The 57,671-nt window shown below is 71.4% G+C and carries 53 protein-coding genes and 1 pseudogene (1 of these 54 running past the window's edge); 32 read left to right on the top strand and 22 right to left on the bottom strand.

Annotation, left to right across the window (positions count from 1 at the left end; all coding sequences use genetic code 11):
- Positions 1-793: the beginning of a PA14 domain-containing protein gene (locus tag RIN75_RS32550; protein ID WP_309115895.1), read on the bottom strand. 5,414 nt of this gene lie to the left of the window's left edge; 793 of the gene's 6,207 nt are visible here — the first part of the coding sequence; it begins with the start codon at positions 791-793; its stop codon lies off the left edge, out of view.
- Between the two features lie 1,635 nt (positions 794-2,428).
- Between RIN75_RS32550 and RIN75_RS32545 the strand changes: the two genes are divergently transcribed.
- The gene (locus tag RIN75_RS32545; protein ID WP_309115894.1) at positions 2,429-2,554 is read left to right on the top strand and encodes a hypothetical protein; all 126 of its coding nucleotides are present in this window, start codon (positions 2,429-2,431) and stop codon (positions 2,552-2,554) included.
- A 585-nt stretch (positions 2,555-3,139) separates the two neighbouring features.
- Entirely contained in the window at positions 3,140-4,654 is a 1,515-nt protein-coding gene (locus RIN75_RS32540) for a SulP family inorganic anion transporter (RefSeq protein ID WP_309115893.1), read from the top strand.
- A gap of 97 nt (positions 4,655-4,751) precedes the next feature.
- Here the strand turns inward: RIN75_RS32540 and RIN75_RS32535 are convergent, their stop codons facing one another.
- From RIN75_RS32535 to RIN75_RS32520, 4 genes are all read right to left on the bottom strand, one after another.
- A complete protein-coding gene (locus tag RIN75_RS32535; protein ID WP_309115892.1) occupies positions 4,752-6,323 on the bottom strand; it encodes an alanine/glycine:cation symporter family protein in 1,572 nt (523 codons plus the stop codon).
- Between the two features lie 79 nt (positions 6,324-6,402).
- Positions 6,403-6,678 (bottom strand): hypothetical protein, encoded by a 276-nt coding sequence (locus tag RIN75_RS32530; RefSeq protein WP_309115891.1) that lies wholly within the window; start codon positions 6,676-6,678, stop codon positions 6,403-6,405.
- Positions 6,675-7,880: a cation:proton antiporter gene (locus tag RIN75_RS32525; protein WP_309115890.1), complete on the bottom strand. Its 1,206-nt coding sequence runs from the start codon at positions 7,878-7,880 to the stop codon at positions 6,675-6,677. The genes RIN75_RS32530 and RIN75_RS32525 overlap by 4 nt, the downstream gene beginning before the upstream one ends.
- 214 nt (positions 7,881-8,094) lie before the next feature.
- Positions 8,095-8,763, bottom strand: coding sequence for a TrkA family potassium uptake protein (locus RIN75_RS32520; protein ID WP_309115889.1), 669 nt, complete (start codon positions 8,761-8,763; stop codon positions 8,095-8,097).
- 16 nt (positions 8,764-8,779) lie between these two features.
- On the opposite strand from RIN75_RS32520, the gene RIN75_RS32515 reads away from it, so the two are divergent.
- The 3 genes from RIN75_RS32515 to RIN75_RS32505 are packed head-to-tail and all read left to right on the top strand — an operon-like array spanning position 8,780 to position 10,616.
- Complete coding sequence (locus RIN75_RS32515; protein ID WP_309115888.1) at positions 8,780-9,184, top strand: helix-turn-helix domain-containing protein; 405 nt, start codon at positions 8,780-8,782, stop codon at positions 9,182-9,184.
- 59 nt (positions 9,185-9,243) lie between these two features.
- Entirely contained in the window at positions 9,244-9,669 is a 426-nt protein-coding gene (locus RIN75_RS32510) for an NfeD family protein (protein ID WP_309115903.1), read from the top strand.
- 2 nt (positions 9,670-9,671) lie between these two features.
- Positions 9,672-10,616: an SPFH domain-containing protein gene (locus tag RIN75_RS32505; protein WP_309115887.1), complete on the top strand. Its 945-nt coding sequence runs from the start codon at positions 9,672-9,674 to the stop codon at positions 10,614-10,616.
- A gap of 662 nt (positions 10,617-11,278) precedes the next feature.
- Here the strand turns inward: RIN75_RS32505 and RIN75_RS32500 are convergent.
- Positions 11,279-12,877, bottom strand: a complete 1,599-nt coding sequence (locus tag RIN75_RS32500) for a PucR family transcriptional regulator ligand-binding domain-containing protein (protein ID WP_309115886.1) — start codon at positions 12,875-12,877, stop codon at positions 11,279-11,281.
- Between the two features lie 211 nt (positions 12,878-13,088).
- On the opposite strand from RIN75_RS32500, the gene RIN75_RS32495 reads away from it, so the two are divergent.
- From RIN75_RS32495 to RIN75_RS32485, 3 genes are read left to right on the top strand one after another with little or no spacing between them, the layout of a single operon-like run.
- Entirely contained in the window at positions 13,089-14,348 is a 1,260-nt protein-coding gene (locus tag RIN75_RS32495) for an aminotransferase class III-fold pyridoxal phosphate-dependent enzyme (protein ID WP_309115885.1), read from the top strand.
- Positions 14,345-17,185 (top strand): FAD-binding and (Fe-S)-binding domain-containing protein, encoded by a 2,841-nt coding sequence (locus RIN75_RS32490; RefSeq protein ID WP_309115884.1) that lies wholly within the window; start codon positions 14,345-14,347, stop codon positions 17,183-17,185. Before RIN75_RS32495 ends, RIN75_RS32490 begins: the two co-directional genes overlap by 4 nt.
- Positions 17,182-18,621, top strand: coding sequence for an NAD-dependent succinate-semialdehyde dehydrogenase (locus RIN75_RS32485; RefSeq protein WP_309115883.1), 1,440 nt, complete (start codon positions 17,182-17,184; stop codon positions 18,619-18,621). The genes RIN75_RS32490 and RIN75_RS32485 overlap by 4 nt, the downstream gene beginning before the upstream one ends.
- Before the next feature lie 39 nt (positions 18,622-18,660).
- On the opposite strand, the gene RIN75_RS32480 is transcribed toward RIN75_RS32485, so the two are convergent.
- The gene (locus tag RIN75_RS32480; RefSeq protein WP_309115882.1) at positions 18,661-19,398 is read right to left on the bottom strand and encodes an IclR family transcriptional regulator; all 738 of its coding nucleotides are present in this window, start codon (positions 19,396-19,398) and stop codon (positions 18,661-18,663) included.
- A gap of 199 nt (positions 19,399-19,597) precedes the next feature.
- Here RIN75_RS32480 and solA point away from each other — a divergent pair, with 199 nt between their 5' ends.
- The 19 genes from solA (at position 19,598) to RIN75_RS32385 (ending at position 41,204) form a co-directional block, all read left to right on the top strand.
- Complete coding sequence (gene solA / locus RIN75_RS32475) at positions 19,598-20,734, top strand: N-methyl-L-tryptophan oxidase (RefSeq protein ID WP_309115881.1); 1,137 nt, start codon at positions 19,598-19,600, stop codon at positions 20,732-20,734.
- Positions 20,735-20,741: 7 nt separating this feature from the next.
- The gene (locus RIN75_RS32470) at positions 20,742-21,710 is read left to right on the top strand and encodes a succinylglutamate desuccinylase/aspartoacylase family protein (protein ID WP_309115880.1); all 969 of its coding nucleotides are present in this window, start codon (positions 20,742-20,744) and stop codon (positions 21,708-21,710) included.
- 41 nt (positions 21,711-21,751) lie between these two features.
- The gene (locus RIN75_RS32465; protein ID WP_309115879.1) at positions 21,752-22,846 is read left to right on the top strand and encodes an ABC transporter substrate-binding protein; all 1,095 of its coding nucleotides are present in this window, start codon (positions 21,752-21,754) and stop codon (positions 22,844-22,846) included.
- A complete protein-coding gene (locus tag RIN75_RS32460; protein ID WP_309115878.1) occupies positions 22,839-23,960 on the top strand; it encodes an ABC transporter ATP-binding protein in 1,122 nt (373 codons plus the stop codon). Before RIN75_RS32465 ends, RIN75_RS32460 begins: the two co-directional genes overlap by 8 nt.
- 33 nt (positions 23,961-23,993) lie before the next feature.
- On the top strand, positions 23,994-24,881 hold the full coding sequence (locus RIN75_RS32455) for an ABC transporter permease (RefSeq protein ID WP_309115877.1): 888 nt from the start codon (positions 23,994-23,996) through the stop codon (positions 24,879-24,881).
- Positions 24,878-25,735, top strand: a complete 858-nt coding sequence (locus RIN75_RS32450) for an ABC transporter permease (RefSeq protein ID WP_309115876.1) — start codon at positions 24,878-24,880, stop codon at positions 25,733-25,735. The genes RIN75_RS32455 and RIN75_RS32450 overlap by 4 nt, the downstream gene beginning before the upstream one ends.
- Positions 25,732-27,096: an aminotransferase class III-fold pyridoxal phosphate-dependent enzyme gene (locus RIN75_RS32445; RefSeq protein WP_309115875.1), complete on the top strand. Its 1,365-nt coding sequence runs from the start codon at positions 25,732-25,734 to the stop codon at positions 27,094-27,096. Before RIN75_RS32450 ends, RIN75_RS32445 begins: the two co-directional genes overlap by 4 nt.
- A gap of 31 nt (positions 27,097-27,127) precedes the next feature.
- A complete protein-coding gene (locus RIN75_RS32440) occupies positions 27,128-28,081 on the top strand; it encodes a M14 family metallopeptidase (protein ID WP_309115874.1) in 954 nt (317 codons plus the stop codon).
- Positions 28,078-29,526 carry an aldehyde dehydrogenase family protein gene (locus RIN75_RS32435; RefSeq protein WP_309115873.1) on the top strand — a complete coding sequence of 483 codons (1,449 nt, stop codon included), beginning with the start codon at positions 28,078-28,080 and terminating at the stop codon, positions 29,524-29,526. The genes RIN75_RS32440 and RIN75_RS32435 overlap by 4 nt, the downstream gene beginning before the upstream one ends.
- Positions 29,523-30,449 (top strand): aldo/keto reductase, encoded by a 927-nt coding sequence (locus RIN75_RS32430; RefSeq protein ID WP_309115872.1) that lies wholly within the window; start codon positions 29,523-29,525, stop codon positions 30,447-30,449. The genes RIN75_RS32435 and RIN75_RS32430 overlap by 4 nt, the downstream gene beginning before the upstream one ends.
- Positions 30,450-30,467: 18 nt before the next feature.
- Complete coding sequence (locus tag RIN75_RS32425; RefSeq protein WP_309115871.1) at positions 30,468-31,133, top strand: haloacid dehalogenase type II; 666 nt, start codon at positions 30,468-30,470, stop codon at positions 31,131-31,133.
- A gap of 19 nt (positions 31,134-31,152) precedes the next feature.
- Entirely contained in the window at positions 31,153-32,436 is a 1,284-nt protein-coding gene (locus RIN75_RS32420) for an FAD-binding oxidoreductase (RefSeq protein ID WP_309115870.1), read from the top strand.
- A 135-nt stretch (positions 32,437-32,571) separates the two neighbouring features.
- Positions 32,572-33,984: an aspartate ammonia-lyase gene (aspA, locus tag RIN75_RS32415; RefSeq protein ID WP_309115869.1), complete on the top strand. Its 1,413-nt coding sequence runs from the start codon at positions 32,572-32,574 to the stop codon at positions 33,982-33,984.
- A gap of 197 nt (positions 33,985-34,181) precedes the next feature.
- Positions 34,182-35,354, top strand: coding sequence for an ROK family protein (locus RIN75_RS32410; protein WP_309115868.1), 1,173 nt, complete (start codon positions 34,182-34,184; stop codon positions 35,352-35,354).
- A 133-nt stretch (positions 35,355-35,487) separates the two neighbouring features.
- Positions 35,488-36,837 carry an aspartate aminotransferase family protein gene (locus RIN75_RS32405; protein ID WP_309115867.1) on the top strand — a complete coding sequence of 450 codons (1,350 nt, stop codon included), beginning with the start codon at positions 35,488-35,490 and terminating at the stop codon, positions 36,835-36,837.
- Positions 36,838-36,859: 22 nt separating this feature from the next.
- On the top strand, positions 36,860-37,918 hold the full coding sequence (locus tag RIN75_RS32400) for a phosphotransferase (protein WP_309115866.1): 1,059 nt from the start codon (positions 36,860-36,862) through the stop codon (positions 37,916-37,918).
- 23 nt (positions 37,919-37,941) lie between these two features.
- Positions 37,942-39,399, top strand: a complete 1,458-nt coding sequence (locus RIN75_RS32395; protein WP_309115865.1) for an NAD-dependent succinate-semialdehyde dehydrogenase — start codon at positions 37,942-37,944, stop codon at positions 39,397-39,399.
- Between the two features lie 120 nt (positions 39,400-39,519).
- Positions 39,520-40,317 carry an EamA family transporter gene (locus tag RIN75_RS32390; protein WP_309115864.1) on the top strand — a complete coding sequence of 266 codons (798 nt, stop codon included), beginning with the start codon at positions 39,520-39,522 and terminating at the stop codon, positions 40,315-40,317.
- A gap of 53 nt (positions 40,318-40,370) precedes the next feature.
- Complete coding sequence (locus tag RIN75_RS32385; protein WP_309115863.1) at positions 40,371-41,204, top strand: GntR family transcriptional regulator; 834 nt, start codon at positions 40,371-40,373, stop codon at positions 41,202-41,204.
- A gap of 32 nt (positions 41,205-41,236) precedes the next feature.
- Here the strand turns inward: RIN75_RS32385 and RIN75_RS32380 are convergent, their stop codons facing one another.
- From RIN75_RS32380 to RIN75_RS32345, 8 genes are read right to left on the bottom strand one after another with little or no spacing between them, the layout of a single operon-like run.
- Complete coding sequence (locus tag RIN75_RS32380) at positions 41,237-41,971, bottom strand: SDR family NAD(P)-dependent oxidoreductase (RefSeq protein WP_309115862.1); 735 nt, start codon at positions 41,969-41,971, stop codon at positions 41,237-41,239.
- Between the two features lie 19 nt (positions 41,972-41,990).
- Positions 41,991-43,097 carry an alanine racemase gene (locus tag RIN75_RS32375; RefSeq protein WP_309115861.1) on the bottom strand — a complete coding sequence of 369 codons (1,107 nt, stop codon included), beginning with the start codon at positions 43,095-43,097 and terminating at the stop codon, positions 41,991-41,993.
- Positions 43,098-43,111: 14 nt separating this feature from the next.
- A complete protein-coding gene (locus RIN75_RS32370) occupies positions 43,112-43,570 on the bottom strand; it encodes a RidA family protein (protein ID WP_309115860.1) in 459 nt (152 codons plus the stop codon).
- Between the two features lie 17 nt (positions 43,571-43,587).
- On the bottom strand, positions 43,588-44,355 hold the full coding sequence (locus tag RIN75_RS32365) for an amino acid ABC transporter ATP-binding protein (RefSeq protein WP_309115859.1): 768 nt from the start codon (positions 44,353-44,355) through the stop codon (positions 43,588-43,590).
- The gene (locus RIN75_RS32360; protein ID WP_309115858.1) at positions 44,352-45,233 is read right to left on the bottom strand and encodes an amino acid ABC transporter permease; all 882 of its coding nucleotides are present in this window, start codon (positions 45,231-45,233) and stop codon (positions 44,352-44,354) included. The genes RIN75_RS32365 and RIN75_RS32360 overlap by 4 nt, the downstream gene beginning before the upstream one ends.
- Before the next feature lie 41 nt (positions 45,234-45,274).
- On the bottom strand, positions 45,275-46,204 hold the full coding sequence (locus RIN75_RS32355) for an ABC transporter substrate-binding protein (RefSeq protein ID WP_309115857.1): 930 nt from the start codon (positions 46,202-46,204) through the stop codon (positions 45,275-45,277).
- Between the two features lie 52 nt (positions 46,205-46,256).
- Positions 46,257-47,531: an FAD-binding oxidoreductase gene (locus tag RIN75_RS32350; RefSeq protein WP_309115856.1), complete on the bottom strand. Its 1,275-nt coding sequence runs from the start codon at positions 47,529-47,531 to the stop codon at positions 46,257-46,259.
- Positions 47,532-47,548: 17 nt separating this feature from the next.
- Positions 47,549-48,229 (bottom strand): haloacid dehalogenase type II, encoded by a 681-nt coding sequence (locus tag RIN75_RS32345; RefSeq protein WP_309115855.1) that lies wholly within the window; start codon positions 48,227-48,229, stop codon positions 47,549-47,551.
- A 530-nt stretch (positions 48,230-48,759) separates the two neighbouring features.
- Here RIN75_RS32345 and RIN75_RS32340 point away from each other — a divergent pair.
- Positions 48,760-48,885, top strand: coding sequence for a hypothetical protein (locus tag RIN75_RS32340; RefSeq protein ID WP_309115854.1), 126 nt, complete (start codon positions 48,760-48,762; stop codon positions 48,883-48,885).
- Positions 48,886-49,037: 152 nt separating this feature from the next.
- Here RIN75_RS32340 and RIN75_RS32335 read toward each other — a convergent pair whose 3' ends face one another.
- Positions 49,038-49,937, bottom strand: coding sequence for a helix-turn-helix transcriptional regulator (locus tag RIN75_RS32335; RefSeq protein WP_309115853.1), 900 nt, complete (start codon positions 49,935-49,937; stop codon positions 49,038-49,040).
- Positions 49,938-50,252: 315 nt separating this feature from the next.
- Between RIN75_RS32335 and RIN75_RS32330 the strand changes: the two genes are divergently transcribed.
- On the top strand, positions 50,253-51,341 hold the full coding sequence (locus RIN75_RS32330; RefSeq protein WP_309115852.1) for a lipase family protein: 1,089 nt from the start codon (positions 50,253-50,255) through the stop codon (positions 51,339-51,341).
- 137 nt (positions 51,342-51,478) lie between these two features.
- Here the strand turns inward: RIN75_RS32330 and RIN75_RS44265 are convergent.
- Positions 51,479-51,634 (bottom strand): annotated as a pseudogene (locus tag RIN75_RS44265) (O-succinylbenzoate synthase); the annotation flags it as partial.
- Entirely contained in the window at positions 51,631-52,557 is a 927-nt protein-coding gene (locus RIN75_RS32325) for a YafY family protein (protein WP_309115902.1), read from the bottom strand. The gene RIN75_RS32325 and the pseudogene RIN75_RS44265, both read right to left, overlap by 4 nt.
- An 80-nt stretch (positions 52,558-52,637) precedes the next feature.
- Between RIN75_RS32325 and RIN75_RS32320 the strand changes: the two genes are divergently transcribed.
- Positions 52,638-53,495, top strand: a complete 858-nt coding sequence (locus RIN75_RS32320) for an NAD(P)H-binding protein (RefSeq protein WP_309115851.1) — start codon at positions 52,638-52,640, stop codon at positions 53,493-53,495.
- 445 nt (positions 53,496-53,940) lie between these two features.
- Entirely contained in the window at positions 53,941-54,153 is a 213-nt protein-coding gene (locus RIN75_RS32315; protein WP_309115850.1) for a hypothetical protein, read from the top strand.
- A 132-nt stretch (positions 54,154-54,285) separates the two neighbouring features.
- On the opposite strand, the gene RIN75_RS32310 is transcribed toward RIN75_RS32315, so the two are convergent.
- The 4 genes from RIN75_RS32310 to RIN75_RS32295 all read right to left on the bottom strand — a co-directional run bounded on the left by RIN75_RS32310 (position 54,286) and on the right by RIN75_RS32295 (position 56,722).
- A complete protein-coding gene (locus tag RIN75_RS32310; RefSeq protein ID WP_309115849.1) occupies positions 54,286-54,978 on the bottom strand; it encodes an STAS domain-containing protein in 693 nt (230 codons plus the stop codon).
- Between the two features lie 257 nt (positions 54,979-55,235).
- Positions 55,236-55,409 carry a hypothetical protein gene (locus RIN75_RS32305; protein ID WP_375296051.1) on the bottom strand — a complete coding sequence of 58 codons (174 nt, stop codon included), beginning with the start codon at positions 55,407-55,409 and terminating at the stop codon, positions 55,236-55,238.
- Positions 55,410-55,570: 161 nt separating this feature from the next.
- On the bottom strand, positions 55,571-56,077 hold the full coding sequence (locus RIN75_RS32300) for a DUF5994 family protein (protein WP_309115848.1): 507 nt from the start codon (positions 56,075-56,077) through the stop codon (positions 55,571-55,573).
- A 408-nt stretch (positions 56,078-56,485) separates the two neighbouring features.
- Positions 56,486-56,722 carry an RGCVC family protein gene (locus RIN75_RS32295; protein WP_309115847.1) on the bottom strand — a complete coding sequence of 79 codons (237 nt, stop codon included), beginning with the start codon at positions 56,720-56,722 and terminating at the stop codon, positions 56,486-56,488.
- Between the two features lie 678 nt (positions 56,723-57,400).
- Here RIN75_RS32295 and RIN75_RS32290 point away from each other — a divergent pair.
- On the top strand, positions 57,401-57,671 hold a 271-nt coding region (locus tag RIN75_RS32290), incomplete at its 3' end, for a hypothetical protein (protein ID WP_309115846.1).

Genomic DNA, 57,671 nt, shown 5'->3' with positions numbered 1-57,671 from the left:
AGGTGCCGCCGGTCTGCGCCGGTGGCTCGTTGCGCTCCGCGCTGCCCGCCGAGTCCCACGCCACGATCGGCGGCAGCGCCGCGACGACCGCGCCCGACGGGTCCTTGAGCACGACCCCGTCGTCCTTGAGCTCCGGGGTGAGCTTGCCGGTGTCCATCCGGAAGACCCAGCTGCCCCTGGCCGCCGACGCCTTCTTGACGATGATGGACTCCTTCACGCCGCCCGGCTCGACCTCGTACTCCAAGTCGGTGTCCGGCAGCACGTCCACATACGTCGCCTTCGAGTCCTTGACCTGCCTCGACGCGCGCCCTGCGCCTTCCATCGCGATCGTGACGCGCGAGCCGGCCGGGCCCAGCGTCACCAGGCCTGGGTCGTCGGCGGACGGCGCGAACTCCGGCCGCAGCCCGTGCGCCTCGACCCGGGCCCGCTTCGACACCCGGTCCTCGGCCAGCTTGGTCTGCACCGGCCGCCAAGCGCCCGTGTCGTCCCGGAAGCTGAGCGGGACCTTCGACAGCACCGTGGAGCGGGTGCCGTCGGAGTTGACGTAGTCGACCGACTTCTCGGCCCGCCCGACCTCGCGCGACGACTTCGCGTCGAACTTCGAACTCGCCCGGACCCCACCGGACTCGGCGCCCATCAACGGGCGGAAGTCACCCGCGGCCGTCGGCGAGGCGTGCTCACGCCCCTGCTGGGCCGGAGTCGGCCACGACGACAGTTGACGGGGGTCGTGCGACGGCGACGGTTGGGCGGTGGCCACGGCGGGCACCGCCTCCATCAAGGAGGCGACCAACACGGCGGCCGTCACCACGGCGACCGGCGATCTCCCACCGGGTCTCCGGGCGGGTCTGTCCCGCCTGACACCAGACAGTTTCATGCGAACTCCCGGACACGAGGAATGACGCGATTCGTCGGCTGAACACGACGAGGGCAGGGGCCGTTGTCGGCACTACCGCGCGGTGCAAGGAAAACCGACAGCGCGGCGGGAGCCGACACGGAACAGCCTGGGAGTGGACCCTCAGGCGAAATGGCGCGAAGATCAGGTGGTCAGACGGTCGCCTTGACCAGCGCAGGGGGCGAGAGGACGCCCGAACAGCGCCTGGTGGATGAACCCCGGACCACCAATCTGCGTAACAGCCTCACAGCACGCGGCACACGCACGGCCCCCCTTAAACGTGATCACCGAGTGTCGATCACCCCCCTCGGTGATCACCTAGCCACCCAGCGCACGCATCAGGGACGCTAACTAACGCCTTACACACACCACAGGGGTCGAACGGAGTAATCGCGGCGTCCGTTTCGCGGTGATGTTTGACCGCCTGGGAGCAGCTGCATGAGCACCTCCCCGCCGGGGACCGCGGGCCTTTCGCGGCAGTCCGAGCGCGAGCCGCTGCCTGGTCGTCCGGGGCCGGACTCCTCCGAAGTGGTCGAACCCGGCCCTGGCCCGACGCCCGTGAACGCCTCGCCGCGCGACCACCCCACCGTCGTGGAGGGCCCTGGCCCCCTTCATCCGCACCCCCTTCATCCGCACCGCCGCGCCGGAACCGGACTTCACCGGATCCGGACGGCCGCGGGTGCCCGGACCTAAAAATGGCCATCCAGGCCGCGCCGGCGGTGATCGCGCGTCGCGACCACTGCCACGACAACGGCGCCCTCGCCGGATTGGTGGGCACCTGCCTCGTGGAGGTGTGCGAGGGCACGCTCGCGCTCGGTCCCTGGGGCGAGAGCCGTGCACGGTCGCCCGTGGGGCAGCACGGTGTCCGTGAGCGTAGCTACGCAGCCGGTGTTGCCGCACCGATGGATGAACGAGATGAGGTACATCAGGGGGAGACGCTAGGCTGAGGTCGTTGACCGCCGGTCCAGAGCAGGGTGGTCATGGTGTGCCGGGAAGCCTGGTCGGCTCGTTGTCGATGCGACCACGTGGAGGCGGCCATGAGCACCCGCACACCTGACCAAGGCGATCGTCCACTCAGACCCGGCGGTCGTGACGACGTCGCTTCACCCGCCGTGTTGAGGATCCTCATCGGGGCGTTCGCCGGAGTCGCGGTGACCAACGTGGCGATCGCTTCCCGCGACCGCCTGGTCTGGCCTTGTGTCGCCGCCGCGCTGTGTTCGGCCGCGGCCCTCGGTCTGGTGGTCCTGTACCGGGCCGCGGTGGCCCAGCCGCCGTCCGGTCCCGGGGATCGCAACCAGTCGGCTCACGTCGCGCCGGTGCCGCCTCCGCGTCGTCCGACGGACGCGGCCGCTTCGACAGCCCCGTCCCCCTCCGCCGGCGAGCTCGGCACCCGGCAGCCCTGACCAGCCGTCACGCCGGCGATGGCCCCACCGGAAGCCGGATCGGCCAGCGGCCGGCGTCCACCCGGGCGCGGTCTTCGGCCACGCGGCGACGGCGCGACCAGCCAGGTCGGCCGACTCCTCCGCCGCCCGGGCGGTGGTCGCCGGACCGCACTGGTCGTCCGCCGTGGCGGGCGGTGTGGTCGGCGGGGCGCTCGTGCACTTCGTCGGCCTCGCGCTGCTGTGGACCGCCCACGACCGGGACCCCTCGCGCACCGACTGATCGCGACACCCACGAGAGCGGGCGGGCTGCCGGGTCCGGGGCGGGTGGCCGCCGGCGTCGGCGACGATCTCCTGCTCCGGCTTCCCGCGGACGACCGGCGTCCCCCTTGGCCCGACGAGCGCCTGGCGACGATGCCCGCAGCCCGGCTCGTCCGAGCAGGGGGAGTCCGGTCGGCGATCACGCGTTGTGCTCACGTCTCGTGCTCAACTCGTCCGCCCCGACGGGCGCGGCTTCACCGATACAGGTAACATCGTGCTTGCGAGTGAACACAGACCGTGTGTCTCCGGTCACCTCGGGCGCTCGCGACGACGAGATCCCGAAGATCTCGGCCACCTCGCCGGCACGCCACGTGGTCCACGTCGAATACCGCGTTTTGCCTGCTCAGTAGGCGGTCGCGGGAAGCTGTGACACGGTGGGCGCTTGCTCGGCGACGCTCGGCAACCGTGTCCGGCCGGCTCATCCATCAGGGTCCTTGACCTTGCCTTTACTAACACTTTGCGACACGTTGGAGATCACGAGGTAGGGGAGTCCGATCGGCAGCCGCTCACTGTGCGTGCACGAGGCTGTCGGGAGCGAGGGGAGCCCATGATCCAACGCGTCATCAGAGAGGTGCTTTCCGGTCTGACGGTGGCCGTCGTCGCGCTGCCGCTGGCCATCGCCTTCGGCGTCACCGCGACCGGCACCTCCGAGGGTGCGCTCGTCGGGCTGTACGGCGCGATCTTCGCGGGTTTCTTCGCGGCGGTGTTCGGTGGCACGCCCGCCCAGGTGACCGGCCCGACCGGTCCGATCACCGTCGTCGCCACCGGGGTGATCGCCGCGCACGGCCTGCAAGGCGCTTTCCTCGCGTTCGTCATGGCGGGCGCGTTCCAGATCCTGTTCGGGGTCTGCCGGCTCGGGTCGCTCATCCGCTACATCCCCCACCCCGTGGTGTCGGGGTTCATGGGCGGGATCGCGTTGATCATCATCCTCGGCGAGATCGACCAGGCGCAGCGCAGCTTCCTGGTCGTGGCGGCCACGATCGTGGTCATGCTGCTGTCCGCCCGCGTGGTCAAGTCGATCCCGGCCAGCCTGGTGGCGCTGGTGACCATCACCGCGGCGTCGCAGGTCGTCGGCTCGCTGCTGCACGACCTGCGGCTGGGGCCGATCCCGCTCAACTCCGCCGTGGACTACATCGGCCGCATCCCGGAGGCCATCCCGTCGATCGCCATCCCCGACGTCACCGGCTCGCAGCTGCTCACCCTGGTGCTGCCCGCGATCAGCATCGCGCTGCTCGGCTCGATCGACTCGCTGCTGACCTCGGTGGTGATGGACAACATCACCGGCAACCGCCACCGCAGCAACAAGGAACTGGTCGGCCAGGGGTTGGGCAACATGGCCAGCGGGCTGTTCGGCGGCATGGCGAGCGCCGGCGCGACCGTCAGGTCGGTGGTCAACGTCAGGAGCGGCGGTCGCACCGGGTTGTCGGCCGCCACGCACAGCGTCATCCTGCTCGCGCTGGTGGCCGGGCTGGGCGGCGTTGTGCAGTACATCCCGCTGCCGGTGCTGTCGGGCATCCTGATCCTGACCGCGATCGGCATGTTCGACTGGGAGAGCCTGCGCAAGGCGCGGGTCTCCCCGCGCGGCGACGTGGTCGTGATGTTCACGACGATGGTCGTCACCGTGCTCGTCGACTTGACCGCGGCGGTCGCGGTCGGCGTCGCCCTGGGGCTCGTCGTCCACGCCACGCAGTCGCGCCGGCGCAAGGCGTCGGTGGTCCACGACGGCGCGGACACCTACCGCATCGACGGCCCCCTGTCGTTCCTGTCCGTCGACCGCGTGTTCACCCAACTGCGCAATGGGCGGCAGAAGCTGTCGCTGAGCCTGGAGAACGTGGACTACATGGACGTGTCCGGGGCGAAGGCGCTGCTGACCTTCATCGACCACTCGCACAAGGCCGGCGTCACCGTCGGCCTGAAAGACCTGCCACGGCACGTCGAGGACCGGCTCACCGCGCTCGCGACCGAGGAACAGCTCGGCAGGCTCGACACCGTGCTGGAGAGCCGGATGACCGGCTCCCGGCCCGGGCGGACACCGGACGCCGCCGAAGAAGCGGCGGGGTGACCGGGAATCACGGAGTCCGTCCGAGCTTGCCCGAACGGGCGATCCCGCCCGCGGCGGTGCGGGGGGTGATCCACGCCCTTGGACCACCCCCCGCGGTTCACTTGGCCTCGACGGCGGTCTCGTCTTCCACGCGCCCGCTCTTGAGGTATGCGCGGAACTCGACCAGCTCCCGCTTGACGACCGGAGCGAGCAGGTACAGGCCGATGATGTTGAACAGGGCCAGTGCGAACAGCACGGCGTCGGCGAAGTCGAGCACGCTGCCCAGCGTGAGCACCGAGCCCACGACCGTGAACAGGCAGAAGATGATCCGGTAGGTCATCTCACTGCCCTTGGACTTGCCGAACAGGTAGGTCCACGACTTCTCGCCGTAGTAGCTCCACGTGATGATGGTGGAGACGGCGAACAGCACCACGGCCACGGTCAGCACGTAGGGGAACCACGGCAGCACCGTGCCGAAGGACTCGGACGTGACCGTGACGCCGTCCGGGCGCGGGCCGCCAGCGGCGAACGTGGCCTGGGCGTCGCGCCAGAACTGCGTCTGGGCGATGACGATCGTCAACGCCGTCATGGTGCAGATGACGACGGTGTCGATGAACGGCTCCAGCAGCGCCACGTACCCCTCGGTGACCGGCCGGCGGGTCTTCACCGCGGAGTGCGCGATCGACGCCGACCCCAGGCCCGCCTCGTTGGAGAACGCCGCCCGCTGGAACCCGACGATCAGGGCGCCGACAGCGCCTCCCGCGACGCTGTCGGCGCTGAACGCGCCGGTGACGATCTCGCCGATGGCGGCGGGGATCGTGGTGATGTTGAGCAGGATGACGACGAGGCACGCCGACACGTAGATGATCGCCATCGCGGGCACGAGGCGCCCGGTGACCTTGCCGATCGACTTGATGCCGCCCAGGATCACCAGGCCGACGACCACCGCCAGCACGATGCCGACGACCAGTGCCGCGCCGTCGCTGCCCAGCACGCCCTCGTCGCCGCCGGTCACGGTGCGCAGCTGCGCGAAGGTCTGGTTGGCCTGGAACATGTTGCCGCCCGCGATCCCGAAGAACAGGATCATGACGGCCGCGGCGGTGGCCAGCACGCGGCCGACCGCCTTGCCCGCCGCGTTGGGGAACCGTTCGGCGATCCCCTTGCGCAGGTAGTGCATCGGGCCGCCGGACACCGATCCGTCGGGGTGCACGTCCCGGTACTTCACGCCGAGGGTGCACTCGACGAACTTCGTGCACATGCCCAGCAGGCCGCACAGGATCATCCAGAACGTCGCGCCGGCGCCGCCGATGGTCACCGCGACGCCGACGCCCGCGATGTTGCCCAACCCGACCGTGCCGGACACCGCCGAGCTGAGCGCCTGGAAGTGGCTGATCTCGCCCGGGTCGTCGGGCTTGCTGTGCTTGCCGCGCACGATCCGCAGCGCGGTGCCGAAGCCGCGCAGCTGGATCACCCCGAAGTAGGCGGTGAAGATCGCGGCGGCGACGACCAGCCAGCCCACGATCCAGGGGAAGGTCACCCCGAACACTGTGATCTGGGCGAAGATGAACGACGACAGCGCCTCGGACACGGGCGTGAACGTGCTGTTGATCGCCTCCTCGATCGAGGAGAGCGTGCCGCCCTCGGCGGCCAGCACCGTCGTCGAGGGCTCTGGTGGTGGACTCGTGGTCATGGGCGCGCAGTGGACCGCATCGACCCCTTCGCGGCAAGACTTCTTTGGGAAGGCTTGAGGTTCGGGCCTTCGGGTTCGCTCATGATCGACGGTTGCCGTGCCGTCCGGTCGGCCGATCGGCGGCGGAGTGTCGCCTCCGGTCGATCCACGGCTTAGCCAGGCACGCAAGGCTCGTCGCGGTGACGAGCAGGCCGAGCAGATCGGCGACGTGACCGGTGAGCTTCCCGTCGAGCCACACCAGGGCCCAGCCGAGCACCGCGGCGAGCCGCACGTACCGCCGGTGTCGCGGGATGGCGGCGAAGGACACCATGATCAGCGTCGCCAGGCCGACCGCCACCGCCGTCGTGGCGTTCACGGCTCGCGCCTGGTGGTTTCGGGCAGGCCGGTGGGCAGGTTGTCCGGTGGTTCGACGGCGAGGGCCTTGGCGACGGGGACGTCGGTGGAGGAGTGCAGCACGATCGACAGGGCGATGGTGACGGCGACGAGGTCGAACACGTGCTCGCCGGCCGGTATGCCGGCTTGCAGGGCGAGCAGGACGTAGACGACCGACGCGAAACCCTTGGGACCGAACCACGCCGCCACGGAACGTTCGCGGGCGGGCAGCGGGGTGCGCAGCAGGGACAGCATCATCGCGGCGGGCCGGACGAGCAGGATCGCGATGACCGCCACCGCCCAGTCGCCGAGGGTGAGGTGGGAGATCCGCTCGGGGGTGATGAGCGCGCCGAACACGAGCAGGGCGGCGAACTTCGTGGTTTCGGAGAGCAGGTCGCCGAAGTGTTCGAAGTGCTCGGCGGTGACGCGGTCGAGGGTGGCCAGGGCGGAGCCGGCGGCGAAGGCGGCGAGGTAGGGGTTGGCGTGGGTGAGGTGGCAGCCGGCGTAGACGATGACCCCGATGGCCAGCGGTCCCAGTGCTTGCAGGCGTGGTTCGGCGGTGAGGGCCTTGAGCCGCCAGGCCAGCGCGACCACGGCCGCCACCGCGATGCCCAGCGCCAGCCCGGCGACGAGTTCGATGCCGATGGTGGCGAAGTCGGTGTCGCTGTTGGTCGCGGTGGCCAGGAAGATCAGCACGAACGGCAGGGCGAGGCCGTCGTTGAGCCCGGACTCGACGTTGAGCAGGCGGCGCAGGCGCAGCGGGACGTCGGCGCGGCCGACGATCGCCGAGGCGAAGACCGGGTCGGTGGGGGACAGGATCGCGCCGACCAGCAGCGCGGTCGTCCAGTCCAGGCCGGCGAGGAAGTGCGCGGGTATCGCGATGCCGATCATGGTCAGTGGCATGGCCAGGCCCAGCGCCCGACCGGAGAGCCGCCAACCTTCGCGCAGGGCGGGCAGGCCGGCGCGTTGGCCGTCGGTGAACAGGACGGTGAACAGCGCGAGGTCGGCCAGGCCGGTGACGAACGCGCCGTTGGAGGGGATGTCGACCCAGCCGAACCCGCCTTGGCCGATCAGCGCGCCGGCGAGCAGGAACAGCAGTGCGGTGGACAGCACGGTGCGGGCGGCCAGGCCGGACAGCGACACGCTGATCAGCAGCACCACACCGAAGGCGAGGACAAGCGCCATTGAGCGAACTCCGCGGTCGACTACACCCCCCGCGCGGTCGCGGAGGCATGTGCCGACCAGGCTTCCCGGCGCTCCGAGCGGACAGCCTGCCCGATTCCGACCGCGCGCGCAAAGGAATCGTCAAACCGACCGCACGCGGAGCCCGGCGCTGCGCGCGCCGGGACGAGGCGATCAGGAGAAGCACGACACCCACCCGTCCGTCGAGCCGCGACGGTCAGAGCGAGTCGGCGAACCGTTCGACGTCGGCGATGCGGCCGATGGCGACGATGAGGTCGCCGTACATCAGGACCGTGTCGGGGGAGACGGGGCGGTAGCCGGTGTCGTCGACGTGGCTGCGGCTCGACACGATGTTCACCCGGTACCGGGACGGGAGGTCGGACTGCCCCGGGGGGACGCCGACGAGGTCCTTGGGCGGCTGGGTCTTGACCATCGCGTACTCGTCGTCGATCTCGATGTAGTCCAGCATCCGACCGGACACCAGGTGCGCGACCCGCTGGCCCATGTCGTGCTCGGGCAGCACGACGTGGTGCGCGCCGACCCGTTCGAGGATGCGGGCGTGCTGGCGGGTGATCGCCTTGGCCAAGATCCGTTCGACGCCCAGGTCGACGAGGTTGGCGGTGGTGAGGATGCTGGCCTCGATGTCGGTGCCGACGGCTACGACGGCGCGGTCGTAGTCGGCGACGCCGAGTTCGCGCAGCGTGTCCACGTCGGTGGAGTCGGCGGTGACGACGTGCCCGAGACTGCCCGACAGGCGCCGGACGACGTCCTGCCGGGTGTCGACGGCGAGCACGTCGGTGCCCTGGTCGACCAGTTCGAGGGCGAGCGCGGAACCGAAGCGGCCCATGCCGATGACCACCACTTGTTCGCGGTCGGACTTAGCCAACGATGGTCCTCTCCTCGTGTTGTTCGTAGCGGCGCTGCCGTTCGCGCAGGGCGAGGGCGGAGGCCAGGGCGAGCGGGCCGATGCCGGCCGACCTGGTGTCGGCGGTGCTCTCGCCGCTGGAGCAGCCCGCGGCGGCGGGGACGCGCTGGTGGAGACGTTGGCGGCGTACTTCGCCGCGGGTCGGGTGGCGACGGACCGCGCGCGGGCGTTGCACATCGGCGCGCGGACGGTGACCTACCGGCTGAAACGGGTCGAGGAGTTGACCGGGTACTCCGCCGACGACCCGGTCCAGGGGCTCGGCCTGCACATCGCGGTGCTTGGGGGCGAAGCTGCTCTGAGGTTGCCGGAGGTCGGCGAACAGCGGCCGGTTTCCTGGCCGATCGCGGTCGTTGTCGGCCGGTCGGCCGCGCGGCAGCATTGACGCCACGCCGATGCGGGGGTGTCGGCGGCGATGACCGGCCAGGGGGAGGAACACGCGTGATGTGGGTGCTCTGGCTGGTCCTCGCAGGTGTCCTCGGTGTCGCGGAGGTGTTCACGCTCACCGCGGCGTTGTCCGTCCTCGGCGGCGCGGCGCTGCTCACCGCGCCGGTCGCCGCGCTCGGCGCGCCGCTGCCGGTGCAGTTGGTCGTGTTCACCGTCGCCGCCGGCGTCGGACTGGTGCTGCTGCGGCCGATAGCGCTGCGCCACCGCGCGCGGCCGGCGGACGACGGGTTCGGGGTCGACGCGCTGATCGGTGCGCACGCGCAGGTGCTGTGCGAAGTGCGGCCGGACGCCGGGCTGGTGAAAGTGCGCGGCGAGGAGTGGACCGCCCGGTCCTTCGACGACACCACCGTGATCCCCGCCGGCACCACGGTCGAGGTCCTGCGCATCAGCGGCACCACGGCCTTCGTCCACCCGAGGAGTTGATCGTGGAGTCCCAAGTCGCCCTGGCCGTGGCGCTGGTCGTCGTGCTGCTCGCCGCGCTCACCGTCGCTCGCGCCGTGCGGATCGTCCCGCAGGGCAAGGCGAGCAACATCGAGCGCCTGGGCCGGTTCCACCGCACGCTGCGACCCGGCCTCAACCTGGTCGTCCCGTTCGTGGACCGGGTCCGGCAGACCCTCGACCTGCGCGAGCAGGTGGTCTCCTTCCGGCCGCAGCCGGTGATCACCGAGGACAACCTGGTGGTCGAGATCGACACGGTCGTGTACTTCCAGGTCACCGAACCCCGTGCCGCCGCCTACGAGATCGCCGACTACCTGCAGGCCGTGGAGCAGTTGACCGTCACGACCCTGCGCAACGTCGTCGGCTCGATGGACCTGGAAGCAACGCTGACCTCCCGCGACACCATCAACAGTCGGCTGCGCGGGGTCCTCGACGACGCGACCGGCAAGTGGGGCCTGCGCGTGAGCCGGGTGGAGATCAAGGCCATCGACCCGCCGCAGTCCATCAAGGACGCGATGGAGAAGCAGATGCGCGCCGAACGCGACAAGCGCGCCGCCATCCTCACCGCCGAAGGCCGGCGGCAGGCGCAGATCCTGACCGCGGAAGGCGACCAGCGCGCGGCCGTCCTGCGCGCCCAGGGCGATCGGGAGGCGGAGGTCCTGCGCGCGCAAGGACAGGCCCGCGCGATCGACGAGGTGTTCCAGGCCGTGCACCGCAACAACCCCGACCCGAAGCTGCTGGCCTACCAGTACCTGCAGACCCTGCCGCAACTCGCGCAGGGCAGCGGCAACACCGTCTGGGTGGTCCCCGGCGAACTCACCGCCGCGCTCCAGGGGCTGTCCCAGGCCTTCACCCCGGCGCGGGCCGCGGACGAGCCGCGCACACCGACCGCCGCGGTGCCGGAGCAGCACACGGCCAACGGGCACTCCTGACCGCCGGGGAACGGTAGCGGAGCGAGCCCTCACCAGGGCGCGCCGGAACGCGAGCGCGACACACGCGCTCCGGCGCGCCGCCGGGTCGCACGGTGATCCGTCTTCGGGCCGCGCCGCGTGGCACCCGGATGTGCGGGAGTGCGCGCGGACAGTCAGCGGTTGTGCGGGAAAGCGGTCCCTCGGGCACGTGCTCGCGGAGCCCGCTCTGACCGAGCCCATGCCGGCGAACGCGCCGGCCAGGCCCCGACCCGGCAGCTGTGCGTGTCCGCGTGAACCCTCGCCGGCTACACCCCCGGCGGACGTGGGCTGCCGATCGCGGACGTGCCGTTCGCCACCGACAACGGCGCGTACACCGAGACCGCTTCGCGAAGCCTGTCGTCGAGGTTGACGATGACGGCGAGCAGCCGCGGCTCTTGTGCCGGGTCGGGCCGCAGTCCCTCCCCGGTCTGGTCGACAGCGACACGTTCGAGGCCGTCCGGGCTCGCCGCGCTTCCCGCGGATCGAAGTCAGGCGGCGTGCGCGTGACCGCGCGCAAACGCCATGACCACACCCTCAAAGCACTGCTCGCCAACCGTCGACCAAGCCGGGCCAGGGGCGCGGCAGCGTGGACTTGCCGGAGGCGTTCGCGCCGACGATCACGGTGATCCGGCCGGGTGCCCCGGTCAGGTCGAGGTCGGTGATGGCGGTGCGGTCATGCGCAGGACGGCGAGCGCGATGAGGGCGACGTGCAGTTCGGTGCGTTGCTCGCCCACTTCGAGGTCGCGGTCGAGCAGGCGTTCCAGTGCGCGCAGGCGTTCGTAGAGGGTCTGCCGGGACAGGCCGGCGCGGCGCGCCGCGACGGTCTTGTTGCCCGCGGCGTCGAGGTAGTGGCGCAGCGTGGGCAGCAGGTCGGTGCCGTGCTTGGCGTCGTGCTCGACCAGCCGGCCGACCTGCCGTTCGACGTAGTCCTGGACGCGGACGTCCGTGCGCAGGGTGTGCAGCAGGTGCCGCAGGCCGATGTCGGCGAGCTGGTGGTAGAGCCGGTCGGAGCCGGGGAGCACGGCTTCGGCGACCCGGCCGGCTTCCCGGAAGGAGCGGGCGACGTGCGAGAGGTCGCCGACCTCGCACCCGACGCTCACCACCGCGTCGGGGTCGGCCTCGCGCGCGGTGCGGCTCAGCCGCTCCACGGCGGGCTGCCAGGACTGTCCGCGGCGCAGGGCGAGCAGGACCCCGACGCGGCGGTCTTCGAGCGCGCCGACCAGGCCCGTCCGTTCGAACGCCGGTGCGATCAGGGTCTCGACCTCGGTCGCGTCGTGCCGGGTGTCGACCAGCACGGCGAGGAAGGTGGCGTCGGTCGTCGGCAGCCCGAGCGCGCCGGCCCGGGCGCGGGCTTCGGCGGGGGAGCGGTGGCGTTGTTCGGCGATGTCGCGCAGGACGTGGCGGTGCGCGCGGCGCTCCCAGGACGTGGTGTGGATGAGCCGGGCGATGGTCAACGTCATCGCCGCCCGTTCGAGCACGGTGACGTCCTCGGCGCTGAAGCCGGGGGTGCCGGGCGTGGGCAGCATGACCACCCGGCCCCAGCGTTCGCCCTGGAACTCCACGGGCGTGGTCAGCCAGCCGTCCGGTTCGTGCAGCGTCGTGCGGTCCTCGACGGCGGCGGACCTCGACCGCCGCTCCCAGTGCGCGAGCGCCTCTTCCGCGCTCACGCCGACGGGTTCGCAGAGCACCGCCTGGTGGGCCAGGTTCTCCAGCACGACGGTGTGGCGGCCCATCTCGGCCGCGGTCCGCACCACGTCCTCCGGCCCGGCGCCGCGCAGCGTCAACGCGGTGAACGTGTCGTGGATGTGCTGCGTGCGGCGCAGGACCTCGGCCTGGTTGCCCAGGATCAGCGCGTGGACGACCTGCGTGACCTCCAGGAAGTTGACGTCCCGCGCCAGGGTCACCAGCGGGAGGTCGCGGGCGCGGCAGGCGCGGACCAGCGCGTCGGGCGCGCGGTGGAAGCGGCGGACGAGTTCGAGGACCAGTGCCGCCGCGCCGGCGTCGGCGAGTTCGTCGACGTAGCGGCGCACCTCGGAGGTGTCGCCCGGCAGCGGCACGCCGGTGGTGAGGACCAGTTCGCCGCCCTTGAGGAACGACGCGGGGTCGGTCAGCTCGGTGATGTGCACCCAGCGGACCGGCCGGCGCAGGCCCGGCTCGCCGACGACGACCTCCGGCAGCCCCGCGGCCAGCACGGGCAGCGCCAGCACGTCCGCCACCGTCAGGGCCACCGGGTTCTCGGGCACGCCGCCACTTTGACAAGCGCCTCCCACCTGTGCAAGCGCGGATCGCGCCGACCGACCGGCGGCAACGGGGGCGGTCCCGGCGGATCGAGGTTGACAAAACGTCCAAACAAGGCCGTTCGGCCGGACAGAACAGGCGTTGTGGGGGTTCGCCGGTCCGGCGACGCTCAGGTGACCGCACCGAGAACAACGACCACCGGCCCGGGAGATGACCATGACCGCTCTGTCGCCGCACCTGCGCCAAGCCACCCCCGTCGTCGCGGTCCGCGGTGAGGGCGTCCACCTGTACGGCGAGGACGGCCGGCGCTACCTGGACTTCACCGCGGGCATCGGCGTCACCAGCACTGGCCACTGCCACCCCAGGGTGGTGGCCGCGGCCCAGGAGCAGGTCGCGACGCTGATCCACGGCCAGTACACGACGGTGCTGCACCAGCCGCTGCGCCGGCTCGTCGACAAGCTCGGCGAGGTGCTGCCCGAGGGGCTCGACAGCCTGTTCTTCGTCAACTCCGGCAGCGAGGCCGTGGAGGCGGCGATGCGGCTGGCGCGGCAGGCCACCGGCCGGCCCAACATCCTGGTCTGCCACGGCGGCTTCCACGGCCGCACGGTCGCGGCGGCGTCCATGACGACCTCCGGCACCCGGTTCCGGTCCGGCTTCTCGCCGCTGATGAGCGGTGTCGTGGTCACGCCGTTCCCGACGGCCTACCGCTACGGCTGGGACGAGGACACCGCGACGCGGTTCGCGCTGCGGGAACTGGACTACGTGCTGCAGACGATCTCCGCGCCCGCCGACACGGCGGCGATCATCGTGGAACCGGTGCTGGGCGAGGGCGGCTACGTGCCCGCTCCGCGCGCCTTCCTGGAGGGGCTGCGCGAGCGCGCCGACCGGCACGGCTTCCTGCTCATCCTCGACGAGGTGCAGACCGGTGTCGGGCGCACCGGCCGGTTCTGGGGCCACGAGCACTCCGGTGTCACGCCGGACGTCCTCGTCACCGCCAAGGGCCTGGCCAGCGGGTTCACCCTGTCCGGCATCGCGGCGGGCGAGGAGCTGATGAGCAAGGCGTGGCCGGGCTCGCAGGGCGGCACGTACGGCGCGAACGCCGTGGCGTGCGCCGCCGCCGTCGCCACGCTGGAGGTGGTCGAGGAGGAGAAGCTCGTGCGGAACGCCGAGCTGATGGGCGCCCGGCTGCGGGCCGGCCTGGAGGCGGTCGCCGCCCGGACACCGGCCATCGGCGACGTGCGCGGCCTGGGGCTGATGCTCGCCACCGAGTTCGTCACCGAGGACGGCCGCCCCGACCCGGAGACCGCCGGCCGGGTCCAGCGCGCCGCCGTGGACCAGGGCCTGCTCCTGCTGCTGTGCGGCGCGTGGAACCAGGTCGTGCGGATGATCCCCGCGCTGGTGATCGACGAGGACGCCGTCGACGAAGGGCTGCGGGCGTGGTCCGCCGCCGTGGACGCCGGGGTGTCGGCTCGATGAGAGCGGACCCGCTGGTGCGACGGCTCGCCGGGACCGCCCCCGGGATGCGGGTGGAGGCGGCGGCCGGGGCGAGGGCGCCCTACGCCTACGACGCCTCCAACTACCGGGTGGCGCCGCGCGCCGTGGCCTTCCCCCGCTCTCCCGAGGAGGTGTCCGCGGCGCTGCGGGCCTGCCGGGAACTCGGGGTGCCGGTCACGGCGCGCGGTGGCGGCACGAGCATGGCGGGCAACGCCGTCGGTCCGGGCCTCGTGCTCGACTTCTCCCGCGGCCTGAACCGGGTCCTCGCCGTCGACCCGGAGGCGCGCACCGCCCGGGTCGAGGCCGGGGTCGTGCTGGACGACCTGCGTGACGCGGTCGCGCCGCACGGCCTCACCTTCGGGCCCGACCCGTCCTCGCACAGCCGGTGCACGCTCGGCGGCATGATCGGCAACGACGCCTGCGGCAACCGGTCCGTGCGGCACGGGCGCACCGGCGACCACGTCGAGTCGCTGGAGATCGTCACCGCCGACGGCCTGCGCGCGATCGCCGACCACACCGGCCTGCGCCCGGTCGACCCCGCCGACGCGGACGCGGTCGCCGAGCTGGAGACCGCGCTGCGCCGGCTGATCGGCGAGAACCTGGCGCCGATCCGCGTCGAGCTGGGCCGCATCCCGCGCCAGGTCTCCGGCTACCAGCTGCACCACCTCCTGCCGGAGAACGGGTTCGACCTGGCCCGTGCGCTGGTCGGCACCGAGGGCACGTGCGCGGTCGTCGTGGCCGCGACGGTGCGGCTGGTGGCCACGGCGCCCGCGACGACGCTGCTCGCCCTCGGCTACGACGACGTCGTGGACGCCGCCGAGGACGTGCCGGAGATCCTGCGCTGGACGCCCACCGCGGTCGAGGGCATGGACGAGGCGATCGTGGCGACGATGCGCGCCCGGCGCGGCGCGGGCTCCGTCACCGGTCTGCCGGACGGTCGGGCCTGGCTGTACGTCGAGCTGGACGGCGACGACGAGACCGACCTCGCCGTCCGCGCCGCGAGCCTGCTCGACGCGCTGAAGGCGCGTGGCCGCATGGTCGACGGCCGGGTCGTGGACAGCGAGGCCCAGCGGCGTGCCCTGTGGCGGGTGCGCGAGGACGGGGCGGGGCTGGCCGCCCGGCTGGTCGACGGCGGCGAGTCGTGGCCGGGCTGGGAGGACGCCGCGGTGGCGCCGGAGACCCTGGCCGCCTACCTGCGCGACTTCCGCGCCCTGCTGGCCGCGCACGGGCTCACCGGCGTCCTGTACGGGCACTTCGGCGCCGGGTGCGTGCACGTGCGCATCGACTTCGACCTCGGCAGCGAGGAGGGCCGGGCGGCCACCCGCCGGTTCCTGCGCGAGGCGGCCGAGGTCGTGGTCCGCCACGGTGGCACGCTCTCCGGTGAGCACGGCGACGGGCGGGCCCGCGGCGAACTGCTGGACGTCATGTACAGCCCGGCGGTCATCGAGGCGTTCGCGGCCTTCAAGCGGACCTTCGACCCGGACGGCCTGCTCAACCCCGGCGTGATCGTGGCGCCGTCCCCGGTGGACGCCGACCTCGCGCTGGACGCCCCGCGACCGCCGGGACGACGGACGCTCTTCCTGTTCCCCCACGACGAGGACGGCTTCGCGGGCGCGGTGCGGCGGTGCGTCGGCGTCGGCCGCTGCCGCGGCGGCTCCGGCGGCGTGATGTGCCCCAGCTACCGCGCGACGGGGGAGGAGCGGCACTCCACCCGCGGTCGCGCCCGGGTGCTCCAGGAGATGCTGCGCGGCGACCTCGTGCCGGGCGGTTGGCGTTCGACGGAGGTCAAGGACGCGCTGGACCTGTGCCTGTCGTGCAAGGCGTGCTCCACCGACTGCCCCACCGGCGTGGACATGGCCACCTACAAGGCCGAGTTCCTGCACCAGCACTACCGCGGCCGGGTGCGGCCCCGCTCGCACTACTCCCTGGGCTGGCTGCCCGCCACCTCCGTGCTCGCGGGCTTCGTCGCCCGGCCGCTCAACGCGGTCCTGCGCGGACCGCTCGGCAAGGCCGCCGCGCGGCTGGGCGGCGTCACCACCCGCCGGGCCGTGCCCGCCTTCGCGTCCCGCCGTGCGCTGCGGAAGGCGCTGCGCACGGCGGTCGACAGACCGGCCGCGCTGCTGTTCGTCGACAGCTTCACGCGTGCCTTCCGCCCGCACGTCGCCGGCGCCGCGGCCCGCGTGCTCGACGCCGCCGGGCTGCCCTGCGCGCCGAGCAGCGGGCTGTGCTGCGGCCTCACGTGGGTCAGCACCGGGCAGCTGTCGGTGGCCCGCCGCGTGATGGCCCGCACCGTCGCGCGGCTGGACCGCGGTCCGCACCGCGACCTGCCGATCGTCGTGGCGGAGCCGAGCTGCGCGGCGGCGCTGAAGCGGGACGTGCCCGAGCTGCTGGGCACCGACGCCGCCCGGCGCGTCGCGGCGCGGGTGCACACCCTCACCGCCGCGTTGACCGACCTGTCCACCTCGGACTGGCGGCCCGCCGTGCCGGACTCGGTGGTGCTCCAGACGCACTGCCACGAGTACGCCGCGTTCGGTGACCGGCGTCCGCGCGAGCTGCTGCGCGGGCTCGGCGTGCGGACCGTGACCGAGGCCGAGGGCTGCTGCGGGCTCGCGGGCAACTTCGGTTTCGAGGCGGAGCACTACGAGACCTCGATGGCCGTCGCGGAGCTGTCCCTGCGGCCGCGACTGGATGAGAACCCCGACGCCGTCGTCGTGGCGGACGGCTTCAGCTGCGCCACCCAGGTCGGCCACCTCGCGGGCGACCGCGGCGTGCGCGCCGTGCACCTGGCAGAGCTGCTCGACCCAGGAGGTAACCCGTGATCGACGTTCCCAAGCAGTTGTTCATCGGCGGCACGTGGGTGGACGCCGTGGACGGCGCCACGATGCCGGTGGACGACCCGGCGACCGGCGAGGTGGTCTGCCACGTCGCCGACGGCGGCACCAAGGACGCGCAACTGGCCGTGGAAGCCGCGGTGCGGGTCCAGGACGAGTGGGCCGCCACCGCGCCGCGGGCGCGCAGCGAGATCCTCCGCCGCGCCTACGACATCATCGTGGCCCGCACCGACGAACTCGCGTTGCTGATGACCACGGAGATGGGCAAGCCGCTGGCCGAGGCCAGGGGAGAGGTCGCCTACGCGGCGGAGTTCTTCCGCTGGTTCTCCGAGGAGGCGGTGCGCGTCGAGGGCGGCTTCGGCACCCTGCCCGACGGCCGCAACCGGATGCTGCTCATGCGCCGCCCGGTCGGCCCGTGCCTGCTGGTCACGCCGTGGAACTTCCCGCTGGCCATGGGCACCCGCAAGATCGGCCCGGCGATCGCGGCCGGCTGCACGATGGTGCTCAAGCCCGCGCCGCAGACCCCGCTGTCCAGCCTCGCGCTGGCGGAGATCCTGCGCGAGGCCGGGCTGCCCGACGGTGTGCTGAACGTCGTGACGACGTCGAAGCCGGGGGAGGTCGTCGAGCCGCTGCTGCGCGGTGGCCGCATCCGCAAGCTGTCCTTCACCGGGTCGACCCAGGTGGGCAAGCTGCTGCTGGAGCAGTCCGCCGAGCAGGTCGTGCGCACGTCGATGGAGCTGGGCGGCAACGCGCCGTTCATCGTGTTCGCCGACGCGGACCTGGACAAGGCGGTCGACGGCGCGATGGTGGCCAAGATGCGCAACATGGGCGAGGCGTGCACCGCGGCCAACAGGTTCTTCGTGCACCGCGACGTGGCGGAGGAGTTCGGCGCGCGGCTCGCCGCGCGGATGAGCGCCCTCCGGGTCGGACCCGGCACCGAACCGGGGGTCGACGTGGGTCCGCTGATCGACGAGTCCGGTCGCCGCAAGGTGGAGCGCCTGGTCGAGGACGCGGTCCAGCGCGGCGCGTGCGTCCTGGCCGGCGGCGAGACGCCGACCGGTCCGGGCAGCTTCTACCCGCCGACCGTGCTGAGCCGGGTGTCCCCGGACAGCGACCTGATGGGCACCGAGATCTTCGGCCCGGTCGCGGCGATCCTGACCTTCGACGACGAGGACGAGGTGGTGCGCAGGGCCAACGACACCGAATGGGGACTCGTGGGCTACGTGTTCACCGAGTCGCTGGACCGGGCGCTGCGGGTCAGCGAACGGCTGGAAGCGGGCATGGTCGGGCTCAACACCGGCCTCGTGTCCAACCCCGCCGCGCCGTTCGGCGGCGTGAAGCAGTCCGGGCTGGGCCGTGAAGGCGGCCGCGTGGGCATCGACGAGTTCCTGGACTACAAGTACGTCGCCGTGCCGGTGTCGTGAGGGGGTCCGCCGCCGCGGGGCGGCGGACCCCGCGACCCCCTAGGAGCCCAGCCTGCGGGCGGAGATCTCCTGCGCGGTCTCCGCGACGAGCCGGCCGAGTTCGGGCAGCCGGTCCGGGTCGAAGCGGGTGTCGGGCATGGAGATCGCCACCGCGGCCAGCGGTGTGCCGTCCTCGTCCAGGATCGCCGAGGCGATGGCGCACACGTCGGGCCGGAACTGGTTGCGGTTGAGCGCGTAGCCGTTCTCCCGCACCTGCGCCAGCTCCGCCTTGAGCTGCCGCGGATCGGTGACGGTGGCGTCGCTGTAGCTGTCCAGCGGCCGGGCGAGCACCTCGTCCACATCGGACCTGTCCGTGTTGGCCAGTATCGCCCGCCCGGTCGCCGTGGCGTGCAGCGGCGAGATGTCCCCGATCTCGTGGAACGTGCGCACCGCGTGCGAGGAGTCGACGCGGTCGACCACCACCATGCGGTCCAGTGCGTCCGGAACGGACAGGTGGATCGTCTCGTTCACCTTGTCCCGCAACCGGATCATGGGCTCGCGGGCGGCGGCGAACAGGCTGGAGCCGCGCAGGGCGGCCGGTCGCACGGCGAGCACGCGGGCGCCTATTTCCCAGCGCGTCGTGTCCTTCCTGTTGGCGCGCAACCACCCCGCCTCGTGCAGCGTGACGAGCGTGCGCTGCACGGTCGACTTGGGCAGCCCGAAGATCTTGGTCAGTTCACCCACCGTGACCGGTTGGTGCTGCGCGACCGCCTCCAGGATGCGCAGCGACCTGGTCACGCTCTTCATCTCCACGCGTTACCCCCAGTTAAGGCTTGGTTCTCCCACGGGACACCTCTTGACTGGTCCTGGACCGGGTGTCATTCTCGTGCCAGATTCTAGCACGCTGTGCCACATAGTGGCACAGAATATCCGGTGAGCGTCTTCTCCCCCCTTCGCCAGGTCCGCATCACCGTCCGGTGAGTCGAAAGGATGTCCCGTGCCTGCCAGCAAGCGTGTCGCCGTCGTCGGCGTCGGAACGATGGGCAGCCAGGTCGCCTGGCGCCTCGCCGCCCGCGGGGCCGAGGTCGTCGGGTACGACCGGTTCGCCCCCGGCCACGACCGCGGTGCCGCGGGCGGCGAGACCCGGATCTTCCGCAGCGCCCACTTCGAGGACTCCCGCTACGTGCCGCTGCTCAAGCACGCCGACGTGCTGTGGGACGAACTCCAGCGGGAGACCGGGCGGGAACTGCGCCGCCTCACCGGCTGCCTGCTCATGGGGCCGACCGCGCACCACCAGATGGCCACCGTCCTGCGGTCGGTCGCCGAGCACGACCTCGACCACGAGGTCCTCGACGCCGACCGGCTCGCCCGGCGCTTCCCGCAGTACCGGGTCGAGGACGGCGACGCCGTCGTGCTGGACCGCCGCGCCGGGTTCATCCGGCCCGAGCTGACCGTCCAGACCGCCGCGCGCCGCGCCGAGGAACTGGGCGCCACGATCCACCGCTACACGCCGGTCCGCGAGATCACCAAGACCGGCGGCGGCGTGGCGGTCCGCACCGACGAGGGCAGCGAGCGCTTCGACGCCGTCGTGGTGACGGTGGGCCCCTGGGTCAACGACCTGCTGCCCGACCTGCCCTGGGAGGTGGAGGTCCGCCGCCTGGTCAGCGCCTGGTACGTGCCCACCACCCCCGACGCGTGGTTCGGGCCGGAGCGCCCGGCGTTCATCCGCACCGCTCCCACGCACTGCTACGGCCTGCCCTCGCCGGACGGCGTCTCGGTCAAGCTGGGCCTCTCGCGGACCCTGCACCGGCTGGTCGACGACCCCAACCGCCTGGAGCGGACGGTCCAGCCGGCCGAACTGGACACCTTCAACGAGATCATCGGGCGCCACCTGCCGGACCTGCACCCCGACCCCGTCCGGCTGTCGGTGTTCATGGAGGGCTACACGGAGAGCAGCCGCCCCCTGGTCGGCCCGCTGCCGGACGACGAGAACGTCGTGCTGCTCGCCGGGTTCTCCGGCCACGGCTTCAAGCTCTCGCCCGCCATGGGCGACATCGCCGCGGACCTCGCCCTCGACGGCGGGTCGGCGCGGCCCATCGACTTCATCTCCACCACGAACCGCACGGAGGCGTGACGCAGCCATGACCAGCGACACCGCTACCACCCTCAGCGTCGGCGCGCTGAGCGCCGCACCGGGGACCAAGGTGCGCGGCAGCGTCCGGGCCGAACTCGGCACGCTCACCGCGGACATCCCGGTGGCCCTGATCAACGGCAGCCGGCCCGGACCGCGCGTGGTGATCACCGCCGGCGTGCACGGCGGCGAGTTCACCGGCATCGACGCGGCCCACCGGCTCGCCACCCGCCTCGACCCGGAACAGGTGCGCGGGCAGGTGCTGCTCTGCCTCGTCGCCAACCCGCCCGCCGTCTACGACGGCCGGCTGGGCACCTCCCCGCTCGACGGGGTCAACATCAACCGCGTCTTCCCCGGCGATCCCGGGGGCAGTCCCACCGAGCGGCTGGCGGCCTGGCTGTTCGACAACCTGATCCAGGGCGCCGACGCGTACGTCGACCTGCACGCCGGCCGCATCGACGAGTTCCTGCGCGACTTCGTCGGCTACCGCCTGACCGGCGACCCGGAACTCGACGCGACGACCGCCGGCATGGCCTCCGTCGTCGGCCACGAGGACGTCGTCCTCGGCCTGAACCCCGACGGCGGCAACAGCCACGCCGCGGCCGCCCGCCTCGGCATCCCCGCCATCCTCGTCGAGACGGGTCACCTCGGTGACCGCGACCCGGAGGCGGCCGAACGCGTCGTCGCCGCGCTGCTGAGGGTCATCGACTTCGTCAACGGCGACGACGTCGCGCCGCGGCCGGTCACCGAGTGGGTGTGGGCGGGCTTCGTGGCCTCCGCGGCCCTCGGCCTGTGGTACCCGGAGTTCGTCCCGGGCACCGACGTGACCGAGGGGCAGGTCATCGGACACGTCGTGGACCCGGCCGACGGCCGCGGGCACGAGGTCCGGGCCACCGCCACCGGCCGCGTCTTCTACGGCATGCGCGGTCTCACCGTCGTGCCCGGCACCGACCTCGCCGCGATCGCGGCGCCCCGCTAGCGCCACCACCCCGCTTCCTCCCCGCCCCCAGGAGGTTCTTCGTGAAAGACACTTGGATCGACCGCCGATCGTTCCTGCGCGGTCTCGGCGCCGTCGCCGCGACCTCGGCACTGGCCGCGTGCGGCACCGGCACCAGCCGCTCGGCCGGCGGCGGCGCGGGCACGGGCAGCAAGACGCTCGTGGTCCGCAACAGCGGTGGCGCCTACGGCGACGCCAACATGAAGGCGGTCCTCGAGCCCTTCATGAAGGAGACCGGCATCGAGATCAAGGTCATCAACCCGAACTACGCGCAGATGCTGGCCCAGATCAAGCAGGGCCGACCGCAGTTCGACCTGATCGACAACTCGATGATCGACTTCGTGAAGTTCGCCCAGGAGGACGCTACCCAGCAGATCGACTACGACCGGCTCAAGAGCGTCAAGAACGCGGACATCCCCAAGAACCTGCTCACGCCGACCGCGGTCGGCAAGAACTACTGGGGCAGCGTGATCGGGTACCGCACGGACGCCTTCGGCGGAAAGAAGCCGAACTCCTGGGCGGACTTCTGGGACACCGCGGCACTGCCGGGCAGTCGCGGGCTGCAGCACGTCGACGCGGACATCCCCGAGCTCGAGTTCGCGCTGCTGGCCGATGGCGTGCCGATGGACCAGCTGTACCCGCTCGACCTCGACCGCGCCTTCCGCAAGCTCGACGAGATCAAGGGCTCGGTCAAGAAGTACTGGGACACGGGCGCGCTGCCGGGTGTGCTGCTCGGCCGCCGCGAGGTCGACGCCTCGACCGTCTGGTACGGCAGGCTCAACGACCTGATCAAGCAGGGGCAGCCGCTGGCCTACGTGTTCCAGGGCGCCCGCAGGCAGAGCAACGGCTGGGCGATCCCCCGGGGCGCGGCCAACGTCGACGCCGCCTACCAGCTGATCGACTACTCGCTGCGGCCGGAGGTGCAGGCCCACTTCTCCGAGATCTACCCGTTCGCGCCGGTCGTGCCCGCCGCCTACAAGTCGATCAAGGACGAGGTCGCGGCCACCCTGCTCGGCGCGCCGCAGAACCTGGAGACCGGGTTCGACGCGAACGTCGAGTGGTGGGTCGGCAACGACGAGGTCGTGACCAAGCGCTGGCAGGAGTGGGCCCGTGTCTGAGCTGCACGTGATGTCGGAGAAGCAGTCCCCGCCGACCGTGGCGTCGCCGGTGAGCGGTGCCGGCAAACCGCTGTCGGTGACCAAGGTGCGCAAGACCTACGGCGCCATGACCGCGGTCGACGAGGTGTCGATGGAGATCGGCGCCGGGGAGTTCGTGACCTTCCTCGGCTCGTCCGGCTCCGGCAAGACCACCACCCTGATGATGATCGCCGGGTTCGTCGAGCCCGAATCCGGGTCGATCGTGGTCGGCGGCCGGGACGTCACCCGGCTCGCGCCGCAGAAGCGGGGCCTGGGCTTCGTGTTCCAGCAGTACCTGCTCTTCCCGCACATGACGGTGAGCGAGAACGTCGCCTTCCCGTTGCAGCTGCGCGGACTGTCCAAGCAGGAGATCCGCACCCGGGTCGGCGAGACGCTGGAGATGGCGGGCCTGTCCCGCTTCGCCCGGCGCCGCCCCCGCGAGCTGTCCGGCGGTCAGCAGCAGCGCGTCGCGCTGTGCCGCGCGCTGGTCTACCGGCCGCCGGTGATCCTGATGGACGAGCCGCTGGGCGCGCTGGACAAGAAGCTGCGCGACCAGTTGCAGACCGAGATCAAGCGCATCCAGCGGGAACTGGGGCTGACGGTCATCTACGTGACGCACGACCAGGAGGAGGCCCTCGTGCTCTCCGACCGGATCGCCGTCATGCGCGACGGCCGCATCGACCAGTTCGACACCCCGCAGGAGCTGTTCGAACGCCCGCGCACGCCGTTCGTGGCCGACTTCCTCGGCGCCGCGAACTTCCTGCCCGGCACGGTCGAGAGCGACGACGCGGTTCGCCTGGACACCGGTGGCGTCCTGCGCATCCGCCGGCACGACCTCGCGAGCGGTGTGCGGGCGCGGGCGGCGGTCCAGCCCGGCAGGCTCGCGGTGTGCGCGCCGGAGGACGGCTTCTGCACCGGCATCGTCGAGACCGTCACCTACGTCGGCACGCTGGTGCGGGTCACCATCCGCCCCGACGGCGCCGACACCTGCGTCCGGCTGGAGATCCCGGCCGGCCGCGCGCCCCTGATGGGCGACCGGGTGGGTCTGACGGCCGATCCGCGCGACGTCAGCGTCTTCGACGGAACGGCGGGCTGAGCCGTGGCCGTCCTCGCCCCTCCACCGGAACCGGTGGTCGCCGCCGCTGCCACCGGTGGGTGGCGCCGCCGGCTGTCCGGCCGCCGCACCCGCTTCGGGTTGCTCAACGCCACGCCGGTCGTCGTGTACCTGCTGGTGCTGTTCGTGTACCCCATCTTCAGCACCCTCCTGCTCAGCCTGAAGGACGAGGACGGCGGGTTCACGCTGCACTGGTACGCCGACGCCCTCAGCGGCACGAGCCTGGACATCCTGCTCATCACGCTGCGGATCTCCGCGGAGACGTCGGCGATCAGTTTGGTCGTCGGGTTCCTGCTGGCCTACTGGATCACCCGGCTGCGACCGATCTGGGCCGGTCTGGTGATGCTGGTGGTCGTCGTGCCGCACTTCATCAGCGCCCTGGTCCGCACCTACGGCTGGATCATCCTGCTCGGCGACCACGGCCTGGTGAACGAGACGCTGGTGGCGCTGCACGTGCCCGGCGCCCCGTTCCAGTTGCTGTACAACGAACTCGGCGTGGTCATCGGCACGACGTCGGTGATGCTGCCCTACACCGTGCTGCTGCTGTACGCGGTGATGCGCGGCGTCGACCGCGGGTTGATCGCGGCGGCGGCGAGCATGGGCGCGGGCCGGCTCGTCACGTTCTTCCGCGTCTACCTGCCGCTGGTGGCCCCCGGCCTGGTCAACGCCGGGATCCTGAGCTTCATCCTGTGCCTGGGCTACTACCTGACGCCCGCGCTGATGGGTGGTCCGAAGCAGACGATGGTCGCCTCGCTGATCGACGAGCAGGTCATGAAGAACAACCAGTGGAACGGCGCCTCCGCTCTCGGCGTGATCCTGCTGCTCCTCACCTTCGCCGGACTGTTGTCGCTGCGGCTGGTGAAGAGCGTGAGCGAGGCCGCGAAGAACCGGGGTGGAGCATGATCGGGTTGCGCGACAGCGTGGCGGGACGCCTGGTGCTCGGCGTCATCTCGTTGCTGGTCCTGGTGTTCCTGGGACTGCCGATCGTGCTCATCCTGGTGACGTCGTTCGGCAGTGACGCCCTCGGCTCGTTCCCGCCCGAGTCGTGGACGCTGACCTGGTACCAGCAGTTGTTCGCCGACGGCAGCAAGTGGCCCGCCGCGCTCGCGCTCAGCGCCACGGTCGCCGCGCTGACCACGGTGTTCTCGGTGGTGCTCGGCATGATGGCCGCGATCGCCCTGGTCCGCAGCGACCTCCCGCTGCGGTCGGCGGTCTACGGCCTGGTGCTGGCGCCGCTGGTGATCCCGCAGGTGGTCGTCGCGCTGGGGTTGTTCCTGCTGTTCGAACCGGCGGCGATGCTCGGCAGCCCGATCGCGATCGCGCTCGGCCACACCGTGCTCGCCACCCCGATCGCGGTGATGATCCTGATGGCGACGCTGAAGGGGATCGACGAACGGCTGGAGGACGCCGCCGCCAGCATGGGCGCGGGCCGGCTCACCATCGCGCGGCGGATCACGTTCCCGCTGGCCGCTCCCGGTGTGATCGCCGCGGCGATCTTCTCCTTCATCACCAGCTTCGACGAGTTCTTCATCTCCCAGTTCCTGTCCTCTGTGGACACGATCACGCTGCCCGTGCAGGTGTTCAACGTCCTGCAGTTCGACGTCGACCCGTCGGTCACCGCCGTGGCCGCGCTGCTCATCGCCGTCGCGCTGGTCGCGCTGGGGCTGGTCGCCCTGTTGCGCAGGTTCGGCACGGGCAAGCAGGGCGGTCTGCTGCCGGTGGAAACCGGTGTCCCGGCGGGAGGTGAGCCGAAATGACCACCGGACTGGCGGCGACCGCGGCCAAGCACCTGCTGCTCAACATGACGTCGAACGGCTCGGGTGAGGGCGTCTTCGTGGTCCGCGGCGGGGAGGGGCCGTACGTCCGCGACGACGACGGCACCCGCTACATCGACGGGCTGTCCGGGCTGTACTGCTGCCAGCTCGGCCACTCCTACGCCGACGAGATCGCCGAGGCGGCGGGCAAGCAGCTCCGCGAGCTGTCCTACAGCCCGCTGTGGTCGGCCTCGGCCCACCCGGCGGCCATCGAGCTGGCCGAGCGGCTGGCCGGGCTGGCGCCCGCGGGCGTCGAGCACGCGTTCTTCTCCAGCGGCGGCGCCGAAGCCGTGGAGACCGCGTGGAAGATCACCCGCCGGTACCACGCGCTGCGCGGTGAGCCGGGGCGCACCAAGGTCCTGGCCCGGCACAGCGCCTACCACGGCCTGACCGTCGGCGCCCTGTCGTTCACCGACGACCCCGGCCTCACCGAGCCGTACGGCCCGCCCGCGATCGACACCAGGTTCGTGTCCAACACCAACCGCCACGGCCTGGCGCCCGAGATGGCGGACGACGCCGTGTTCACCGCGCACCTGCTCGCCGAGATCGAGGACACCGTGCTGGCCGAAGGGCCGGAGACGATCGCGATGCTCATCGCGGAGCCGGTGCAGAACCGCGGTGGCTGCATCACGCCGCCGGAGGGCTACTGGCCGGGCCTGCGGGCGCTCGCCGACCGGTACGGCTTCCTGCTCGTCGCCGACGAGGTGATCACCGGCTTCGGGCGGCTCGGGGAGTGGTTCGGCGGCGACCGCTACGGCGCCGCGCCCGACCTGATCACGGTCGCCAAGGGCATCACCGCGGGCTGCGCCCCGATGGGCGCCACGCTGGTCGGGCAGCGGGTCGCCGAGGTGGTCAACCGGCCGGGCGCGGTGCTCAACCACGGCTACACCTTCGGCGGGCACCCGCTGTGCGCCGCGATCTCGTTGCGCACCATCGAGATCATGGAACGCGACCAGGTCTTGGCGAACGTCCGCGCACTGGAAGGCGGGCTCGCGAACGGCATGAAGTCGCTGGCCGGGCTGCCGATCGTGGCCGACGTCCGCGGCGCCGGGTTCTTCCACGCCGTCCAGTTGGCCGGCGACCTGCCCGACGGCGGCTTCTCCGACGCGGCGCGCCAGGCGCTCGTCGTCGACCTGATCCCACGCCGGATGCGCGACGCCGGGCTGCTCGCCAGGGTCTACAACCGCGCGGCGCCGCTGCTGCAGATCGCGCCACCGCTGATCAGCGACCGGCCGCTGCTCGACCGCATCGTCGAGATCATCGCCGACACGCTCGACGAGGCCTCGCGCGCACTGACCCGCTGATGTCCCCACGCCACCCACGAAAGGAACGCGCATGTACTCCATCGGTCCGCTGACCGTCCCTCCGGGTGAGCGCGCCCAGGGCCTGATCCCGGTCGGCACCAGCAGTTACGGCGTGGAGCTGGGCATTCCGCTGATCGTCGTCAACGGCGCGCAGGACGGGCGGGTCCTGTGCGTGGACGCGGGCGTGCACGGCGACGAGTACGACGGCCAGGAGGCCATCCGGCGCGTGCTCGCCGAGATCGACCCCGCCACCCTGCGCGGCACGGTCGTGGGCATCCCGTGCCTGAACACCCCGGCCTTCGAGGCGGCGGCCCGCGCGAGCGGCATCGACCACCTGAACCTCAACCGGATCTTCCCCGGCGACCCGGAGGGCTCCTACTCGCAGCGCCTGGCCGCCACCTTCGTCGAGCGGGTCGTCCCCGCCGTCGACGCCGTGGTGGACCTGCACACCGGTGGCGCCTACGGCGAGATCGCCCCGCTGGTCATCCTCCAGGGCGGTTACGAGGACCTGGCCACGGACATCGCCCTCGCGGCCGGACACGAACTGGTCTGGAAGGGCGGCAAGTGGGGCGGCACGGTCCGCCACCCGGTCCTGGAGGCCGGCAAGCCCGCCATCACCATCGAGTGCGGCGGCGCGACGTACCGCGAGGCCAACGTCGAGCGGCACATGCACTCGATCCGCAACATCCTGCGCAGCCTCAAGATGATCGACGGCGAGGTGGAGCTGCGGGAGGTCTACACGGCCGTCTCGGGCACGTTCGCCCGCTCCGCCGCCGGCGGCTTCTTCGTCAGCCACGCCGAGCCGGGCGAGACCTGCAAGGAAGGCGACCTGATCGGGCAGGTCGTGGACCACTACGGCAACACGCTCGAAGAGGTCCGCGCCGACTGGGACGGCATCGTGCTGTGGGTGCGCCGCATCCGCACCGTGCGCCCCGGCGACGAGGTCGTGATCTTCGGCGCGGTGGAAGGCGAGATCAAGCCATGAAGGAGACCGAACTGCTGATCGACGGCAAGCGGGTGCCCGCGGCCGACGGTCGCACCTTCACCGTCGTGGACCCGGCGCTGGGCGAACCGATCGCCGAAGTCTCCCTGGCGGGCAAGGCGGACGTGGACTCCGCGGTCGCCGCCGCGCGCGCCGCGTTCACCGCTGCCGAGTGGGCGGGCATGCGTGCCGCGGACCGCGGCCGGCTGCTGCACCGCATCGCCGAGGCGATCCGGGGCGAGGGCGAGCGGCTGGCGCGGCTGGAGAGCCTCGACGTGGGCAAGCCGCTGCGGCAGGCCAGGGCCGACGTCGAAGCCGCCGCGCGGTACTTCGAGTTCTACGCGGGCACCGCGGACAAGCTGGGCGGCGCCACCATCCCGCTGGGACCGGGGCTGATCGACTACACCGTCCGGGAGCCGATCGGCGTGTCCGGGCAGATCATCCCGTTCAACTACCCGCTGCAGAACACCGCGCGGGGCAGCGCTCCCGCGCTGGCGGCGGGCTGCACGGTGGTGCTCAAGCCGTCACCGGAAGCCCCGCTGACACCGTTGGAGATCGGCCGGATCGCGCTGGACTGCGGCCTGCCGCCGGGTGTGCTCAACGTCGTGCCCGGCGACGGCGAGACCGGCGCGGCGCTGGCCGGGCACCCCGGCATCGACCAGGTGACGTTCACCGGGTCGGTGGCCACCGGGATCAAGGTCGCCCAGGCCGCCGCGGCGAACGTCGTGCCCTCCGTCGTGGAGCTGGGCGGCAAGTCGCCGGTCGTCGTGTTCGCCGACGCCGACTTCGACCTGGCGCTGGGCGCCGTCGCCGCCTCGGCGTTCGGCAACGCGGGCCAGACCTGCTCGGCCGGGACGCGGCTGCTGCTGCAGCGCGGCGCGGAGGAGTTCCTGGACCGGCTGGCGGCCCACGCGGCCGCCCTGCGGGTGGGTCCCGGATCCACCGACCCGGACGTCGGGCCGCTCGTCTCGGCACGCCAGCGCGACCGCGTCCAGGGGTACCTGGACCTGGCCCGCGCGGAGGGCGCGACAGTCCGGGCGGGCGGCGGCGCACCCGCGGACCCGGCGCTGCGCAACGGGTACTACATCGCGCCGACCGTCCTTTCCGGACTGACGAACCAGGACCGCGTCGCCCGCGAGGAGATCTTCGGCCCCGTCGTGACCGTCATCGGGTTCGACGACGTCGAGGAGGCGCTGGAGATCGCCAACGACAGCCCGTACGGCCTGTCGTCGTACGTGTGGACGCGCGACATCGACAAGGCCCTGCGGATGGCGCACGGCATCCGCGCCGGCCAGGTCAACGTCAACGCCATCGGCGTCGGCACCGGCGTGGAGCTGCCCTTCGGCGGCTACAAGCACAGCGGCTGGGGCCGGGAGAAGGGCCTGGAGGCGCTGGCGAGCTACACCCAGACCAAGAACGTCTGCATCGGGTTCGGGAACGGCGCATGAGGTACCGCACGCTGGGCGAACGCGGTCCCACCGTCTCCGTGGTCGGGTTGGGCGGCAACAACTTCGGCTCCCGCCTCGACCGGGACGCGACCGCGGCGGTCGTCCACGCCGCACTGGACGCGGGCATCACGCTGTTCGACACCGCGGACGTGTACGGCGGCGAGAACGGGCGCGGCTCCAGCGAACGGCTGCTCGGCGCCGCGCTCAAGGGACGCCGCGACGAGGTCGTCCTCGCGACCAAGTTCGGCATGCGGATGAGCGAGGAGGACGACCGCCACGGCCCGCGCGGCTCCCGCCGGTACGTCCGGCACGCGGTGGAGGCGTCGCTGGACCGGCTCGGCACCGACTGGATCGACCTGTACCAGTACCACGAGCCCGACGGCGTGACCCCGATCGAGGACACCGTGGCGGCGCTGGAGGAACTGGTGCGGGAAGGCAAGGTGCGCCACATCGGCTGCTCCAACCTGCCCGCCGACCGGCTCCGCACCGGTTTCGTGAGCACCCAGGCGCGCTACCACCTGCTCGACCGCGGCGTGGAAGCCGAACTCACGCCCACGTGCCTGAGCCTGGGCATCGGCCTGCTGCCGTACTACCCGCTGGCCAACGGACTGCTCACCGGCAAGTACCGCAGGGGAGAGCAGCCACCGCCCGGCAGCCGCCTGTCCTGGCGGCAGGGCTGGCTCACCGACGCGGCACTGGACCGCGTCGAGGCACTCACGGCGTACGGCGCGCAGCGAGGGCTCACCGTCCTCCAGGTCGCCGTGGGCGGGCTGGCCGCGCAACCCGCCGTCGGCTCCGTCATCAGCGGCGCCATGACCCCGGCGCAGGTCACCGCCAACGCGGCGGCGGCCGGCTGGACCCCCACCGAGGCCGACCTGGCCGCACTCGACGAGATCGTGACCCCCGGCGACCGGGTGGTCTGAGGAAGAGGATTGGACACCATGCGTCAGATCGTCACCTTCGACGCCTACGCGACCTTGATCAACTTCGAACTCGCCCCGACCACCCTGAAGGTGCTGGCCGACCGGCTGGACCTCGACGGGCTGGACGTCGACGAGTTCCTGGACGACTTCCGGGTCATGCGGTTCCAGGCGGTCCTGGAGCCCTACCGGCCCTACCACGAGGTCCTGCACTCCAGCCTGCGCAACGCCATGCGGCTGCACGGCCTGGAGTACCGCGAGTCCGACGGCGACGCGCTCGTCGAGGCCGTCCCGACCTTCGGCCCCTGGCCCGAGGTGCCCGACGCGTTGCGGGCGCTGAAGGAGAAGTACGAGATCGCGATCATCTCCAACACCGACGACGACCTCATCGCGCGCAACGTCGAGAACATCGGCGTCGAGTTCGACTACGTGATCACCGCGCAGCAGGCCAAGGCGTACAAGCCGGACCGGCAGACGTTCGAGTACGCCTTCCAGACCATGGACGTCGACCCGAGCCAGGTGATCCACGTCGCGCAGGGCTGGGAGTACGACCACATCCCCACCAGGGACCTCGGCCTGAAGCGCCGCGTGTGGATCAACCGCTACGGCCGTCGCGGCAGCAGCGACTACCAGCCCTACGACGAGCTGCCCGACATGTCCGGGCTGCCCGCCCTGCTCGGCTGCTGACACCGGAGGAACCGCCGCCATGAAACAGATCCCCTACTGGCTCGACACCGCCCCGCAACTGCCCGACCGGTCGGGCAAGCCACTTCCCGAGAGCGCGGACGTGGTCGTCATCGGCGGCGGCCTCACCGGTCTGTCGACCGCCTACCACGCGGCGCGCAAGGGCGCGTCCGTGGTGCTGGTCGAGAAGGACAAGGTCGGCTCCGGTGCGTCCGGCCGCAACGGCAGCATGTGCACCCAGGGCATCACGATCCCGCCCGGCGAGGCGCGCAAGCGGTACGGCCACGAGCGCGCGGTCGAGCTGTACAACGCCTTCCGCGAGGCCGTGGACCTCGTGGAGGAGCTGACGCTGAAGGAGCGGATCGACTGCGACTTCACCCGCTCCGGGCGCCTGGGCCTGGCCTGCAAGGCCAGTCACGTCGAGGGCCTGCGGGCCAAGCAACGGGAACTGGCCGAGCACTTCGGTCACGAGACGGTCGTGCTGGGCAAGAGCGAACTGCGCGCCGAGATCGGCTCGGACTACTACCACGGCGCCCTGCTCGACCCGCTCAGCGCGGGCCTGCACGTGGGCAAGTTCGTCGGCGGCCTGGCCGACGCCGCCGAGCGGGCCGGCGCCGAGATCCACGAGCGCAACGCCGCCACCGGCCTCACCCGCCTGCCCGGCGGCGGCTTCCTGGTGGAGACCCTGCACGGCGCCATCCGCGCCAAGCAGGTCATGGCGGCCACCGACGCCTACACCGACAAGTCGCTGCCGTGGTTCCGCAAGCGGCTGATCAACGTCGGCAGCTTCGTCATCGTCACCGAGCCGCTGGGGGAGGCGCGCGCCAAGGAACTCATCCCGAACGCCCGCCTGCTGGTCGCCCACAAGAACGTGGGCCACTACGTCCGGCTCACCCCGGACAACCGCCTCGCCTTCGGCGGCCGGGCCCGCTTCGCCCCCTCCAACCCGGCTTCGGACATCAAGAGCGGCGACATCCTCAAGCGGGAGATGACGGAGATCTTCCCGCAACTGGCCGGCGTGCGGATCGACTACGTGTGGGGCGGCATGGTCGGCTTCTCCTGGGACCGCATCCCGCACGCGGGGGAGATCGACGGTCTGTACTACTCCATGGGCTACTGCGGTCACGGTGTCCAGATGGCCACCTACATGGGCCGGGCGGTGGCCGAGATGATGGACGGCAAGCCGGAGGCGAACCCGTTGCGCGGCTTGGGTTTCCCGAAGGTGCCCGTGCCGTTCTACAACGGCACCGCGTGGTTCCTGCCGTTCGGCGGGGCGTACTACAAGGCCAAGGACCGCTGGAGCTGACGCCACCTGGTCTTCCGCGACCGCACTCGCGTTCGCACTCTCGTTGCGCGTTCGCGTTGCGCGTTGCGCGTTGCGCGTTCAGCGTTCGCGTTTCGCGTTCGCGGAAGACCAGCCTCCCGAGAAAGCCGGACCGCCATGACCGCCGCAGACACGCGGAGAGAGCACGACCTGCTGGGCGACCGCGACGTGCCCGCCGACGCCTACTGGGGCGTGCACACTCTGCGCGCCAAGGAGAACTTCCCGATCACCGGCACGCCCATCTCCGCCTACCCGCACCTGGTCGAGGCCCTCGCCGCGGTCAAGGAAGCCGCCGCGCTCGCCAACGCGGAACTGGGTCTGCTGGACTCGGCGAAGGCCGCCGCGATCGTCGAGGCCTGCCGGGAGATCCGGGCGGGCAAGCTGCTCGACCAGTTCGTCGTGGACGTCGTCCAGGGCGGAGCCGGCACCTCGACGAACATGAACGCCAACGAGGTCGTGGCGAACCGCGCGCTGGAGCTGCTCGGCCACGAGAAGGGCCGGTACTCCCACCTGCACCCCAACGAGGACGTCAACCTCGGCCAGTCCACGAACGACGTCTACCCGACGGCCGTGCGGATCGCGACGATCTCCGCCGTGCGCGGCCTGCTGGAGGCGATGTCCGTGCTCCAGGACGCGTTCGCCCGCAAGGCCGTCGAGTTCCGCGACGTGCTGAAGATGGGCCGCACCCAACTGCAGGACGCGGTGCCGATGACGCTCGGCCAGGAGTTCTCCACCTACGCCGTCATGCTCGACGAGGACCGCGCCCGCCTCGCCGAGGCCGTCGGCCTGATCCACGAGATCAACCTCGGTGCGACCGCGATCGGCACCGGCCTCAACGCCGCGCCCGGCTACGCGGAGGCGGCCCGCCGCCACCTCGCCGAGATCACCGGGCTGCCCCTGGTCACCGCCGCGAACCTGGTCGAGGCCACCCAGGACTGCGGGGCGTTCGTGCAGATGTCCGGCGTGCTCAAGCGGATCGCGGTCAAGCTGTCGAAGACCTGCAACGACCTGCGCCTGCTGTCGTCGGGCCCGCGCGCCGGCTTCGGCGAGATCACCCTGCCGCCCGTGCAGGCCGGTTCGTCGATCATGCCCGGCAAGGTCAACCCGGTGATCCCGGAGGTGGTCAACCAGGTCGCCTTCGAGGTGATCGGCAACGACGTCACCATCACCATGGCGGCCGAAGCCGGCCAGCTCCAGCTCAACGCCTTCGAGCCGATCATCCTGCACGCGCTGTCCGAGTCGATCACCCACCTGCGGGCGGCCTGCCTGACCCTGGCCGACCGCTGCGTCTCCGGCATCACCGCCAACACCGAGGCACTGCGCGCAGCCGTGGAGAACTCCATCGGCCTCATCACCGCCCTCAACCCTCACATCGGCTACACCGCCGCCACAGACGTCGCCAAGGAAGCCCTCGCCACGGGAAGGGGTGTGGCGGAACTCGTCCTGGAGAAGGGCTTGCTACCCGCGGACAGCCTGGCCGACCTGTTGCGACCCGAGGTGGTGGCGGGCTGCGGCCCGGCCACCACCTGACGTCCTGCCGGTCTCAGACCGGCAGTTGCTCGGCTCGAAGCCGTGGGAGAACGGTAGCTCGGCGGCGGGCTTGCCGAGTGGTTCGCCCAGCACGGCGTTGAGGGGCCGCGCCACGTATCGGTGGGGACGGGGTGAGGACGGCAGACCCGGGCACCATTTATTCCAGTTCCAAACTGAAACCTTGATAGGGTGGTGGTGTGACGACCAACCCGACCACGCGCGACTACAACAAAGCATCGGTCCTCGACGTCGTTCTCGCCCAGGCGCCCTTGACGCGCAACAAGCTCATCGAGCTGACCGGTCTGAGCAAGGCCACGGTGTCCAGGGCGGTGGAGGAGTTGCGGGCCGACGGCTTCGTGGTGGACCGCGGGGTCGACGCCATCGCCGGTCGTGGTCGGCCGTCCACCTACCTGGACATCCCCGGCACCACCGGGCACGTCGTCGGGGTGAGCTTCGGTGCGCAGACCACCGGTGTTCTCGCGACCGACCTGAGGGGGCGCGAGATCCAGCACGTGATCGTGCCCACCGCGAACCACGACGACGTCGGCAACGCCGCCGCCTGGCTGGCCGGCCTGATCGCCGGCGCCCGCCAACCCGCGGAAGGGCCGCTGCGCCAGGTCGTCGTGGCCGTGCCCGGCCGGGTCCGCGACGGTGGCGAGATCTTCGGGCCGGCGGAGTCGATGACCTACCTCGCCGGGTCTCGCCTGCAACGCGCGCTGGCGGACCTGGTCGGCGCTCCGGTGCTGCTCGACAGCGACGCGAACGCGTCTTTGCTGGGCATCCTCGCCGACGACGTCACGATCGGGAACGCCGCGCTCTTCAGCGTCAGCAGCATGCTCAACTTCGCCTGCTGCACCGATCACGAGCTGGCCCGCGGGCGCACTCCCTCGTTCGGTGACGTCGGCGTGCTCTCCTCCGGAGTGCACGACAAACCCCTCGAAGGGCTGCTGAGCACGGCAGGCCTGCTCGCGTTCGCGCGTGAGCAGGGGCTGGGGTTGGGGCGCATCGACGACCTTTGGGTCGACACGCACCACGACGAGGCGCGCACGGCGGTGGTGGAGGCGTTCACCACGGCGTTGGTGACGGCGGTGACCACCGTCGTCGTGACCCTGGACCCGGAGTCGATCTTCTTCGTGGGCAGGCTGCGCCCGCTGGTCGAGGAAGTCCTGCCCGAGGTGCGCAAACGCCTTGAGGAGCGTCTTCCCGCCGTTCCGCGCGTCACCGTCGCCACGCAGGTGCTCGGGCTGTCGACCGCGCGTGGCGCGGTGTACTCGTGCCTGACGCTGGCTCAGGCCCGGTTGCGGGCAGCCCTGCTCGACGCACGCCGTCAAGCGCCGCGTGCGGAGCAGCAGCCCGCGCCCGCGTTCTGAGCCGGCCGTGACCTCGCCCCTCCCCGGGGACAACCCACCGTAAAAAGTTTCAGTTTGGAACTGGAACCAAAAATGGTACTGTGGGTCACCAGCGGGGGAGACTCCGGCGGAACGAGATGGAAAGTGACGGCCGATGACTTCGACACTGAGCCGGGCGATCGCCAACTACCCGAACCGCTTCGACCCGGCCGTGCTGGACGCGCTCCCCGACCGTCTCCAGGACACGATCCGGCGCCGGACCGAGGTGCTGGGACCCGGCTACACCCTCATCTACCGCACGCCGGTCGAGTTCGTCTCCGGTCACGGCGCGCACCTGATCGACCGCGACGGCAACGACTACCTCGACGCCTACAACAACGTCCCGTGCGTCGGGCACGCGCACCCGCACGTGGTGGAGGCCGTCACCCGGCAGATGTCCGCGGTCAACATCAACACGCGCTACGTCCAGGACTCGCTGGTCGACTACGCGGAACGACTGCTCGCGACCTTTCCCGCGGCGTTGTCGAAGCTGAGCGTGGCGTGCAGCGGCTCGGAGGCGAACGACCTCGCGATGCGCGTGGCGAGGTTCCACACCGGCGGTGAGGGCGTCATCGTGACCCGCTGGGCCTACCACGGCATCACGCGTGAGGTCGCGAGCTTCTCGCCGCACCTGGGCGCGGGATCGCCGCTGGGGCCGAACGTCAGGCTGATCGACCCGCCCGACCCGCGGCTCGTCGCGCCGGGGTCGACGCTGGCCGACCACATGCGTGCGCAGGTGCGTGGCGCGATCGACGACCTGGAGCGTCACGGCTACCGGCTCGCCGCCCTGATCACCGACTGCGCCCACACCAGTGACGGGATCTTCACCGACCCGGTCGGCTACCTGAAGGCCATGGTGGAGGAGGTGCACGCGGCCGGTGGTGTCTACATCGCCGACGAGGTGCAGTCCGGGTTCGCCAGGCTCGGGGAGTCCATGTGGGGCTTCGCGCGCCACGGCGTGGTGCCGGACATCGTGACCATGGGCAAGCCGATGGGCAACGGGCTGCCGGTCTCCGGTGTGGTGTTCCGCCCCGAGGTCTGCGACGAGTTCGGGCGCAACGTCCGCTACTTCAACACCTTCGGCGGCAGCTCGATCCCGGTGGCGGCGGCGGCCGCGGTGCTGGACGTCTTCGAGCAGGAGAACGTGCAGCAGCGCGTCCTCGACAACGGCAGGGCTCTGCGCGCCGGGCTCGAGGAGATCACGCGCGAGTCGCCGTACGTCGCCGAAGTCCGCGGCAGCGGCCTCTACGTCGGCGTCGAACTCGTGAAGGACCGGGAGACGCTCGAACCCGACCGTGCGCTCGCCGAGGACGTCATCAACGATCTGCGTGACCGGCGGGTGCTCATCAGCGGCACCGCGCCCGGGGCGAACGTGCTGAAGATCCGCCCTCCGCTGGCGTTCGACTCCGCTGACGTGACCCGGTTCCTGGAGACCTTCGCCCGGGTCGCGCAGGACCGGCTGTAGTGGCTGACCGAAGGGACGCACCGTGACCATCCCACCACCGGCGGATCCCGGCAGGCGCCTCATGGTCGAAAGTGGACTGGCGGCGGCCCACGAGCCCGTCGACGTGACACTGGTGGGGACGCTCCTGGAGCAGCACTACCGGCTGCGCGGGCGGCTCGAGCGGCTCGCGACGGAGAAGGACGACACGTTCCGGCTCACCACCGGCTCCGGTGACCATCTCGTGAAGGTGTCGCCGCCGGGCGAGGACGAAAGCGTCGTCGACCTGCAGACCGCCGCGATGCGCTTTCTGGAGGACACCGCTCCCGCGTTGCCGGTCCAGCGCGTGCGGCTGACCGTCGACGGGAACGACAGCGTGGTCGTCGGCGGGGACGACCGCGGAACGCGAATCCTGCGGGTGTTCGGCTTCGTCAGCGGCCCGGTCTGGGCCGGCGCGAACCTGGACGCGCGGCAGCTCGCCGGGGTGGGCGAGATGCTGGGCCGCGTCGACGTGGCACTCGCGGGATTCGCACACCCCGCCGACGGGCGGGGGCTGGCGTGGGACATCAAGCACTTCCACCACCTGACCGGGCTGGTCGCGCACACGCCGGACGCCGGGCACCGCCGGCTGGCAGGGGAGGTCTCCCGGCTGTTCGGCGAGGTCGTCGTACCGCGCCTGGACGGCCTGGAGACACAGGTGATCCACGGTGACTACAGCCCGTACAACGTGGTCGTCGACCCGCACGGCGAGCCGTTCGTGACCGGCGTCATCGACTTCGGTGACACGGTGCGCAGCGCCCTGATCTTCGACCCCGCCGTGCCCATGGCCAACCTGCTCGGCCGCGGCCGGGAGAACCCCTGGCAGGACGCCTGCACCTTCCTGAGGGGCTACGAGCGCGTCCGGCCGGTCGAGGATTCGGAACTCGCACTCCTGCCCGTCGCCGCGCTGGCCCGACTCACGCTGCGCGCGCTGATCACGAATTGGCGCGCGCAGCGCGTCCCACAACGGCGCGACTACCTCCTGGCCCACGCCAAGGACGACTGGAGCAACGTCGAGCAGGCGCTCGCCGTGCCCCTCGACGAGGTCGTCGCCGAACTCCGCTGAAGCCGAACGCCGAGGAACCGCACATGAGCCCGACTGTGATCAAGGACGTCCCCAAGCAGCTGTTCATCGCCGGTGCCTGGCAGGACGCGGAGTCCGGCCGCACCCTGGCCGTCGACGACCCGGCCACCGGCGAAGAGCTGTGCCTGGTCGCCGACGCCTCTCCCGCCGACGGCAGGCGCGCCGTCGAAGCGGCGGTCGCGGCCCAGTCGAGCTGGGCCGCGACCCCGCCCCGCGTCCGCAGCGAGATCCTTCGCCGTGCCTACGACATCATCGTGTCCCGCACCGAGGAACTCGCCCTGCTGATGACCCTCGAGATGGGCAAACCCCTCGACCAGGCGCGCGGTGAGGTCGCCTACGCCGCCGAGTTCTTCCGCTGGTTCTCCGAGGAGGCCGTCCGCGTCGACGGAGGCATGACGACCGCCCCGGACGGCAAGAACCGCCTGATGGTGCTGCGTCAGCCCGTCGGTCCCTGTCTGCTGATCACCCCGTGGAACTTCCCGCTGGCCATGGGCACCCGCAAGATCGGCCCCGCGGTCGCCGCCGGCTGCACCATGGTCCTCAAGCCGGCTCCGCAGACCCCGCTGTCCACCCTCGCCCTCGCCGCGATCCTCACCGAGGCCGGGCTGCCCGACGGCGTGCTCAACGTGGTCGTCACCTCGGACGCGGCCGGCGTCGTCGAGCCCATGCTGCGCGGCGGGCAGATCCGCAAGCTCTCGTTCACCGGCTCCACCCAGGTCGGCAAGATCCTGCTGGCCCAGTGCGCCGACAAGGTCGTGCGCGCTTCCATGGAACTCGGCGGCAACGCACCCGTGATCATCTTCGACGACGCCGACCTGGACGTCGCGGTCGAGGGCACGATGCACGCGAAGATGCGCAACATGGGCGAGGCGTGCACCGCCGCCAACCGGATCTTCGTGCACAGCTCGCTCGCGGAGGAGTTCGCAGCGCGCCTGGCTGACCGCATGGAAGCCCTCACCGTCGGCGTGGGCACCGAACCGGGCATCGACGTCGGCCCCCTCATCGACGACACGGGCCGCGGCAAGGTCCACCAGCTGGTGCTCGACGCCGTGCGGCACGGCGCCAAGCTCGTCACGGGCGGCGAACTGCCGGACGGCCCCGGCTGCTTCTACCCACCGACCGTGCTGACCGGAATCACCGCCGAGTCCGCCATCGCGCAGACGGAGATCTTCGGTCCGGTAGCGGCGCTGCGCACCTTCGGCGACGAGGACGAGGTCGTCGCCGCCGCCAACGCCACCGACTGGGGTCTCGTCAGCTACGTGTTCACGCGCGATCTCGACCGCGCGCTGCGCGTGAGCGAGCGGCTGGAGAGCGGCATGGTCGGCCTCAACACCGGTCTCGTCTCCAACCCCGCCGCGCCGTTCGGCGGCGTGAAGCAGTCCGGCCTCGGCAGGGAGGGCGGACGGGCCGGCATGGACGGCTTCCTGGAGTACAAGTACATCGCCATCCCCACAGGCAACTGACGTGACACAAGAAGGATCAGTGTGACTGACACCGCGGTACGTCCCGCGTCCGCTGCCGCCGGATCCCACGGGGGTCCGGCGGCAGGCCGGCTCGCCGGGGGCGGTCTCGTCGTCTGCGGCATGGTCTCCCTGCAGTTCGGGGCTGCCGTGGCGGCGATGCTCTTCCCGCGAGCGGGCGTCCTGGGGACGACGTCACTTCGGATGGCGATCTCCGCCGTGGTGCTGCTGGCCGTGTGCCGGCCACGCCTGCGCGGCCGCAGTCGCGGGGACTGGACCGTCGTCGCCGGCTTCGCGGTGGCGCTGACGGCCATGAACGTGCTGATCTACCAGGCGATCGCGCGGATACCACTCGGTGCCGCCGTCACGCTGGAGGTGCTGGGCCCGTTGGTGCTGTCGGTCGTCACGGGCCGCCGGGCGAGCAGCTGGCTGTGGGCAGGGCTGGCGTTGTCGGGCGTGGCGCTGCTGGGACGCGGCGGCTTCGGCGCGCTCAACCCCGCGGGGATCGCGTTCGCTCTGGGCGCGGCCGCGATGTGGGCGGCGTACATCCTGCTCGCCGCCCGCACGGGCAGCAGGTTCGCCCGACTCGACGGGCTGGCTCTGGCCATGGCGGTGGGCGCCCTGCTCAGCTTGCCCCTCGGCATCGCGGAGGCCGGCGGAGCCCTGCTGGAACCGGCGACGCTGGCCCTCGGCGCCGGAGTCGCCCTGCTGTCGTCCGTGCTGCCCTACAGCCTGGAGCTGCTGTCCCTGCGCCGGCTGCCCCCGACGGCGTTCTCGGTGCTGATGAGCCTGGCGCCCGCGGTCGCCGCCCTCGCCGGGTGCGTGGTCCTGGGCCAGCGCCTGGGTCTGCTGGACGTGGCCGCCGTCGCGCTGGTCGTGATCGCGGCCGCGGGAGCGGTGCGTCCCGCCCGTCCCACGTGACCAACTGATCGCGCGGATGTTCACGCCGGAGATCAGATCCCCGCAATGCCCAGTTGTTCGCGCACCTGTTCGGCTTCCTCGACGCGGCCCTGTTCCTCGAACTGCGCGAGGGCCGCGCGCCACGCCGCGACGGCCTCGGCGTGGTGGCCGAGTGCGAGGCGCGGGTGGCCGTCGAGGTCCCCCGGCCGCCCCCAGGCCGGTATAGTCGACAAAAGACAAGGGGAGGCGGCGGGGGAATGGACCGCAAGTTCAAGTGGATCGAAGACCGGACGACGACGCCGGATGGCGTCTACCGCGTGCTGCGCGCTGCCATTCTCGACGGGACCGTCCCCCCTGGTGAGCAGTTGCGGGAGGCGCACATCGCCGCGGACCTCGGCATCAGCCGGTCCCCGCTGCGCGAGGCCCTGACCAAGCTCGAGGAGGAGGGGCTCATCGTGAAGATCCCCTACCGCGGGGCGTTCGTGGCGGAGGTGAGCGCTCAGGACGTCGCCGAGATCGCCGAGATCCGCCTGCTCGTCGAGCCGTACGCCGCTGAGCTCGCGTTCGACGCGCTGCGCGGTCCCGAGCGGTCGACGTTGCTGCAGACCGTCAAGGACCTCCACCAGGCCATGGCGAACAACGACATCCCGGCGAGCATCGACGCGCACCTCGGCTTCCACCGGCTCTTCTACCACCTCTCGGGCAGCGGCGCCCTGGAGAACCTGTGGAACGGCTGGGAGACCAAGCTGCGCCTGTACCTCAGCCTCGATCACCGCACCTACAGCGACCCGCGGGAACTGGCCGTCGAGCACGAGAGGCTGGCCGCGGTCGCCCTGGAGGGCGACATCGACGAGTTCCGGCGCGAACTGGCCGCCCACTTCCAGACGGCGCTCCGGGGCCAGGCGTGAGCCTGGCCCCGGAGGGGGTGGAGCTGTGGCGTTCAGAAGGCGGTGTAGCCGCCGTCGACCGGTAGGACCGCGCCGGTGATGTAGGTCGACTCCGACGACGCCAGGAAGAGCACCGCGTCGGCGACCTCGTCCGGGGTGGCGAGGCGCTGGAGCGGGATCTGGGTCTCGCGCTCGCGACGGTGGGCCTCGGGGTCGGCGCTGCGCTGGAACGACGCCTCGATGGTCGGCGTGGCGGTGAGGCCGGGGGCGACGACGTTGACGCGGATGTTGCGCGCGGCCCACTCGATCGCCGCGCCCTTGGCGAGCATGATGAGGCCGCCCTTGGCCGCGGAGTACAGGACTTCGCCCGCCTTGCCGACCATGCCGAGCCGTGAGCCGACGCAGACGAACGCGCCCCCCGCGGCGGGCATCAGCGGCGCGAAGTGCTTCATCACCAGGAACGCGCTGAGCAGGTTGCTGTCGAGCACGTCCTTCGCGGCCTCGCGGGTCATCTCGGTGAGCGGGCTGCTCGCCTGCAGGCCGTGGTTGAGGACGACGACGTCGACGGTGCCGAACGACTCGGCGGCCTGGCGGGCCAGGGCTTCGACGAACGCCTCGTCGTTGAGATCGCCGGGGACGTACAGGTCGTCGGGCTGGGCCGTGTCGAGTCGCTCCCTCCGGCCGGTGAGCAGCAGTCGCGCACCCTCGCGGCGGAAGTGGGAGCTCACCGCCTCGCCGATGCCGCTGCCGGCACCGGTCACCAGCGCCGTCACGTGGTCGAGTCTCATGTCGGGCAACTCCTGTGGGTCAGCTGAGGAATCCGCGGGCGTCGATCGGCCACCGGCGCGGCGAGGTGCCCGTGCTGTCGGTGACGATCAGCTCCTCGAAGTTGATCACGACCGGGCAGACGTGGTTCGGCACCACCGGGAGCACGGTGCCGATGCCGGGGCGGAACTCACCGGCGGGCAGCCCGAGGAATCCGTGGTACTCGTTGAGCTTGGTCAGGACGGCCTTCGTGCCGGCGATGCCGCCGTAGCCGCGTTCGGCGCTGCCTTCCCGGCTGAGGGCTTTGGTGCCCGCGTCGACGATGACCTGGTCGGGGACCCAGTCGCTGACCACGGTGGTGGCGACGAACAGCGCGACCTGGTCGTCCGTGCAGGCGCCGAGCCGGGTGTTGTCCAGGTCGCCGAAGACGTACTCGCCGGGGCGGATCTCGGTGATCACGCTGCCGCTGGTGAACTCGACGGTCGGGGTGGAGCCGGCACTCACCACCCGCGCGGTGATCCCGGCACCGGTGAGGCTGCGCACCGCGGTGACGAGCGCGGCGTCCTGGTCCCGCGCGGCGCGCAGGCGGGCGCCCGGACCGGCGCTGCCGTGACCCGGATAGGTGAAGACGCCCACCGGCACCAGGCCGCGCCGGCGGGCGGCCAGCGCGAGGTCGCCCGCGAGCTCGGGCGGTGCCCCGGAGCGACGGGCGCCGCAGTCCACCTCGATCACGACCTCCAGCCGCTCCGGTTCGCCCGCCATCGCGTCGGCGAGCGCGTCGATCGCCGCGACGTTGTCCACGCCGACCCGCAGCCGGACGGACTCGGTCAACCTGCGCAGCCGCGCGCCCTTGGTTCCCGAGGGCCAGACCGGGTAGGCGAGGAAGATGTCGTCGAACCCGGCCGCGGCGAAGACCTCGGCTTCACCGACGTTGCCCGCGGTGATGCCGACCGCTCCCGCCGCGAGCTGGCGCCTGCCGATCTCGACGCACTTGTGCGTCTTGACGTGCGGCCGGACGTGGAGACCGTGCTGGTCGGCGAAAGCCTGCATGCGGTCGATGTTGTCCTGCATGACGTCGACCAGCACGATCGGCGCCGGGGTGTCGACCCGCCCCGCCAAGGCGGCGAGCGCTCGCTGGAGCCGGCTCACCTCGCACTCCTCTCCTACACCGCGGTGCAGACCATCTGGATCTCGACCGGACTGTTGCGCGGCAGCCCCGCGACGCCGATCGCGGTGCGCGCGTGCCGCCCGTTCTCACCGAGCACGTCGACGAGAAGGTCACTGGCCGCGTCGGCGACCCGTGACTGCTCGCCCAGATCCGGTGTGCTGGCCACGAAAACCAGCATCTGCACAATCCTGACCCGATCCAGGTCTCCCACCGCGTCCGCGGCGATGGCGAGTGCGTTGAGCGCGGTCTGCCGGGCGAAGTCGCGCGCCGTCGGCACGTCGACGTCCCGGCCGACGATGCCCTGGCCCAGCAGCACGCCGTCCCGGTACGGCAACTGGCCCGAGATGTAGATGCTCGAGTCCACCGTCCGGTGGTTCACGAAGTGCGGGCTCGCACCGAAACCGAGGGCGGGCAGCTCCAGACCGAGAGCCCGGAGCCGCTCCGTTGCCGTCACGGCACTTTCGATCACAGTCACAGCACCCTTTCCAGGAACTCTTGGGTTCGTTTTTCGCGGGGGTTGGCGAGTACTTCGCGGGCGTCGCCGCGTTCGACGGCGATTCCGTTGTCCATGAAGAGGACTTCGTCGGCGACGTCGCGGGCGAAGCCCATCTCGTGGGTGACCAGCAGCATGGTCATGCCGTTGTGGGCGAGGTCGCGCATGACGGCGAGGACTTCGCCGACGAGTTCGGGGTCGAGCGCGCTGGTGGGTTCGTCGAACAGCATGATGCTGGGGTTCATGGCGAGGGCGCGGGCGATGGCGACGCGTTGCTGTTGGCCGCCGGAGAGCTGGGCGGGGTATTTGTGGCCGCAGTCGGCGAGTCCGACCTGGGCCAGCAGTTCCCGGGCCCGTTCCCGGGCGGTTCTGCGGTCGGTCTTCTTGACCAGCACCGGCCCGGACATGACGTTGCCCTCGGCGGTCATGTTGGGGAACAGGTTGAACTGCTGGAAGACCATGCCGATGCGGGAACGCTGCTCGGCCAGCCGTTGCGGGGAGAGGGCGTGGTAGGCGTTGTCCTTCTCGACGTAGCCGAAGTCCTCGCCGTTGACCCGCAGGACGCCGCGGTCGACGGTCTCCAATCCGTTGATGCAGCGCAGCAGCGTCGACTTGCCGGACCCGCTCGGCCCGATGATGCACGAGATCTCACCGGCCGCGACGGTCAGGTCGATCCCCCGCAGCACCTGGTGGCTGCCGAAGCTCTTGCAGAGCTTGCGTGCGACGATCGTTCCGTCGGGCTTCACAGCAACGACTCCTTCGTCGCGGTGGCGACTGCCGCCGGCCTCCTGGTCGAGCGGGAGAAGCGGCGCTCGATCATGGACTGCGGCACGCTGAGCGCCATCGTCATGATCAGGTACCAGAGGCTCGCCACGATCAGCAGCGGAATGGTCTGGTAGGTGCGGGCGTAGATCGACTGCGCGCTGTTGAGGAGTTCGGCGACGCCGAGCACGCTGACCAGTGAGGTGCCTTTGAGCATGCCGATGACCTGGTTGCCGGTGGCCGGGATGATCGCGGGCATGGTCTGCGGGATGATCACGTGGCGGAGCCTGGTGAAGCCGCGCATGCCGAGCGAGTCCGCGGCCTCGTACTGGCCGCGGCCCACTGATGCGAAGCCGCCGCGGATGATCTCCGCCATGTAGGCGGCCTCGTTCAGGGTCAGGCCGACGATGGCCGCGGTCAGCGGGGTCATGACTGCGTTGACGTCCACCGGGGTGGAGATGTCGGTGAACGGGATGCCGATGGAGATGTTCGGGTACAGCGCGGCGATGTTGAACCAGAAGATGAGCTGCACCAGCACCGGCGTGCCGCGGAAGAACGTGATGTAGAGCCGGGCCAACCCGGAGATCGGTGTCTGGTGCGACATGCGCATGACCGCGAGCAGCAACCCGAGCAGCGTGCCCAGCGCCATGCTGACCACGGTCAGGATCAGGGTGAGGACCAGGCCCTCGATGATGGCGTCGGTGGTGAAGTAGCTGAACACCACCGGCCACTGGTAGTTCTCGTTGGTCACCGCGGTGTGGACCAGGCCGGCGACGATCGCGAGCGCGACGGCCCAGCAGACGTAGTCGCGCGGACGTTTCGGCGTGATCCGCTTCTTGTGTTCGGCCGGGAGTTCTCGCACCGGTTGACTCCCGGTCGTCGAACCGGTCGTGGTCGTCGACATCACTGCCCCAGCGGGACGGCCATCGCCGCGGTCTCGATGCCCAGGCCCTGGAAGCCCCAGCGGTCGAGCGCTTCGGCGTACTTGGGACTGTCGATGATGGACTGGATCGCCGCCTGGATCGCCGGAGTGAGCGGGGACCCCTTGGGCAGCGCCACGTTGACCTTCGCGGAGACGACTCGCTCGGGCAGGACTTCCAGCACGTTCGGCTGCCGCTTGGCCGTCCACGTCAGCGAGGTGAAGTCGTACATCACCGCGTCGAGGCGCTTGGAGGCGAGCTGGGTCAGCGAGTCGTTGACGCTGGGCAGGGTCACTCCGGTGATGGCGGGCTTGCCCTGGCTCACGCAGTCCTTCTCGTTCAGCTGCGGCAGCCACTTGATCTCCGCCGTGGTGCCGGACTGCACGCCGACGCGGCGCCCGCACAGGTCGTGGACGGCGAGCTTCTGCGGGTTGCCGCGGGGGACGGCGACGCCGGTGCCGTTCTGGAAGTAGTTGATCATGTCGAGGACCTTGAGCCGTTCCTCGGTGGCGCCCATGGTGGTCGCGGTGAAGTCGAACCGGCCGCCCTGCAGGCCGGGGATGATGGTGTCGAACTTGACGTTGTCGATCTGCAGCTTCACCCCGAGCTTGGCCGCGATGAGCCGCGCCATGTCCGGGTTGAACCCGATCGGCGTCTTGTTGTCGGCCGCCATGAACGTGGTCGGTGGACTCGACAGGTCCATCGCCACCGAGATCCTGCCCTTGGTCTTCACGGACTCTGGCAGCAGCTTCACCGCCGCGGGGTCCGGTTGCACGCCCGCCGAGATGTCGTCGGTGTGCTCGACCTGATCGGACTCCTTGGGCTGGGTGGCGTCGACCGACCCGCACGCGACCAGCGCGAGTGTCAGGGACGTCGCGGCGAACGCGGCACGCAGTGGTGTGGTGACTCGCATGGTGGCCGTCCTTCTTCAGACTGGGAACGTGGTGCGGGACGAGGCGGCCCGCTCACTTCATGAGGTCCTTGAACTTGTAGTAGGCGCCTGCGAAAGGCAGGAACCACGGCGGTCCGAAGTGCCCGGGGATGCGGGTGAACTTCAAGTCGCGCCAAGGGTTCGCGCTCGTCGTGCCGTTCAGGTACTCGGCCATCTGCTTGCCCATGTGCGTGGCCATCTGCACGCCGTGACCGGAGTAGCCGAGCGAGTAGAACAACCCGTCGCGCTCACCCGCGTGCACCATGCGGTCCATGCTCATGTCGACCAGACCGCCCCAGCAGTAGTCGACCCTTGCGTTCGCGAGCTGCGGGAAGACCTCGGTCATCGCCTTCTGCAGGATGCGCCCGCACTTCTCGTCCGACTGCGGGTTGGACATGGTGAACCGGGCTCGGCCGCCGAACAGCAGCCGGTGGTCCGGGGTGATCCTGAAGTAGTTCAACAGGTTCTTCGACGTCGACGCCATCCGTCTGGTCGGCAGCAGCTCGTCGCAGACGTCCTCGCCCAGCGGTTCGGTCACGATGATGAAGCTGCCGACCGGCGCGATCCTGACCTGCAGCCGGCGGAACGGCCGGCCGGTGTAGCCGCTGGTCGCCACGAGCACCTGGTCCGCCTGCACGGTTCCCCGCGGTGTGACCAGTTCGTGCCGCGTTCCGTTCAGCCGCCGGACCCGCTCGACCGGTGCCTTCTCGTGGATGGTGGCGCCTGCCCGCACCGCTGCCTCGGCGAGTCCCCTGGCGAACTTGCCGACGTGCAGACCCGCGCTCTTGGAATCGACCATCGCGCCGTGGAAGCGGTCGGAGCCGATTTCCGCACCGAGTTCACTCCTGCTCACCACGCGCGTCTCGACGCCGATCCCGGACAGCACCTCGGCCGTCTTGCGCAGGCCGTCGACGTGGGCCGGCTTGGACGCGAGGTTCAGCTTGCCGGTGCGGGCGAAGTCGCAGTCGATGCCCTCGTCGCCGATGAGCTTCTCGACGGTGTCGACCGCGTCGTGGTAGGTCAGCAGGTACGCCTTCGCGGTCTCCAGGCCGTAGCGGCCGACCGCGTCGCGGAAGCCGATCGACAGTCCGGTGGTGGCCATGCCGCCGTTGCGGCCGGACGCACCCCAGCCGACCGTCTCCCTCTCGAAGACCTGGACGTCGGCGCCCTTCCGCGCCAGGTGCAGGGCCGCGGAGAGGCCGGTCAGCCCTGCACCGACGATCGCGACGTCGACACGCCCACCGATCCCGGTCCGCGACCGGGAGGGGCCCTGTGGCGCGGTGTCGAGCCAGTAAGGGGTGAACTTCATCGCCGTTCTCCTGCTCTTCAGGGGCGGGGCAGACCGAAGAGGACGGGCAGGTCGGCGATGTCGGTGATCCGCTTGCAGCCCAGCCACGGGTGGTCCGGCTCGAAGCCGCGGTCCATGTACACCTTGTTCTCGAAGCCCATGACGGTCGCGGAGCGGAGGTCGTACTTCGGGCTCGCCGAGACCCACACGATCTCGTCGGGCGTCGCGCCGAGCTTGTCCAGCGTGTACTGCCACGCGTGCAGCCGCGGCTTGTAGCAGCCCATCTGCTCGGCGGTGATGACGACCTCGAACGGGGCCTTGAGGTTCTCCACGAGGCTCGGCGCGTGGACGTCGTCGGTGTTCGTCACGATGACCAGCGGAACCTCCTCGGCCAGGCGGTTCAGGGCCTCGGTGACACCGGGGTAGGGGGTGAACGTGGGGATCTGTTCGTACACCGCCTCGGCGTCACCGGCGCGGTACTCCAGGCCGAAGTGGCGCATCGTGCGCTCCAGCGAGTGAGCGACGATCTGGTGGAACGGCTTGTAGTCGCCCAGGGTCTCGTCGTACCGGAACTCGTTGCCCACCCGCAGGAAGCCGTCGGCGATCTCGGCGGGGAGCCGGTCACCCAGGACCCGGCGGATCACCTCGTTGATGCGGTAGTGGATCAATGTCCCGTTCATGTCGAACGTGACGAACTTCGGCTTGCTCTCGAACTCCACTTGTTCCTCCTGTGTTCGACCGTCGTTTGTCGATTGTCGACCATTTTGGGAGGGCTGTCAACGCCGCATCGCCTCGACATCGCCTCGACGGCGGCCGGCGGGCCGTGTCGACGGAGCGCGGAGGTGACTGGCTGGGGCTGGGTACGAAGGCGGGGGCGGTGCCGTGCACCTGCGCCTGGGATGGGGGTTGCCTCCCGCACGCACGTCACCCGATGGTGCCCGCCAAGACAGCTCGCGAGCGCGGGGACGAGGGCAGGGCCGAGGCGCAAAGTTGCGAGACAATGGACCACCCCGCCGGCGCGGCTGCACGGACCACCCCCCGCTGCTGCGGGGAAGACCCGGCCGCTACCACCGCCGCGTGTGCATCACCGGACCACCCCCGCCGCTGCGGGGAACCGCCTGACCTTCGCGACATCGTTTAGCGACGCTAGGACGACGTTCCACGCGATGAGCGCGACTTCCGCGTCGAGGTTCGGGTGTCCGGGGGAGTCCAAGCGAACGCGGTGCCGGCGGTGCGGGGGAGCAGGGTGGTGGGGGTGATCGTGTTGCGCAGGTGGGTGGCGGCGCGGTTCCGGGTGTGGCGGATGGTGGCCGGTTGGCCGGAGAAGCGGGCCATTCGTTTCGTGCGGGGGCGGCGGATCGTGTCGTGGGCGTGAAGGCCCTGGTCGATGCCGGTAGGTCCAATGTGGACGCTAGAACGACGGCGTCTTCTTGTGCGCCGGCGTGTGGCGCCAGGAGACAGATGATCACCCGTCATGGTCTGAGCAGCAGGCGACTCGTCTCAAGCACGACTGACCGGTGCACGCGCTCAGCGTCCGCTGCTCGCAGATGACCGGTGTGCGCCGTGCGTGGTCGGCGTGCGGGTCGCGTGCAGGGATGCGAGGAGTTGGAGGCGTTCGGCGTCCGCCGTGCCGGGTTCGGCGGTGTAGACGAGGAGCATGGGTCCGGGACGCCCGGGCAGGGGATAGGTGTCCCAGGTGAGGGTGATCCGGCCGATCCGCGGGTGGTGGAACACCTTGGTCCCGTGGACCGACTCGCGAACCTCGTACCGGTCCCAGAGCCGCCGGAACTCCGCGCTGCGGATGCTCAGTTCACCGACGATCGCCGTGGCGCGCGGATGCGTGGGATCCGCGGCGACGGTCGCCCGCAGCATCCCGATGTACTGCTCGGCGAAGCCTTCCCAGTGGGCGCAGCGCGCCTTGGCCTCCGGGTCCAGGAACAGCCCGATGAGCAGGTTGCGCCGCTCGGGTGGCAGGCCGGCCGGGTCGCCGAGCAACGCCTCGGCGAGCGGGTTCCAGGCGAGCACGTCGAGGTGCCGGCTGAGCACCAACCCGGGCGTGTTCATGACGTGCAGGAGGTGCCGGGTGCTGTCCGGGACGTGTTCCGGGCCGCGGTGCGGGTGGACCGGCGCCGACCGCCGTATCGCGAGGGCAAGGGTGAACAGGTGCCGGCGTTCCTCACCGTCCAGTTTCAGCGCGGTGGCGAGGGCGTCGAGGAGATCATCCGAAGGCCGCACCTCACGGCCTTGCTCCATGCGCTGGTAGTAGTCCGTGCTCACCCCGGCCAACAGGGCAAGCTCCTCACGGCGCAGGCCGGGGACCTTGCGCCTGCCTCCCGGCGCCAACCCGACGTCCTGCGGACGCAGCCGGCTTCGCCGGGCACGCAGGAAGCCTCCCAGCTCACGCGCGTACGGGTGCTCGGTGCCCATGCCGACCAGTGTGCCCGCGTGATCAGCCCTGAAGGTAGGTCTGGCATTCCCAGGCAGGCGAGTACGACGGAAGTGCGGCCGGGTGTCCCTAGGTTCGTCGTCGAACGCGACCACTACCCCCGGAGCGACCCGATGACCGATTGGAACCTTCGCGGACTGGCAGCCGTAGCGGTGGCAGCCGCAGCGCTCGCCACCGTGCCCACCACCCCCACCGCATCCGCCGTACCAACCGCATCCGCCGCATCAACCGCATCCGCGTGGTCGACCCCGCCCACAACAGACGTCCTGCGTCCGGATGACGATCCGTTCTACGACGTGCCACCCCGTCTGGAGTGGCAGCGCGACGGCGCGGTGCTGCGTTGGCGGCGCCTCCCGCCCGGCTCGATGGCGGTCCCCGCGCCCGCGCAGGTGTGGCAGCTGCTCTACAAGACCCGTGACAACGCCGGACGGGCAACCGCCACGGTCGGCACGTTGCTGGTGCCGACGGCCCGCTGGACCGGCAGGGGACCGCGGCCGTTGCTGTCGTACCAGACGCCCGAGGACGGCTTGGCGACCTTCTGCGCGCCTTCCTACGTGCTGCGCGCGGGCGCGGTGGTCTCCGGTCCGTCCGCCGGCCAGGTCCGGTTCGACGGGGAACAGGTCGCGGCGGCGGTGCGGCGCGGCTGGACGGTCATGGTCCCGGACTACGAAGGGCCGAGGTCGGAGTTCTTCGGCGCGTCCGCGTCCGCGCACGGGGTCCTCGACGGCATCCGCGCGGCGCGGTCCTTCTATGCCGCGAGGGTGGACCGCGACGCGCCCATCGGCATGTGGGGCTACTCCGGCGGCGGTTTCGCCACGGCCGCGGCCGCGCAGGAACAAGCGGACTACGCACCGGAACTCAGGATCAGCGGCATCGTCCAGGGCGGCGTTCCGGCCGACCTGAACGCGAGCCTGCGGGCCTTCAGCGGCCAGGTGTACTCCGGCTGGATCCCGTTCGGCTTCGCCGCGCTGCGCAACGCGTACCCGCACGTCGACGTGTACCGCTACCTGAACGCTTCCGCACGGGCGTACGCCGACGCGGTCGCGCACGGTTGCGCCGGTGAGGCGATCGTCGCCGGTCCCCACTACGCGGAACTGGAACAGTTCGAAGCGTGGCCGGGCTCGCTCACCTCGGGCGCGTTCCACCGCTTCGCCCACGACATCAGCCCGATCGGCTTGGGCGGCACACCGACCGCGCCCGTGCACATGTACCACGGCACGGCCGACGAACTCCTCCCGATCGAGGGCGCCCGGCAGCTCGCGGCGCAGTACCGCGCCCGCGGCGCCGAGGTCGTGCTGGTCGAGCACGAGGGCCAGGACCACGGCAGCGAGCAGGCACACGGCATCGCCGGCGCCGTTGCCTTCCTGGACCAGCGCTTCTCCTGAACCAGCGCTGGTCCTGAACCAGCGCTTCTCCAGGACCAGCGTTCTCCAGGACCGTCACCCGGCCCGGTAAGCCCGGAGGAACGCCCGCACCCCCTCGACGACGAGCGGCCGGACGCGCCCGCCGTGGCCGCCTCGGCGGCGCTGTCCAGCCGGGACACCGACTCGCGGTCGCCGTACTCGGGGAACGGCCAGACCCTCCCACCCGGCCGGACCGCGCAGCGGCACCCCTCCCGCACGGTTATCCGGCGGAACCGGGTGGTCAGCGGGATCGCGTGGGGCAGCGCGTCGATCACGACGCCAGGAAGCGCTCACCCACGGCGCGGAGGTGGTCGCGCAGCTCGGGCGGGTGGACGACGTCGAAGTCGGCGGACAGGGCGCCGAGGACGAACGCGGGCCAGTCGAAGTCGTCGACGGACATGAGCAGCCGGCAGGTGCGCTCGTCGACCGGCTCGACCGTCCCTCCGGTGTGCACGACGATCCGTTCCACGTCGCCGGCCGGTGCGTGCACCGTCACCACCACCCGGTGCCGCGTCGGCACGGCGGCGAAGCTGTCCCGGACGAACGCCGCGGCGTCCCCGCCCGGCAGCTCGCGCTGCCGGAACCGGGCCCCGGTGGCGCGCGGGTCGGCGAGCCGGTCCAGGCGGAACGTGCGCCAGCCGTGGCGCTCGGTGTCCCAGGCCACCAGGTACCAGCGGCGGCCGTGGCCGACCAGGCGGTGCGGCTCGGCCAGCCGGGTGGTCCGGGTGCCGTCACGGGCGGCGTAGTCGAACCGCACCCGCTCGCCGTCCCGGCACGCCTGGGCGAGCACCAGCAGCGCTTCCACGTCGACCGGCCGGCCACCCGCGAGCGCGGGCACGGTGTACGCCCGCAGCGCGTCGGCCCGCCGGCGCAACCGGGGTGGCATCACGGCGACGATCTTGGCCAGCGCCCGCACCGATGTCTCCTCGATGCCCGCCACCGCCCCGCCCGCCGCGGCCCGCAGCCCGACCGCGATGGCGACGGCCTCCTCGTCGTCGAGCAGCAGCGGGGGCATGGCGGCGCCGGAGCGGAGCCCGTAGCCGCCCGCGACGCCGCGCCGCGCCTCGACCGGGTAGCCGAGGTCGCGCAGCCGGTCGACGTCGCGGCGCAGGGTCCGCTCGCTCACCGAGAGCCGCTCCGCCAGCTCGGCACCCGGCCAGTGCCGCCGCGCCTGCAGCAGGGACAGCAGCCGCAGCATCCGCGCGCTCGTGCTCACGGGTTCAGATTGTCCACTATTCCGGCCGAGAACTGACCGGAATCGTCCCTAGCGTCGGCGGCATGAGGATTCTGGTGACCGGCGCGACGGGGTTCGTCGGCCGCGATGTCGTTGCCCAACTGGCGCGCGCCGGGGTGCGCGTGCGGGCGCTGACCCGCGACCCCGGGAGGGCGCGCTTCCCGGCGGGCGTCGAAGTGGTGCGCGGGGACCTGCTCTCGCCCGCTTCGCTCGCCGCCGCGCTTGAGGGTGTCGAGCGGATGTACCTGTTCCCGGTGGACGAGACCGCCACCGAGGTCGTCGCCCGGGCCCGGGCGGCCGGGGTGCGCCGGATCGTGGACCTGTCCGCCGCCTCGGTGACGGTCGGGCTGCACGACAACCCGGTGGAGCGCGCGGTCGAGGCGTCCGGGTTGGCGTGGACGCACGTGCGGCCGGGCGGGTTCATGGCGAACATGCTGCAGATCTGGGCGCCGTCGGTCCGGGCGGAGCGTGTTGTGCGCTACCCGTTCGGGGACCGGCCGGACTACTCGATCCACGAGGCGGACATCGCCGCGGTGGCCGTCGCCGCGCTGCTTGAGGACGGGCACCACGGCCAGGCGTACACGCTGACCGGGCCGGGGCCGATCACCGTGCGCGAGCAGGTCGCGGCCATCGGCGCGGCGCTCGGCGAACCGGTCCGCTACGAGGAGGTGACCCGCGAGCGGGCCCGGGAGCTGATGTTGGCGCAGGGCGGCTTCGCGGCCGAGGCGGCCGACCTCATGCTGGGCTTCGTCGACTACGGCGGCGAGGCCGCCGCCGGCGGTCAGTCCGATCAGGACTGGTCGGCGCTGATGAAGACCTGGCCGGACGTGGAGCGGGTCACCGGCCGGCCACCACGGACCTTCGCCGAGTGGGCCCGCGACCACGTGGCCGACTTCCGCTGACGGAGGGCCGTGGCACATGAGCCCGTGACCGCGACCCTCGGGGACGAGGACTTCCTGCGGCCGGCCGCCCGGGGGCAGGAAGTCCTCCTCGGCTACCCGGCGACCTCCCGTTGCTCGACGCAGTCCGCGGTCCGCGGCGTGGTCGGCACATCACGCCGTGGACCGAGAGTCCACCGGCAACGCCTGCCCGATGCCGTTGACGCTGGCGTGGCGAACGCCGCTGCGGCGCAGGTACTCGAGCACCTGCGTGAACGGGACCGCGGGTCCCCGCCGACCTGCTTCAACTGGTGGTCTGCACCCGGGACTACCCCCGCTCGCGCGGGGAAGACGGGGGACGACCCGCACTTCGACGTTGGGCCGGTCCAGGGCTTCCGCGATGCCGGACCACCTCGGCTCGCGCAGGGGGAGACACGCGCCCGTACTGGTCGACGTCGAGGGTGACGAAGTGCTGTTGCGGTTGAACAGCCAGTGGAACCCGAACCTGGCGGCGTTCTTCGCGGCGTTCGACCGGTACCGGCTGCTGGAACTGGTCGCGCCGCTGGAGGTCGTGCCCGAGGGGCGGGCGCGGCGAGCCGCTGCCGACCTGCTCCGCGCCGTGACCAAGGACCACCCGGACGGCCGCCGGCCGGACACTGTTGGTCAAACGGCCGAGAAGTGATCCCGACCCGCCTGGGACCCTTCGGCCTCGCCGTCACCCACCTCCGGCGCGTGCCACCGTTGGCGGCCTGCCGATCGACCCCGCCTGCTCGTGGTGGCGATGTGTCCGTCGCACCGGCGCGGGGTCGAAGGGTCAGGTCGGTGAGAGGGCGATCAACGCCCACAGGACGATGCCGCCGTCGACGGTCGGTATGTGCCCGCACCCCGTGGCCAGCCGGAGCACCCCGGTGAGGTCGGGCGGGGCGCCGGGGCCGAGTGGTGGGCCGCGGTGGCGGACGGCGATGGTGAGCCGGTCGGGGACCAGGTCCAGGCGCACGGTCAGCGAGGCGTCGGTGGTTCCCAGGACGTTCTCCACCAGGTGGTTGCCGACCACGACGGCGCGCGGGGTCTGCGGGCGGAGGTCCCAGGCCGTGCAGGTGTGGCGGATGAAGTCGCGGGCGAGGTGTGGCGCGTCGACGCCGGGCGGCAGTTGCGCCTCCTCGCGGCGGTGTCCGGGCGGGGTGGCGGTGGTGGCGAGGGCGGCTTCGAGCCGGTCGAAGCAGGGCAGGAAGCGGCTCAGCCCGGTGCGCACGATCATGAGCCGGTGCGGTCCGGTCGCGGCCACGAGGATCAGCGGTGTGCCGGACCAGCGGCGGGTGCGCAGCCACACGGTGGCGAACACGCGGGTCAGCGGATCGCTGCCCAACTCGAAGCCCTGACCCAGCACGATCACGACGGCGGAGGGCTGTTCGGCGATCTGCCTGAGGATGCCGTCGCGGAACTCCCCGTAGGTGGACAGGTCGAGCCGGCCCGCGGGCGTGAGCACCACGACCGTCCCGTGTTCCACCGCTCGCAGTGTCATTCCGGTCCGGGTGTTGGTGCCCCGGTCGGCAGTTCCGATGGGTTCCACCTCCCATTCGTAGCGTGTGGCGGGTGGTGGGTCATCGGCTGTTGGGGAGGTCGCCGGTCATCACCTGTTCGGCTCATCGGCCGAGGAAGGCACGCTTGACCCCGGTGGTGCCGCCTTGCCTCCCGCCGTCGGGCAGGAGAGCGGCCCGCTTCGCGCGGCGACCAACCTCGGCGGTTTTCCGGCGACCGGAGGGGTCAGGGTCGCGGTGGTTCGGCTGTGGTGGGTGTGCCGAGCAGCCCGGCCGCGTCGACGTCGAGCAGTTCGACGCACCGGTCCGCGAGCAGGTGCAGGAAGTCGATGACGTCGAAGTCGTCGACCAGCGTGTCGGCCAACTCGACGAACGTTTCGACGAGACGCTCACCGTCCATCGCCACCTCCACTGGAGTGTTCAGCGCGCGGCACGGCCCGGGTCCGCCCCGGAGCGTGCGATGGCGACCACCGGACCGTGCGCACCCCGGCCCGAAGCACGTCCGGCACATGGCGACCGGCGGTGTCGTCGCCCGAACGCCCGCGTTCCCGGCCGGGGCGGTCACGACGCGGCGCTGTCCCCCGTGGAGCCCGCGCGACGCCGTGGCCCGCGCGATGCCGCCGGAGCGCCGGGGACGTTGTTCCACCGCAGGATGTCATCGGCGGTCGTGTCGGTGTCGATGTCGGCGGCGGCGCGCAGCGCGGCTCGTGCGGCGCCGCCCGGAGTGGCCGGGGGGATCACCAGCAGTCGGGTGCGGCGGCGGTGCGGCCCGATCATCGTGACGATGTGGGGTTGGGCGGAGCGGAAGCCCTCCAGTTCCACCACCGTGTCATGGACGGTGAGCCGGCGCGCGCCGGCGTCCCACGCGCCGAGGTGGAACGACACCCGCAGCACCGGCAGGCCCAGTGCGGTCATGGCGGCGATCAGCGGCGGGAACTCGGTCCCGGGGTCGGTGGACCGCGGCCACCAGCCGCCGTCGACCCAACCCTCCGCCCCGGTGCGCGGGGTCAGCGCCCACCGGCATTCGGGCTCGGGGCTCGGGTGGGTGGTGGGATCGGAATGGTTCATCTCGACGGTCCCGCCTCCGGCCGGACCGGCCGGACGTCGTGGTGCGCCCGAAGGCGGCGCCGGCTCGGACGTCGGCGCGCGATGTGCCCCGGTACACCCACACTACGCCGAAGAACCCCAGAAAATCGGTTCCGGCGAAAAACCTCGGTCGGCTGTCCGGCCGGGATCCGCCGAAATTGGGCAAGTTTCACTCTCGGGAGGTTGGAAATGGCCTTGTCCGGCGACCGCTCCCGGTGATCTGTTGTTCGGCAGCGGTTTCCTCCGCCCGGACCCTGCGGATGGCCGCGCCCATCGCCGACCTCACCGGTGTCGGCTTCCTCGGCGTGGCGGGTCTCACCGTCCTGGTGGGCCTCTGGGCGCGGCGAACGCGTCCGGGGCGCGGTTCTCCCTCGTCGCATGTGTCAGGCGTCAGCGACCGGTGCGGTCGCTGACGCTGCCGTAGCCCGACCTGCCGTAGGTCGCGCCACTCGACTGCCCCGAACACAGGCAGCCCCGGGACATGCCGCCCGCCTCGGTCGCGGCGCAGAACCGCCGGGAGATGGGGTCGTGCGCGTCCACAGGATGGGGGCACACGGGACAGGGCGGCTCAGGCTCGCCCGTCGCGTCCGGGATGGCGTGGTCGGTCACCCCGTCGGTCGTCGACATCGGCCTGTTCCTCTGCGTTGGTGGTTCGCGGTGTCCGATGGCCTTGTCGCGCGTCGTCCCGGCAGAAGTCCTGATCGGCTCCGCGAAGCGCTCGACCGTGGTCGGCGTCGGCAGGGACCGGCGGAGCCCGGGGTGAGGCCGTACGGGGAGACGTAGCTGCTGCTGGTCGCCATTGTGGACCTGCTTGTCCGATCGTTCTGGTGGTGACGGAGAGTGAATTCCACGGGCACCGGATTCGCCCAGTCTACTCCTCGTCGAAATTTTTCGGGGCGTGCCGGTGCCCTGCTCGATTTTGCTGATTCTCAGCAGAATCTCAGCGGGAATTCCGTCGCCGTGGCGTAGTGTGGGTCTGGTCGAGCAGTCCGCGTGTCGTGCTCGACAAGGAGCCAGACCGGTCGGACCACCCGGCCGGGGACGGCACACCCCGTGTGAGACCGGGGCCGCCCGCCGCCACCCCACCGGCCCACGATGGCCGCCGAGCAGCCTCGACCGAAGTCGGACGAGGTGCTCACCCAGGGGGCATGTCGGCGAGGCGGGCGAGCCCGGCCGGAGGACCTGTCCACCGAACTGCCCCGGCTGCCGTGGGCAGTTCGGCTGGTTTCTCCGAGCGTCTACATCGGACCGAACCGGTGCCCGGGTGATGGCCGTCGCCGCCCTCTATCCCCGAAAGGCATTGGCATGGCTCGAACCTACGGGTTCCTCAGCACGTTCCCCCCTACACAGTGCGGTCTGGCCACGTTCACCGCCGCGCTCCTGCACCATCTGATCGCGGCGACCCCGGGCGGGCAGGGGCGGGTCGTCCGCGTGCTCGCCGACACCGATCGGCCGCAGGGCGCGACGCCGCCCGTGGTGTGCGAGATGGCCGCCGGCGGTGTCGAGGCGGCGGCCGAGGCGCTCAACGACTGCGACGTGGTCGTGGTGCAGCACGAGTACGGCATCTACGCCGGCC

It is taken from the genome of Saccharothrix sp., from assembly GCF_031180885.1.
GTDB lineage: Bacteria > Actinomycetota > Actinomycetes > Mycobacteriales > Pseudonocardiaceae > Actinosynnema.
The sequence above is the reverse complement of the archived record's forward strand: the minus strand, read 5'-3'. Positions and strand labels throughout refer to the sequence as shown.

Coding starts and splice junctions, on each gene's coding strand:
- RIN75_RS32425 (WP_309115871.1), top strand. CDS start 30,468: ATGCGTCAGATCGTCACCTTCGACGCCTACGCGACCTTGATCAACTTC.
- RIN75_RS32295 (WP_309115847.1), bottom strand. CDS start 56,722: ATGTCGACGACCGACGGGGTGACCGACCACGCCATCCCGGACGCGACG.
- RIN75_RS32320 (WP_309115851.1), top strand. CDS start 52,638: ATGAGGATTCTGGTGACCGGCGCGACGGGGTTCGTCGGCCGCGATGTC.
- RIN75_RS32450 (WP_309115876.1), top strand. CDS start 24,878: ATGATCGGGTTGCGCGACAGCGTGGCGGGACGCCTGGTGCTCGGCGTC.
- RIN75_RS32445 (WP_309115875.1), top strand. CDS start 25,732: ATGACCACCGGACTGGCGGCGACCGCGGCCAAGCACCTGCTGCTCAAC.
- RIN75_RS32430 (WP_309115872.1), top strand. CDS start 29,523: ATGAGGTACCGCACGCTGGGCGAACGCGGTCCCACCGTCTCCGTGGTC.
- RIN75_RS32470 (WP_309115880.1), top strand. CDS start 20,742: ATGACCAGCGACACCGCTACCACCCTCAGCGTCGGCGCGCTGAGCGCC.
- RIN75_RS32325 (WP_309115902.1), bottom strand. CDS start 52,557: ATGCTGCGGCTGCTGTCCCTGCTGCAGGCGCGGCGGCACTGGCCGGGT.
- RIN75_RS32525 (WP_309115890.1), bottom strand. CDS start 7,880: ATGGCGCTTGTCCTCGCCTTCGGTGTGGTGCTGCTGATCAGCGTGTCG.
- RIN75_RS32380 (WP_309115862.1), bottom strand. CDS start 41,971: ATGAGACTCGACCACGTGACGGCGCTGGTGACCGGTGCCGGCAGCGGC.
- RIN75_RS32495 (WP_309115885.1), top strand. CDS start 13,089: ATGACCGCTCTGTCGCCGCACCTGCGCCAAGCCACCCCCGTCGTCGCG.
- RIN75_RS32405 (WP_309115867.1), top strand. CDS start 35,488: ATGACTTCGACACTGAGCCGGGCGATCGCCAACTACCCGAACCGCTTC.
- RIN75_RS32390 (WP_309115864.1), top strand. CDS start 39,520: ATGGTCTCCCTGCAGTTCGGGGCTGCCGTGGCGGCGATGCTCTTCCCG.
- RIN75_RS32300 (WP_309115848.1), bottom strand. CDS start 56,077: ATGAACCATTCCGATCCCACCACCCACCCGAGCCCCGAGCCCGAATGC.
- RIN75_RS32490 (WP_309115884.1), top strand. CDS start 14,345: ATGAGAGCGGACCCGCTGGTGCGACGGCTCGCCGGGACCGCCCCCGGG.
- RIN75_RS32435 (WP_309115873.1), top strand. CDS start 28,078: ATGAAGGAGACCGAACTGCTGATCGACGGCAAGCGGGTGCCCGCGGCC.
- aspA (WP_309115869.1), top strand. CDS start 32,572: ATGACCGCCGCAGACACGCGGAGAGAGCACGACCTGCTGGGCGACCGC.
- RIN75_RS32350 (WP_309115856.1), bottom strand. CDS start 47,531: ATGAAGTTCACCCCTTACTGGCTCGACACCGCGCCACAGGGCCCCTCC.
- RIN75_RS32335 (WP_309115853.1), bottom strand. CDS start 49,937: ATGGGCACCGAGCACCCGTACGCGCGTGAGCTGGGAGGCTTCCTGCGT.
- RIN75_RS32395 (WP_309115865.1), top strand. CDS start 37,942: ATGAGCCCGACTGTGATCAAGGACGTCCCCAAGCAGCTGTTCATCGCC.
- RIN75_RS32355 (WP_309115857.1), bottom strand. CDS start 46,204: ATGCGAGTCACCACACCACTGCGTGCCGCGTTCGCCGCGACGTCCCTG.
- RIN75_RS32305 (WP_375296051.1), bottom strand. CDS start 55,409: ATGGACGGTGAGCGTCTCGTCGAAACGTTCGTCGAGTTGGCCGACACG.
- RIN75_RS32440 (WP_309115874.1), top strand. CDS start 27,128: ATGTACTCCATCGGTCCGCTGACCGTCCCTCCGGGTGAGCGCGCCCAG.
- RIN75_RS32540 (WP_309115893.1), top strand. CDS start 3,140: ATGATCCAACGCGTCATCAGAGAGGTGCTTTCCGGTCTGACGGTGGCC.
- RIN75_RS32535 (WP_309115892.1), bottom strand. CDS start 6,323: ATGACCACGAGTCCACCACCAGAGCCCTCGACGACGGTGCTGGCCGCC.
- RIN75_RS32420 (WP_309115870.1), top strand. CDS start 31,153: ATGAAACAGATCCCCTACTGGCTCGACACCGCCCCGCAACTGCCCGAC.
- RIN75_RS32510 (WP_309115903.1), top strand. CDS start 9,244: ATGTGGGTGCTCTGGCTGGTCCTCGCAGGTGTCCTCGGTGTCGCGGAG.